This window comes from Corynebacterium sp. UMB10321 (assembly GCF_030228725.1).
In the GTDB taxonomy this organism is placed as follows: domain Bacteria; phylum Actinomycetota; class Actinomycetes; order Mycobacteriales; family Mycobacteriaceae; genus Corynebacterium; species Corynebacterium pseudogenitalium.
On sequence record NZ_JASOZC010000008.1, the window covers coordinates 1 to 57,671 of the forward strand.

Genomic DNA, 57,671 nt, shown 5'->3' on the forward strand with positions numbered 1-57,671 from the left:
GCAGACGTCGTGGCTGACGGTTTCGGCTTCGCGGTTGTCCGCGGCGCGGACGGTTTCGTCGTTGCGGTTGTCCGCGGGGCGGACGGCTTGGTGGTCACTGTTGTCCGCGGGGAGGTCTTCGGAGCCGACGTCGCAGTTGAAGGCTTCGGCTTCGCTGTTGTCCGCGGCGCGGAACTTTCAATGCTCGACGGAACCGGCGTGGTTGTCCGCGGGGCAGACGGCTTCGACTTCGGAGTAGACGTTGAACTAGGTGCCGCACTCGGCACCACACTCGGCGCCGAACTCGACGGCGTGGCCTCAGCCTCAGCCGCGGACACTGTCACAGCGGCAGTAACCGTCTCGGTGGACTGGTCCGGGTAGGTGACCAAAACCGGGACGTCGTGGCGCCCGGCTTTTGTCCCGGCGGGCGGGGTTACGGTGAGGGATCCATCGGCGGACACGGTGACCCAATCTTGTGTGTGGGCGTCGCGGGCGAAGCTGACGTCGTCAGGCGCGGGACGACCTGTGGGCGCGAGTGTGGGTGCCGTCGCCGTGGTGCGCTTCCCTGCTTCGACGGTGATTGGCTGCCATTCCGGCTGGTAGTCCTCGGCGAGTGGTTTGGCGCTGACTGAGAATTGCGCGGAGTCCACGATTTGGGACTCGAGCATCAATCGACCCTGGAAGGTGGCACCGTCGGGGGTGTCGTCGGGGACGGTGAAGGAGCAGCTGTTGAGGTTGTCGTCGTTGCAGGCGCCGACGATTTCGCCTCGCGCGTTGGTCCACTCGATGTCGGCGGACTGGCCAAGTGCGGAAACCATTTCTACGAAGGGGTGCACGTCGGCTCCAGGCGCGGCGCGGTGCAGGCCAGTGGATGCACTGAGGTGGAGGCGGGGGTCGGAGGCGTCGGGGACGAGGGCGAAGTGGACGCCGTCGGCGGCGAAGATGCCTTCCGCGCGATACTGGGCCGCCGGGAGTACGGAGTGTTCGCCAGCGGGGCCAAACATCGGCACGGACCATCCCGAGTATGCCGGGAGCACCTGCTGCGTTGGCCCGGAGTGCTTCGAGCCTGCGACGACGAAGCCGTACAGCGAGTCTTCGGTTACGCGTCCGCTGAATCGCACGGTGTAGTGGCCGTGCTCGACCTTTGCCATCACGGTTTCAGCGATCGCTTCGGGGTATTCGCGCAGGTATGCGGCCTGTGCGCGGGAAAGCTCGGCAGGGTCTGCGACATCGCCGGTGGCCTCGCTGAGCTTTTCGACGCCCTCTTCGCTCAAGCGGCTCATCACCACGTAGTGGCCGTCGCCATCTTGGCCTTCAGTTTTGCGCGGGAATCCGTCTTCCTGGTTGATGCTGGACCAGTACACCACGCCGGAGACTGAGTACTGTGGTCGATCTCCGGCGGGGCCTTGCTCATCGAGTTGCCACTCAGCGCGCGGGCGGGCGAACGCGAAGGGGGCGTCGGCGGTGGCGGGTTGTTCGGCGGCGTAGATATGGGCGTGTGTCAGTGCGGAGCCTTCGATGACTTTGGCGCCGAGTAGCTCGTCGGTGTCGGGGCTCATGAATCCGACACCGGAGCCTGGTCCCTGACGCAGCGTGACTAGGGTGTTGCCGGCGGGCCCTTGTTGGTTGGGGCGCAGCCACAGCTTGTAGCGGGTCCGCTTGCCTCCAGATTCCGGGGCAAAGCGGTGCAGGGTGCCTTCGGAGTCAACCCAGTCGAGGTTGTCGAAGACGAAGTAGCCTTCTCCCGGAGGGGTGCCGTCGGCAAGTGTGTGGGTGCCCGCAGTAAAGACTGGGGACGCCGGGGACGTGTTGTCCATCCACTGCAGGTAGACGGTGTAGCCGTTTCCGAGTCCCTGCTGTTGCGCATTCAGCGAGTAGGCGTCCGTGGCCAGCACTGCGCGGCCCTGCACGACTCCCTGCACCTGCTGCTGCTCGATCTGCTCCAGCGAGGTGACGCGGCCGGCGGCGATGGCGTCATTTTCAGTTTGTGCCTGCTCTACAGCGGGGTGCGGGTCCGCCGCGAGAGCGGGCGCGTCGTTAAGCGCGAGTGAGCAGATGATGGTTCCGGCGATCAGCGCACGTCGGCGGGCGGCGCGGGACGCTCCAAAGTTTCGCATGAGGGGTGTCCTTTCGGAGGCAATAAAATCGCCCTGATGCTACTTCAAAGTTTCCCGAAAACACGCATCCTAATTAGCCCGACAAAAACATATGAAACACGGTAGACAATTCTCCCGCCTGCACATTTACGAGCCGTCACGCCGTAGCCCATACAGTACATTTTCGACACCTGGCCACAAACAGGCGTCGCACACTAATGAAACTTCAAGGTCACAAAAACATCCACCGCACACTCGCGCGGTGGATGCATCACAAAGGATATAGACCGTAAAATGTGTGGTGATTTCCACCACACTCGGCGCTGAGGGGCTACGCCTCGTCGGTCGACAGCGCCGCGACGAACGCCTCCTGCGGCACGGTGACCGAGCCAATCGCCTTCATACGCTTCTTGCCGGCCTTCTGCTTCTCCAGCAGCTTGCGCTTACGCGAAATGTCGCCACCGTAGCACTTGGACAACACGTCCTTGCGCAGCGCACGGATGTTTTCACGCGAGATGATCTTCGATCCAATCGCCGCCTGGACAGGGACCTCGAACTGCTGGCGTGGGATGAGTTCCTTGAGCTTCTTGGTCATCTTGTTGCCGTACCACTGCGCGGAGTCCTTGTGCACGATCGCGGAGAACGCGTCCACGGGGTCACCCTGCAGCAGGATGTCCACCTTGACCAGGTCCGCTTCCTGCTCGCCGGCGTCCTCGTAGTTCAGGGAGGCGTAGCCCTTGGTACGAGACTTGAGCATGTCGAAGAAGTCGAAGATGATCTCGCCGAGCGGCATGTAGTAGCGCAGCTCGACGCGGTCCTCCGAGAGGTACTCCATGTTCTTCATGGTGCCGCGCTTCGACTGGCACAGCTCCATCGTGGTGCCGACGAACTCCTGCGGGACGATGATCGTCATGTTGACGATCGGCTCATACACCGCCTGCAGCTTGCCTCCCGGCCAGTCGGATGGGTTGTGCACCATCTGCTCTGAGCCGTCCTCGGCGATCACGCGGTAGGTGACCGACGGCGCGGTGGAAATCAGGTCCAGGTCGAACTCGCGCTCGAGGCGGTCGCGGGTGATCTCCATGTGGAGCAGCCCCAGGAAACCACAGCGGAAACCGAAGCCCAGCGCCACGGAGGTCTCTGGCTCCCAGGTCAGGGAGGCGTCGTTAAGCTGCAGCTTCTCCAGCGACTCGCGCAGCGCCGGGAAGTCCTCCTGCGAGACCGGGAACAGGCCCGAGTACACCATCGGCTTGACCTCTTCGAAGCCGTCGAGTGGCTCCTCTGCGCCCTTGTTAGCCCAGGTCACGGTGTCGCCGACGCGGGTTTCGCGCACATCCTTCACGCCGGTGATCAGGTAGCCGACCTCGCCGGGGCCGAGCCCCTTGGTCTTCTTCATGGTTGGAGAGACCACGCCGATCTCGAGGATCTCGTGACGCACGCCGGTGTTCATCATCTGCACTTGCTGGTTCGGCAGCAGCTTGCCGTCCATCATGCGGATGTAGGTAACGACGCCGCGGTAGGTGTCGTAGACGGAGTCGAAGATCAAGGCGCGGGCCGGCGCGTCGGCGTCAAACTCTGACGATGGTGCCGGGATTAGTTCGACGACCTTATCCAGAAGCTCCGGGACGCCCTCACCTGTCTTGCCGGACACGCGCAGCACGTCTTCCGGCTCGCAGCCGATAATGTTGGCGATTTCCAGTGCGTACTTTTCCGGGTCGGCTGCCGGCAGGTCGATTTTGTTGAGGACCGGGATGATTTCCAGGTCGTTGTCCATGGCCATGTACAGATTCGCCAGGGTCTGGGCTTCGATGCCCTGGGCGGCGTCGACAAGCAAGATTGCGCCCTCACACGCCTCGAGAGCGCGCGAGACCTCGTAGGAGAAGTCGACGTGGCCCGGCGTGTCAATCATCTGCAGGACCATCTCCTGGCCCTCGTACTCGCCGGAGCGGGGCGTCCATGGCAGGCGCACGTTCTGGGCCTTAATAGTAATGCCGCGCTCGCGTTCAATATCCATATTGTCCAGGTACTGATCACGCATCTCACGGGCCTCGACGACATCAGACAGCTGCAAAATGCGGTCCGCGAGCGTGGATTTTCCGTGGTCAATGTGGGCAATAATGCAGAAGTTTCGGATCCGCTCCGGGTCCGTGAACGTGGTTTCCGCGAAATTTCGTTTTTGGGCAGCCATAATTGTGCCACTCTACCTCGCAGTGCCCCATTTCGAAACACAACCTTGCCCAGGCCAGGCAAAACACTTAAAGTTTGCACCATGGTTTTCTGGCGCAAGCTTCAACAGCAACGACGTGCCTCCCTCGAGGAGGGGCTCGCGCTGCTCAACGAGCGCCTCGGGCTCACCCCCGGCACCAAGACCCGCACCACCGCCACGCGTATCGACGTCCAACCTACGGAACAGCACGCCCGGAACCTGTATTACGGTCCGGACATGGACGGCAACGCCGAACCCGGCGAGGTCGTGTGGGCGCTCGTGCCGTCGACTCCCCCGGAGGAACGCGCGATGCTCGTCGTCGGACGCGACCACCACGATGTTCTTGCCCTGCTCATCCACTGCGGCGAGGAGCCGGTGTCGGACCCTGCGTCTGCCACTGAGGAGTGGCTCGGCATCGGCACCGGGGACTGGGACGCCTCCGGCCAACCCGGCTGGCTGCGCCTGGACCTGCTGCTTGTCGTGCCGGAGGCAAGTATCCACCGGCGAGGCGCCACCCTCCCCGCCCGGCGCTTCGATCGCGTGGCGAACCGGCTGCGCGACACGTACCACTGGACCTAGTAAGCCTGCCACTTGCCCCGTTTCTCGTGGTGGGGTATCTTAGTCGAGTTGTTTGTATCCGGTTTCGGGTGCGTGATCTACGCGGGCAGGACCTTGGGTTCGCGTCAAGTTCAAAGCATTACGCAGCAACAGCCCGTTGCCGAATCTTCGACATTGCAATCGATACCAACTTATTTAAGAGGTGCACATTATGGCTAACATCAAGCAGCAGAAGAAGCGCGTTCTCACCAACGAGAAGCGTCGCGTTCGCAACAAGTCCGTCCGTTCCGCTGTCCGCACGGAGATCCGTAAGTTCCGTGAGGCTGTTGAGTCCGGCGACAAGGCTGCCGCTGAGAAGCAGCTGCGTTTCGCTTCCCGCAAGCTGGACAAGGCTGTGTCCAAGGGCGTGTTCCACCGCAACAACGCGGCGAACAAGAAGTCGAACATGGCTCGCGCTCTGAACAAGATGGCTTAAGTTTTTCGCGCAGAGCAATCCTGTGCCCCGGCTCCGTCCGGTGCGCAGGATTTTTTGCATTCGTAACATTGCTGGATCTGCTCTACGATACTGAATTTGTGAAGAACTATCGTCGTGCGCTTTGCGCAGCAGTAACAGCTACAACTCTGACGTTGGGCGCCGTAGCGGTGGCCCCTGAGCAGTCCGCCGTCACCCCTACAGCGCAGGCACAGCAGATGCCTGACCTACGTCAGCTCCAGAAGATGTTGAACCCGCAAAACATTCGGTTGGACCGGCTGGCGCTGCTCGTCGGCCTTGTCGCGGCCATTGTGATTTTGGGCCCGGTCACCGGCACGATCGGCTCCTCGCACGAGCCGGGCCGCCGCGGTTCCCAGGAGCGCCGCACCGTCAACGCTGATGGCCTGTCGCGCTCCTACAATGTGGTGTTGCCCTCGGGCTATGAGGAAGGAAAGTCCTACCCCGTCATCATTGGCTACGGCGGGTGGCAGCACACCGCCGACCAGATGCAGGGCTACGCACACCTCGAGTCCGCTGCTGCGGGCCGCGCCATCGTCGTCTACGCCGAGGGCGAGTCCCAGGCCTGGGCGGGTGCGCCGTACGCCCGCACGTCGACGCGCGAGGACATTGCATACACCCGCGCGATTATCGACGACCTCGTCGAGAACTTCGGCGCCGACCGCAACCGCGTGAGCGCCGTCGGACTTTCCAACGGTGGCGGCATGGTGGCCTCGCTTGCCTGCCACGCCCCTGAGCTTGTCAACGGTATCGCCTCTGTGGCGGGCGCCTATTACAACCCGACCGTCGAGGGCTGCAAGAGCGGTTCCGTGCCGACGCTCATCATGCACGGCACCAACGACAACGTCGTCGGCTACGACGGCGGCACCCGCCACGGAGCCACGTTCCGCTCGGTCAACGACGTGTTCAACCTGTTCATGGACAAGAACGGCTGCATCGCGGGCTCCGCCACCGAGACCCGCCTGGGCAACGTCACCACGTTGAGCCCTGCCTGTGGCGCCCGAACTGAGCTGCAGCGCGTCGAAGGTGGCGGCCACACGTGGTTCACGGATCCATCTGCAAGCTCCGCCACCGTGGACTTCCTGCTCAGCCTGCGCTAAGCAGACCACGCACCACGAGGAGCGCGCCAACAACGCAGAAGAAGCCGCCGGAGCCCATATCGATTGCGGGCCCGGCGGCTAGTAATTTGCGCCGCACCCGGTTCGTAGACACCACCTGCGTGAGCACGCCGAACAGGATGAACGAGCTGGCCCACAGCGACAAGATCACCACAATCTGCGTTGCCCACGACGGACTAGCTGGCAGCAGTGGCGCAATCATGGCGGACAACGCCAGCACGATTTTCGGGTTCGCCAGGTTGGTAGACAGCCCCCGAACAAAGCTGGCTCGCAGGCTACCGAGCCTCTGCTCTGCTTCCTCGAGGGAAAGGGGTGGGTTGTGCCGGTCGCGCCAACCCTGGCGCACCGCGTTGATACCCATCCATACCAGATACGCTCCGCCGATCACCTGCACTACCTGCAGCGCGCGCGGCACGGCGGTCAGCAGCGCCGCCGCACCGAACACGGTCAGCGAGCACCACCACAGCACACCGAGCTGGATTCCGCACGTCGTTGCCCACGCGTGCGGCCGCGAGCGCGTCGCGGTACGCGTCACCAGGATGACGTCGGGCCCAGGCGCGGCCGCACCGACCAAGTTCAGACCGACAATGACCGCGAGATCTGCCGGCGCGATCACCGCTGCGTGCCCTGAAGCAGGTCGATGAGGTCCTCGCGACCGAACATGCTCGCTGTGTCGATGGCGTTTGGGGTGCCGATGGTGGCGTCGGCACCCGCGTTGATAAGTGCACGGGCGATATCGTCTTCCTTCTTGAAGATCGTCCCTGCCAACGGGCTTTGCCCGCGAGTGTTCAGGGCGTTGACATCCGCGCCGCGCGCGATGAGCCCTTCAGTCAGGGCGAGGTGCCCGGAGTAGCTGGCGAGCATCAACAACGAGTTTCCGTCCTGGTTCGCCAGATTGACGTCGACGCCCTGGTCAACGTAATCGAGCAGGGTTGCCTCGCCGCCACGCGCCATCTGAAAGAGGCGGGTGGCGAAGGCTTGAACGTCTTCGGGGATCTCGTTTGGTTGCTGCGTCATAGTTTTCCTACGCTATCACGCGAGTTGGGCAATCCTGCGGACTGCTTCTTCCACCGCGTACTCCGGCTCCCCGCCATTGCCCTTCACCGTAGACTCCAGCTCAGCGACGATGATGACGGCTTGCGACACCGCATCACCCGACCACTGGCGCGCAACGTTCATGGTCTTCTTCACCACAAAGGGGTGCATCCCGACCGTTCGCGCGAGCTGGTCCGGGTTACCCCGCACCCCGTACAGCTTGGCGATGTCCCCGACCTTGTGCGCGAGCGCCGCCGCGATCGCCACTGGACTCGTGCCCAGCTGCAGTGCCCGGCGCGTGGAGGCGAGCGCGCGGTCGGCGCGCCCGGCGATGGCCTGCTCTGCGATGTCGAAGCCCGCGACTTCCGCCACGCCCGTGTAGTAGTTGCGCACAGCGTTTACGTCGACTTCCCCGTCGGTGTCCGCCACGAGCTGGCTCACCGCACTGGCGAGTTCCCGCAGGTCAGAGCCGACGGATTCGAGCAGCGCAGCGACAGTGTCCGGGGTTGGGCGCTGCCCGTAGCGCCTAAACTCCTGGGTGAGCCACGAGTGCCGGTCGCGGTCGCGCAGCGGGTTCGCTCGGTGGACCTCGGCGATCTTCTCGAACTTCTTCACATAGGCTTTTTGACGCCCACCTCCGGAGTGCTCGATGATCAGCGTCATACCTGGCGCCGGGTCCACGCAGGCGCGCAGCAGGATCTCGAGCGGTTCCTTGCCTGCCAGCTCGGTGTTCTTGATCAGCACGATGCGTTCCTCGGCGAACAGTGACGGGCTGGTCGCCATGGCCAGTTCGCCTTCGGTGACGTCGCCTGCGCGCAGGGTGGTGCGCTCCGCAGCTGGGCTGAGCTGGGCGATGATGGCTTTGGTGGCGCGTTCGGCGAGGAACTCGTCTTCCCCGAGGACCAGGTGCACTGGGTTGAGCATGCTTCTTAGCGTAGCTGTTGCCTCCCATCTGCGTAGAGGACGGGCACTGCTCCCCGGTTGGGGAAGATGACGGGGATGCCGTCCGGGGTTGCTGCCGGGCGCTTGGGTGCGCTGCCTTCCTCGAGTACCACGACGAGCTCGGTGCCTGACGGGATGGGAAGGATGTCGTCTTTGGTGGCCACGACGTGGCTGCGGAGCGTCGCGGGATCCACAACGGTGCCTCGTGGCCACGCGAAACAAACGCTTGCTACCACCGCGCAGGTCAGGCACAGCGCCAATGTCCGGCGGCGCCACGGCACAAGCAACAACACGGCGACCACCCACCCATAGCCGATAAGCACCGTCACCGGGTTCGCAGCAACTGTGGCGGCGGGCAGCGCCGCTCCATGTTCAGCCACAGCGTGGACCCACCAGGTCAGCGGGGAGATCACCCACAGCACGATCGACTCAAGACCTCCCGGTAGCACCGCCAGCACCACCGCGCACAGCCCAAGCACCGTCACCAGGGGCGTGACGGGGGCCACCAGCACGTTCGCGCCAACAGAGACCAGCGAGACCTGGCCCGCCATCGCGGCCACGAGCGGCATCGTCGCAACGTCGGCGGCGATGGCGACCGCGACGGCGCGTACGAGGATGTCCGGCAACGCCGTCGGTGCGAGCGCCCTGTAGAACAGCGGGAAGAGCACCACGATGCCGACGGTCGCAGCCACCGACAGCGCAAACCCGTAGTGCAGCGCCAAGTCGGTATCGAAGAAAATGAGCGCAATCACCGCCAGGCACAACGCGTGAATGACCTCCGTTTGACTCGACGCCACCACCGCAACGAGTCCCACCAGCCCCATCACCGATGCCCGCAGCACGCTCGGCTCCGGCCCAACGAGCAAGGCGAACACCGCCAACGCAGCACCCGCTGCAACGAGCCTGCCGTAGAGTCCGATGCGCAGCGCTGCAGCTACTACCACGGCGAACGTCGTCACGATGGCAACGTTCGAACCCGATACCGCCGAGAGGTGCGACAGCCCGGTAGCGATGTACGCCTGCTGCTCCGACGCCCCCTGCATCGAGGTGTCGCCCAGCACCATGCCCGGGATGAGGCCCTGCGAGTGTTCCCCGACGTGCTCGCGCACCGCATCGGCGAACGTTGCCCGCACGTGCTGCGCCCACCCGGATGCACCCGTCGGCCCGTTCAACGGCTCGACCGTGCCATTGACCGCCCACGGGTTGACGCCCACCTGCGACGACTCCGACACCGTGCCATCCACCCGCACCGTCGCACCGCTGACCACGCCATCGGGGACGCCGCCGCGGACAAACACCGGCAGCTCGGCGCCACCGCTCCCGGCGCGCACGCGTACCAGCATCCCGCCAGAGGCAAGCTCCTTTGGGGCAGCCGTCACGGTGGCCTCCACCGGCAGGCGCAACGTCCCCGCCCGCGCCACCGCGATGCGGACCCAGGCCACCACGACGGCCGCCACGCCACCGGAACCGGCCAGCACCGCCTGGCCCACCGCACGCGCACACCCGCACAGCACCACCGCCGCGACAATCACCGCGAACCCCGCCCACGGCGCGAGCGCAACAGCCACGATCGTCGCTATCCAGACACACAGCGCCGTGGGCACCAGCCGAAGCTCCTGCACCGCTTACAGCCCCACCAACGGCGCAATCGCCTCAAACTTCGCAGGGCCAATCCCCTTGACCTGCATCAGATCCTCGACCTTCTGGAACGGGCCGTTCGCCTCCCTGTGCGCGATAATCGCCGCCGCGGTCGCCTCCCCCACCCCGGGCAGCGTGACCAGCTCCGCGGCCGACGCCCCGTTGAGTGAAAGCTGGCCGCTCGCCCCCGCAGGTGCGCCATCCCCAGTCGGTGCGGCAGGGCCTTCACCGATTGCGACGACGTGGAGCTGTTGGCCGTCGACAAGCACTTGAGCGAGGTTCAACTGCAGCAAGTCCGCGTGGTCGAGCGGCTGCGCAATATCCAGCGCATCCGCCACGCGGGAACCCTGGTTCAGCGTCACCAGCCCAGGATTTGCCACCTCCCCCACCACCGCAACCACCACGCGCTCCGGCACATCGGTCGCAGTAGCAACGTTCTCCCAAACAGGCGCATCCTCCTCCGCAACATCCGGGCCGCGGACCTGCACCACCGCCCACAGCACCAGTAGGCTCATCACAACCCCCATCACCGCGGCCGCCGGCTTCACCGGAACGTGCACGCGAGGAGTCGGGTACTTCACCTGCAGCAGCGCCTCCTCACCAGTCGGGCGCGTAAGCTCTTGAATCCGTTCAATGACCTGCATAACCACAGGCTAAAACCGGCGTTCTCGCCCCAACAGACCAAGCAAACCCGCTGTGGACAACCCCCAAACCGCACACCCCGTGCAGGCTACTTCTCCACAGCCGCAGCCAACCCCCTTGACAGCGCCGCTACGTGCGCGAACCAAACACGACCGACAGCCCGATCGCGCCGGGCCCGGTGTGCGCAGCAAGCACATCGACCATTGGCTCCACCAGCACCCGCGAGTGCCGCGGCAGCACCTCATCAAGCATGCCCGCCAGCTGCTGCGCGGACTCTTCCGCGTCCGCATGCTGCACCGCAGCAAACACCGGCTGGGAATCCGCACGCTCCAAAACAAGCTCCGTGAGCTTGGAAAACGCCTTCGTCTGGGTGCGAGTCTTGCCTGCTAACTCGAGCTTGCCGTTGTGCATCCGCAGAATCGGCTTCGTTGCCAGCAACGCCGCCGACAACACCGCAGTCCCCGTGGAAATCCTGCCAGACTTGCGCAACCAGTCCAGCTGGTGCAGGTAGCACCACGTCTCCGAGCGCTTCAGCGTGGACGAGGCCATCGCTTCTACCTCGTCGAGGCTCGCCCCCTCGCGCGCGACGGTCGCCGCCGCCATCGCTGCCGCCCCGACCGCCATACCAACGGTACTGGTGTCGAGCACCCGCACGTTCCCCGGAAACACCCCCGAAGCAGAAACCGCCGCGGACCAGGTGGAAGAAAAGTGCTTCGACAGGTGTAGGGCTACCACGCCATCGTCCCCAGAGCGCTCGATCTGGCGCCCGTACGCGGCGGCGAGCTCGACTGCGGACAGCCCGCTCGTCGACACCTCGTCGTCCTCAGACTGTTCCATGACGTGCAGCGGGAGCACCGTAATGTCGAGCTCACTGGCAATATCAGCTGGCAAACCCGCCGAGGAATCAACAACAACCCGTACCGCCATCTAGACCGTCAACCCCTGGTTCCACGCCTCGAGGTACCACTGCACGCCAGTGTCCGGCTCGCCGTAGCGCGGCAACGCCTGCAGCTGCGCAAAGTTCGCGTTACGCAGGCTCTTCATCATCGGGTACTGCGAGATCTCCAGGTCTAGCAGGCTCGACGTCAGCGCCGCGATCGTACCTCCGTGGGCGACAAGCAGCACCGCCGCGTCATCCCACTCGTCGAAGTGCTCCATCAACTCGTCAACAACCGGGCGTGCCCGTTGCGCGACGTCAATCCGGCTCTCGCCTTCCGGCGGCGCCCACGTTGGGGTATTGCGCCAGTGGGCGCGAACGCTGCCGTCGGCACCATCGACCTCGGCGTGTGTCTTGCCCTGCCACTGCCCGAGGTGCGTCTCGCGCAGGCGCGCATCATACGTCACCGGCAGCTCGAGGTGCTCCGCGACGATCTGCGCCGTGACTGCAGCCCTGCTCAGGTCCGAAGCCACAATCTTGGCGACGCCCATTTCTGTCAACACCGGCGCAATGTTTCGCGCCTGCTGCCTCCCCTCTTCCGACAACTCCGTGTCGAGTTGCCCCTGCATCCTCGACGTGGCGTTATACGTGGTTTGGCCGTGTCGCAGCAAGATGAGTCGTCGCGCCATGGTGTTAGAACTCGTCCTCGTCCTCAGGGGCATCGCCCGCCAACGGAAGGTCTTCAATCTGCTGCGCCGAACGCACACTCTCGCCGTCCGCGAACGCACCAGGGCGTTCGTAGGCTGGTAGGCCCTCCACGCTCATTGCCGGGCAGTCTGCGTACAGGCGGTCCAGGCCGTAGAAGTCGCGCTCCGGGCTGCGCTGCACGTGCACCACGATGTTGCCGTAGTCCAGCAGCACCCAGCGGTTTTCGCGAACGCCCTCGCGGCGCTTCGGCTCGAAGCCGGCGTCGGTCATGTCGTCCTCAATCTCCTGGACGATCGCGTTTACCTTGCGTTCGTTGTCCGCGGAGACAATCACAAAAATATCGGTAATGCCGATCACGTTCGACACATCGATGACGCCGATGTTCTCGCCGAGCTTTTCGTCGGCGGCCTTCGCGGCGATCGCGGCCTGATCAAGAGAGATCTGCAGAGCAGTCAAGTACTCAGTCCTTCGTCAGTAATGAAAAATAGCAGTAACGCGCCTATTGTCCCACGCTAAGGGCGCTGTTCGCCACTTGAACGATATAGGTCGTTTTTCGCAATGTACTGCACCACGCCATCTGGCACCAGGTACCACACCGGGCGGCCTTCTTTGGCGCGCTCGCGGCACCCCGTGGACGAGATCGCCATCGCAGGAATCTCAATCAAATGCACCTGCTCCTGCACGTCTTCGGGCAAGAAGGCCTCGCTCAGCTCGTAGCCGGGGCGCGTCACGCCGACAAACTGTGCCAGGTCAAACATCAGGTCCCAATCGCGCCACGACATTATCGACGCCAAAGCATCCGCACCCGTGATAAAGAACAGTTCCGCCTGCGGCAACAGGGCGCGCAAATCCCGCAGCGTGTCCAGGGTGTAGGTCGGCCCCTCCCTGTCAATGTCTACCCGAGAGACCGAGAACCTCGGATTCGAGGCAGTCGCGATGACCGTCATGAGGTAGCGATCTTCAGAGTCGGTGATCTGCCGATCCGCTTTCTGCCAGGGCTGACCCGTCGGCACAAACACGACCTCGTCGAGGTCAAAACGGTCGGCGACCTCGCTCGCGGCCACGAGGTGGCCGTTGTGAATCGGGTCGAAAGTACCGCCCATGACGCCCACGCGTCGAGCGTCGCGCAATGATGCTGCTACGGCCTCTGCCACGTGCTTACCCGATCCAGACGTTCGCCTGCTCGAAAGCGAGCCAGAACGCTGTAAGCACCACGCCAACAATTGAGCCAAGCACAATGAGCAGAATGCCCCACCACGGCAACTTCTCCTTGCCTTCTGCGGATGAATCTGGTCGCTGCTTCATCGATGACATCGAGCTGGCGTTGAGGTCTTCACACACCGGCTTGCCATGCTCGTCAAGCACTGGGATGCGCTGCCCGTTGGCGTCGACAAGTACGTTGCCCTTGCCATCCGTCCGGAACTGGCACTTCTGCGACTGGATGTATACCCCGCGTGAGGGCGTCGGCACCGCCACGCCTGCTTCAGTCTCCTGAGCCTGCGCAACCGACACCCCACTGGTCAACAGCGTCGCTGTTACAAGAGCGCTACACGCTGCCCGCTTCCACGAAACCATGACTGTGTCCTTGTCCTTCCTTCAACTCTTAGCGGTACCGAACCTGATCAACAAAGCGGCCAAAAGAGTCTGCCACCTGGTCATCCCAACGGTTCCACCGCAGGAAGTACTGGCCGTGGGTACCGCCCGTCGGGGCAGCGGCCCGCAGGACCTGGACGGAAAGATCGCACACTGCGTCCAGCGGCAAGCAGTAGTTGACCTTGTTGCGGGTCGCACCCGCGGTGCGGGTGTTAAACGGCAGGAAGCCAAGCATGCCGCCTGCACCGCCGTTTGCCACGCCCACCGTGCCAGCATCACGCGCGGCAGTCATCGGGTTGCCAAAGTAGACAACGCCCGCTAGCTTGCCGCGGCGTGCCAGCTCACGCTCGTGCTCCAGCAGGATCATCGCGCCCTGTGAGTAGCCGGACAGCACGTACTTCGGATGGCACCCGCTCGCGCGTTCGTAGTCGTTCACCAGCGCCATCACGCCAGTGCGCCCAATGTTGACGGAGTCCATAAAGTCCGTGCCAGCCTGTCGCGCCATCGTAAACAACGGCACCGCGTACTGGATAGCCAAACCCAGCGCCTGCAGCAGCGTCGCGGGTGCTGCAACGGAAGGGATATCATAATCCGGGTAAATCGCTGGGTAGTAGCGCGGCTCCATACCGAGGACTTCCACGTCCTTCATCAGGGAGTTCCCGCCGTGAGTGGCACGGTAGCGCGACTCCGAATAGCGAAGGAAAGCGCGAATGGTCTCCCCCTCCCAACCATTCGAGGTCCACGGGGCTTCCCCGGCATAGCGTGTTCGGTAAATCTGGTTATTCTGACCGGAGCCGCGTGCAGCGATTACCGCGACCGAAGGGCACCGCTGCTGGGCGGTCGCTTCCTCCGTCGGCAGCACGGGGGTAACCACCGCAGCTGCTGCTGCGACGAACGCAACTGCAGTCACGGGTAGCCGACGACGGAAAAACGTACGCATTTTGCGGAACACTATGCACCTTCTCTATGGATGAGTCACACCTTGGACTCCGGGTGTGAAGAAACTGCGCATTAGTGTAGCCCGCCCACACCATTTTCCTAACTTCGAGTCTGCCCGCTGCCCTCCAGGATCCACTTCGTGCTTGTCAGTTCAGGCAGCGCCATTGGTCCACGTGCGTGCAGTTTCTGGGTAGAGATCCCGATCTCTGCACCCATGCCGTATTGCTCGCCATCCGTAAACGCGGTCGAGGCATTGAGCATGATGGCTGCCGAATCCACGTGGTCCGCGAAGTACTGCAGCACGCGTGCATCAGTGGCGACCACGGCTTCCGTGTGCCCCGAGGAGTAGCGTGCAATGTGCTTCGCGGCCCCCTCAACGCCGTCGACGACACCGACGGCAACGTCCATCGAAAGGTACTCCTCCGCCCAGTCGTGCTCGTCGGCCTCGACTACGTCGCAAGCCCCAAACGCACCAAGTGCTGCCGGGTCCCCGTGGACGGTCACGTCGGCGTCCTGCAGTGCCTTTACGACGGCCAGCTTGTCCGCATCCGGCAACGCCGCGTCAAGCAGCACCGTTTCAGTCGCGTTGCACACCGACACCCGGCGCGTCTTGCCATTGACGACAATGTCGATCGCCTGCTGAATGTCCGCTGAAGCATCCACGTATACGTGGCAGTTGCCGGTGCCGGTCTCGATGGTGGGCACGGTTGCTTGGGTAACGACGGCGTCAATAAGCCGGGCGCTGCCGCGCGGAATGACAACATCGACGAGGCCGCGTGCCGTGATGAGCGCGGTCACGGAGTCGTGCGAGTCGCTCGGCAGCAGCTGGACCGCCTCGGTTGGCAGCCCCTCCTTCGCCAGCACGCCCTGCAGCACCGCGACCAGCGCCGCGTTCGAATGCGCCGCCGACTTCGAACCACGCAGCAGTGCCACGTTGCCTGACTTCAGCGCCAGGCCAAACGCATCGACCGTGACGTTCGGGCGGGCCTCGTAGACCATGCCCATCACGCCGAGCGGCACGCGAACCTGGCGCATCCGGATCCCGTTGTACATCGTGCCGCCGCGCACCACATCCCCAACTGGGTCGTGGAGGCTCGCGACCTGACGCAGTCCGTCCGCGATGCCCGCGATGCGTTGCTCATCCAGCGCGAGCCTGTCTACCAACGCTTCGTCCATGCCAGCCGCGCGGCCTTCCTCGATGTCGCGGGCGTTGGCCTGCAGAATCTCCGCAGTACGTGCTTCCAGCGCCTGCGCCGCGTGCTGCAGCACAGCGTTTTTGCGGACGGTCGGTAGCGTCGCGATCACCGGCGCCACCTGCTTCGCAGCCTTCGCCAACTGCAGTACCTGAGCTTCGATAGTCGTCATTAGTATCCTTCCTCCACATCAATCTGCGTCGGCAACGGGCGGCCCTCTTGCAGTGCCTCCCAGTTTCGGCGTGTCAGTTCACCCACGCGCGCTTGCATGTAGCGCGGGATGTTCGCGGTGTGCGGGGTAATCAGGCAGCGGTCCATCTGCCACAGCGGGTGATCCTCCGGCAGCGGCTCAGGGTCCGTCACGTCCAGGCCAGCGCCAGCAATCGTGCCATCCTGCAGGGCCTTGGTCAGCGCCTCCGTATCAATCAGTGGGCCACGGCCAACGTTGACCACCACCGCGTTCGGCTTCATCGCGCGCAGCACCTCCGCGTTGACGAGGTGGTGCGTCTGCTTCGTCAGTGGCGCGATGAGCACGAAGTAGTCCGCCTCCGACCACACATCCTGCGCCTCGGACATCGCCACGGTGCGTTTGGCCCCCGGCACCGGGTTGCCGGAGCGGTTCACCGCAATAATCTCCGGCCCGAACGGCTCGAGGAAGCGGATCAGCATCTTACCGATGCCACCCGCCCCAATCACCGCGACCTTCTTGTTGTCGAACAGGTAGTCCGTCTCCTCGTTGAGCTGCCTGTCGTTCCACTGCGGCGTCACCGCCTTGTGCCGGTGCAGCACCCCCAACAGCAGCGCCAGTGCCGCCTCGGCCACAGTGTCGTCGTATATCCCGGCGGCATTAGCCACCGGCACATCGACATCGAGCACCCCTGCCTCTACCAGCTTTTCGACGCCCGCATACGCCACCTGCACAAGCTTCACGCTCGGCGGTAATTCCTCTGGGAAATCTTCCGGATTCCCGCGAAACACCAACACGTCTGGAGACTCGTCGAGGTCCACAAACGTGTGGCCGTGATCTGTCAGGTCATCGACGACTGCGTCCCAAGGTTTCGGTAAGAATGCAAATTTCATGCACCCCAACCTAGCGTGTATTTACAGACGGGTGGCGAAATTTGATAAATAGTCGGCGTGCACGACGGGTTTGCGCTGCCCTTCCGGCAGCTCATCCGTGTGCTTGCCCAGCATGCCGGCAAGCTCCGCGGCATCATACGCAACCTCGCCGCGCCCGACGGCTTCCGAATCGGGCCCCAGGATCTCCACGATGTCACCGGCGTGGAAGTCCCCCTCGATGTCGGTGATACCCACCGCGAGTAAGCTCGTGCCCCCACTGGTGACGGCCTGCACGGCGCCTTTATCCAGGCGCAGCACGCCTTCAGCGTCCGCGGCGTAGAGCGCCCAGAATTTCCATGCCCTAAGCGTTGACTGCTCACGGGTGTGGAATACGGTTCCGCAGCTTGCGTCCTGCAGCGCCTGCGAGATTTTGGTCGCGCTGGTCAGCAGCACTGGCACTCCGCCGCGGGCTGCGAGCCGCGCCGCCGACACCTTCGCCGCCATCCCCCCGGTCCCGAGCGCACCACCGTCACCGGCCACGACGCCCTCGAGGTCAGCGCCGGTGCGGACCTCAGAGACAAAGCGCGCGCTCGGGTCGGCCGGGTTGCGGTCGTAGAGGCCGTCGACGTCTGAAAGCAACACGAGCGCATCGGCTCCGATGAGCGTCGCCACAATCGCCGAGAGCCTGTCGTTATCGCCGAAGCGCATCTCGGAGGTCGCCACCGTGTCGTTCTCGTTCACGATCGGCACAGTGCCCAGCTGCCGCAGCCTGTCGATCGTGCGCTGGGCGTTCCGCGCGCGCTCCCGCACGCCGGCATCGGCCTGCGTCAGCAGCACCTGGCCCACCGTGCGGCCATGCCGAGCAAAGGAAGCACCCCACTCCTGCGCGAGGTGCACCTGCCCCACGGCCGCGGCGGCCTGCTTCGTCGCAAGGTCGCGCGGGCGCGTTCGCAGCCCCAGAGGGCTCATGCCCGCCGCGATCGCGCCGGAGGACACCACCACGACGTCGGTGCCCGCATCCATGCGGTCCACCAGCGCATCAACGAGGCGGTCAATCTTGACCCTGCTCACCGAGGAATCCTCATTGACCAGTGAGGAGGTACCAAGCTTGACGACGACCCGCTTCGCACCAGCAATGTGCTCGCGAAGCTGCGCCTCCGTAGTTGTTGCTGCGTTCATAGCAGCTCAGTGTAGCGCTAACCCTGCCAACGTTCCCGGTCGGCTGTCTCCCCGTCGCCGAAATCGAACTCGTCGATAAGGCCGCGGCGCGCCTGGGACGCGCGCTTGCGCTCCGATGCGGACGCGCGCGTGGTGTCGTAGAGTCGGGCGTCCTGGCCACGTCCCGCCATGGTTGGGTCACCCGCTCGCGATGGCTCCCAATCAAACGAGATCTCGCCGATGGTGACGGTGTCACCCTCCTTCGCGCCGATCTTGCGCAACTGGTCCTCCACGCCGGCCTTGTTCAGGCGGTCCGAGAGGTAGCCGACCGCCTCGTCGTTTTCGAAGTCGGTCTGGCGAATCCAGCGCTCCGCCTTCTCGCCAGTGACCAGCCAGCCGCCCGGCCACATCGGGTCAGGAACAACTTCGATGCCGCCCTCCTGCGCGTGCCCACGGCGCCTTGGCGCAACCGCCTTCGGTCGCAGCACCTCCGTAGGAGTTGCCTTCTCGGCTTTCACGCGACGCTTCCTGGCACGCTCCACGATGTTCCACAGCGCCCACTTCAGCGGGTCAAGGCCCTCGCGGGTCGCGGTGGAGATCATGTATACATCCCAGCCGAACTTTTCCTTGATGTCGTCCTCCAAGAACTCCGCGAGCTCCCGGGCCTCCGGCACGTCCATCTTGTTCAGCACAACGATGCGAGGGCGCTCACGCAGGTCACCGAGACCAGAGTCCAGGTCAAGCTGGTCGGCGTAGGAGTCAAGCTCGTGCTCGAGCGCCTCAATGTCAGAGATCGGATCGCGCCCCGGCTCCATCGTGGCCACGTCCACGATGTGCGCGAGCACCGCGGTGCGCTCGATGTGGCGCAGGAAGTCCAGACCCAGGCCCTTGCCCTGGCTCGCGCCAGGGATCAGGCCGGGCACGTCCGCGATAGTGTACGTATCGTCGCCGACGTTGACCACGCCAAGGTTCGGAGCGAGCGTCGTAAAAGGGTAATCCGCGATCTTCGGCTTCGCGGCCGAAAGCACCGAAATCAGCGAGGACTTCCCCGCCGACGGGAACCCCACTAGCCCCACATCCGCCATGGACTTCAGCTCGAGGATCAAGTCGTGTGCTTCGCCAGGCTCACCCTTGAGCGCGAAGCCCGGGGCCTTCCGCTTCGCGGTGGCAAGAGCCGCGTTGCCCAACCCACCGAAGCCGCCTTCAGCCGCAAGGAAACGAGTACCCGGCACCGTCAGGTCGGCGAGGATTTCCCCGTCCTCACTACGCACAACGGTTCCAACTGGGACCTCCAAGATAAGGTCCTCTCCGCGGGCGCCGTTTCGGTGATCACCCTCGCCATTGCCGCCGCGCTTCGCCTTAACGTGCGGGCGGTACTGGAAGTCCAACAGCGTGTGCACCTGGTTGGATACCTCCAGCACGATATCGCCGCCGTGGCCGCCGTTGCCACCATCCGGCCCGCCGAGGGGTTTGAATTTTTCGCGGTGGACAGAGACACAGCCATGTCCGCCGTCACCGGCCTGGAGGTGCAGCACCGCGCGGTCAACAAATTGGGCCATTAGTTCCGCCTTCCTTGCAAAAGAGTTCTAGTAGTGGAGGGTACCGGGTTGTGGGAAAGAAAAACACCGCGCACCCGGTCGGGGTGTGCGGTGTTTCAAGTATTGCTACGGGTTACGCAGTTTCCTGTGCGACGCCAGCTGCCTCTGCAGCCTCGAGCACCTCTGCCGAAACGCCTTCGCCGTCCGCTGGGACGATGTTGACGATGCGACGGTTGCGCTTAATGCCGAACTGGACTGCGCCAGCTGCCAGTGCGAACAGCGTGTCGTCGCCACCGCGGCCGACGTTGTCGCCTGGGTGGAACTTGGTGCCGCGCTGACGAACGAGGATCTCGCCCGCCTTTACCTGCTGACCACCGAAACGCTTCACACCGAGGCGCTTCGACTCTGAGTCACGACCGTTCGTGGAGCTGGATGCACCCTTCTTGTGTGCCATGTCTGAATCTCCTTAGATGGAAGTCTTACTTGATACCAGTGATCTTGATGGTTGTCTGTGGCTGACGGTGGCCCTGGCGGACCTTGTAGCCGGTCTTGTTCTTGTACTTCAGAATGTCGACCTTCTTGCCTTTGCCGTGCTCGACAATCTCAGCCTCAACAGAAACCTTGGACAAAGCATCAGGGCCTGCGGTGACATCCGCGCCATCGACGAGCAGAACCGGGGTGAGGGCAACCTTGTCGCCCGCTTCACCCTCGATCTTCTCGACCTTGACTAGGTCGCCTTCGGCAACCTTGTACTGCTTGCCGCCAGTCTTGACGATCGCGTACATAGAGGGTTACCCCTTATCTAAACTCGTTGTGTCTCCCCGCATGCACAGAAGACAGTTGGTACAGTTCTCTAGCGCTTTGTGGCCTTTCGCGTTCCACCGTGCCTGCATGCGTAAACGGCGCGGCTTCACAGCCCAAAACAGCGACTGTCAAATACTACACAGAAGCGGGTGCGATTATCAAACCGCACCCCACTGCTCCTCTATTTGGAAGAGGTTCGGCGTGTCGCGCGTCGCCGCCTGCGCCGCGCACTCGCCTTCGACTCCTGTTTCTTCGTCGCAGGCTTGGTTGCCTTCTGCTTCGTTTCCTTCGCCTTCGGCTGCTCCTGCTGCTGCGGCTGGGACGTCTTGCGCACTGCGCGCCGACGCCCGCGCCGGCGAGGAGACTCCGTCACCTTCGCCTTCGGCTGCTCTTGCGCTTCCTCGCGTGGAGCTTCCTTCACAGGTTCCTTAACGTGCTCCTGGCGTTCGAAATCTTCGCGCTTTGGCTTGTGGTCCGAACGGGAGTTACCGCGGGTCGCTCGCTTCCGGCGCGGGGAGCGCTCGAAGGCGTCGACGGCCTCCTCGTACGTCTGCTCGGACTTGCCTTTCTCCTGAGCCTGCTCCTGCGGTTTGTCCTGTGGCTTGTCCTGTTCCTGCGCGCGCCCACGCCCGCGGCTCGTGCCTCGACGTCCACGGCGGCGCGAACCGGACTCGCGCTTGGAGGATTCACCTACTACAGGCGGCTTCGGCTCGTCGTTGTCCTCGTGTGCTTCATTGTCTTCGGACACAACCGAGCCGACCAGCTCGTCGATCGCCTTTTCGTCCAGCTTGCTGCGGCGCTTCTCCTCCGCCTTCTTGTTGGAACGCTCGCCGTTCGACTTCCCGCGACGCTTGCCGCGGCCACCGCGGTGCTGCAGGTCGTCTTCCTCCGGGTTGTACGTCGCGTGCTCTACAGGCTCCTCGGTGATGATCACACCGCGGCCACCACAGCACTCGCACGGCTTGGAGTAGGTCTCAAGCAGACCATCGCCGAGCTTCTTGCGGGTCAGCTGCACCAGGCCGAGCGAGGTGACCTCGGAGACCTGGTGGCGGGAGCGGTCGCGGCCCAGCGTTTCCTTCAGGCGACGCAGCACCAGCTCCTTGTTTTCATCCAGGATCATGTCAATGAAGTCGATGACCACCATGCCGCCGATGTCGCGCAGGCGCAGCTGGCGGACGACTTCCTCCGCGGCCTCCAAATTGTTCGCGGTGACCGTCTCCTCGAGGTTGCCGCCGGAGCCAGTGAATTTGCCGGTGTTGACGTCAATCACCGTCATGGCCTCGGTGCGCTCAATAACGAGCGTGCCGCCCGACGGCAGCCACACCACGCGGGCAAGCGCCTTCTGGACCTGCTCGTCGATGCGATGCTCCGCAAAGGCGTCGGCACCGTCGTGTTCGGAGCGGTCAAACTTGGTCACGCGGTCCAACAGGTCAGGCGCGACGGACTGCAGGTAAGCGTGCGCAATGTTGTAGGACTTCTTGCCGTCGATGATCAACTCAGAGAAGTCCTCGTTGAAGACGTCGCGGACGACGCGGACGATCAGGCGCGGCTCTTCGTAGAGCAGCACCGGGCGCGAGCCCTTCCCGTTCTTCGCGGCTTCTGCCTTTTCCTGCACCATTTCCCACTGTTTGTGCAGGCGCTGGACGTCCTCAGCAATCGCTTCCTTCGACATGCCCTCGGCAGCCGTACGAATAATCGCCCCACCCTTGCCAGGCACAACCTCGTTGAGGATGCCCTTGAGGCGCTTGCGTTCGGTGACGGGCAGCTTGCGGGAGATCCCAGCGTTACGGCCACCCGGCACGTACACGAGGAAACGTCCGGCCAGCGAAATGTGCGTTGTCAGGCGAGCACCCTTGTGCCCGTTAATATCCTTCGAGACCTGCACCATCACCTGGTCGCCGGACTTCAGTGCGTGCTCAATCCTGCGCTTCTTTCCGCCAAGCTTCGCAGCCTTCCAGTCAACCTCGCTGGCGTAGAGCACCGCGTTGCGCCCGGTTCCGATGTCGATGAACGCCGCTTCCATGCCCGGCAGCACGTTCTGGACACGGCCCATGTAAATATTGCCGATGATCGACGCGTTATCGTCCGTGGACACAAAGTGCTCCGCAAGCAGCCCGTCTTCCAGGACCGCTACCTGCGTGATGCGGCCTGGGCCGTCGTTGCGGTCGCGCTCGCGCACCACCATCGTGCGGTGCACCGACTCGCGCCGCGCAAGGAATTCCGCCTCAGAAACAATACGGGAGCGCTGGCGCTCCGCTTCTCGACGCTCACTCCGCCGACGACGCTGCGCCTCCAGACGGGCGGAACCGCTGATCCCCTTCGGCTCGTCAATAACCTCGACCTTAGGTTCTTCCTCCTTGGGCTCCTCAACTTCACCCTTCGGTGCGGCATCCTCATCCGCTTCCTTCGGTTCGGAGGTGCGCACTGCTCGGCGGCGCTTTGGACGCGTCGGCGCCTTGAAGATCGGCGCGTATTCGACCGTTGCTTCCTCTTCAGGATCGGGCTCCGGCTCTTGTTCGGGCTCCGGTTCTGGTTCCGGCTCTGGTTCCGGCTCCGGCTCGTCGGCGACCTCGAAGGTGGCGTCGACTTTCTCCTCGATCTGGTGGATTTCGTTTTCTACGTCCTTGCGCACCCGCTCGCGGATCTTTTCGTCGCTGCTATCCTTCGACTTCTTCGCCTCAGCCTTATCCGCGGGCTGCTGCAGCGCATCGATGACCTTCTCGGCTTCCTCCCGAGTAACCGAGGACTGCGCAACCTTTGTAATTCCCAACTCAGTCAGCGCGACGACAACGTCCTTCGACGCCACCCCCAACGCCTTCGCGAGCTGGAACACCCGCATTTTGTCTTTCAGGGTTGATCGATCAAAGTCCTGAATTTCGGTATGAGATTTTTTCGCCACGTACGTGCTCCTATATTTTTGCATCTGCAAGCTGCGTCAACCGGGCGCGAAGCCGTTGCCGCTGCCACACGGCTGACACACGTTCCTACAGAAAGTTGTAAAAAGCTTGCCTCCATTGTGACACACGACGCCGACTGCGCCTATTTCAGCATCGCTGCCAACACAACAAAACCGCCCACCCTGCCATGTACAGCAGGATGGGCGATTGAAGCGTGGTTCTTACTTGTTCGGGAACCAGATTGCGATCTCGCGCTCGGCGGACTCTGGGGAGTCGGAACCGTGGACGACGTTCTCGCCGACAGTGAGGGCGAAGTCGCCGCGGATAGTACCAGGGGTTGCCTTGGCAACCGGGTCGGTGCCGCCGGCGAGCTGGCGCCAAGCCTCGATAGCGCGCTCGCCCTCGACGATGCCTGCTACCAGCGGAGCAGAGGTGATGAAGTCAACGAGTTCACCGAAGAACGGCTTGTCCTTGTGCTCTGCGTAGTGCTTCTCTGCGGTCTCGCGGTCTGCGGTGCGCAGGTCCATCTCGACCAGCTTGAGGCCCTTACGCTCAATGCGGGAGATGATCTCTCCGACGTGGCCGTTTGCAACGCCGTCTGGCTTAATCAAAATCAGTGTACGTTCAGTCATGTCTCCATACCCTACTAAACAACAACCACCGGGTGCGAACATCTTGATGTGGGGGTGATTAAAGTTTGCTCCATGACATATGAGAGTCCCCTGCCGCCAATTCCGGACGTCGGCACGCGAGCGCGCTCCATCACCGATCTGCTCTTCGGCAACCTCGGCGAGCATGCGTCGGCGCCGGCGCTCACGGAGGTCGAGACGGGGCGCAGCGTGACCTATGCGCAGCTTCACCAGGAGGTGCTGGCGCTCGCCGCCACGTTGCGCAGCCGCGGCATCGGTCCCGGGGATTGCGTCGCAGTGCAGCTGCCCAACGGCATCGACTTCGCCGTCACTTTCCTCGCGTTGGTGCAGGTGGGGGCGTCGGCAAGCTTGTTGGGGACGAGTCTCACCGCGACCGAACGTGACCACCTCTGCGCGCTCGCCGAGGCCAAAGTTCTTCTCGACGCCCCCATCGCCCCCACCGAACCACCCGAGCGCAGCGCCTCCCCAGCCGGGCCGGAAGATATCGCCGCGGTTGCCTTTTCCTCCGGTACCACCGGTTTGCCGAAGGCCGTCGAGCTCACTCACCGCAACCTGTGCGCGAACATGCTGCAGTTTTCGGCCGCGCTGCGCGCAAGCGGCATCGGCGCGGGCACCTCGACACTGGCGCCGCTGCCGTTCGCCCACATCTACGGGCTGAACACGCTGCTGCTGTCGTCGCTCTACGCGCGCCACCATATTCACACGATGGCAGGCTTCGACCTGGGAGCGTTTATTGAGGCGCAGCGAAGCCACCATATTGAGCTGGGCTTTATTGCCCCGCCGATCGCGCTCGCACTCTCACGACACCCTGAGGCGACCGCGGAGGCGTTCGCGGACTCCCGGTTCATGGTGTGCGGCGCCGCCCCGCTGGACGATGCGTTGGCGGACAGCGTTGAGCAGCGGCTCGGCACGGTGATCCTGCAGGGCTACGGCACCACGGAGACGTCGCCGGTGACCCACGTGGGCATTGCCGGGAGGTCGAAGCCGGGCTCGATTGGGTTCGCGGTGCCGAATACGCAGTTCCGCATCGTCGACCTTCGCGACGGCCACGACGTCGCCCCCGGCGAGCCCGGTGAGATGCTCATCCGGGGCCCGCAAGTGATGCGGGGCTACCGCAACGACCCAGAGGCAACTCGGGCGACGATCAGTGGTGGGTGGCTGCACACGGGGGATATCGTCACGCTGGCTGAGGACGGCACCGTCTACATCGTCGACCGGGCGAAAGAAGTGATTAAGTACAAGGGCTTCCACGTCGCCCCCGCCGAGCTTGAGGCGCTGCTACGCACCCACCCCGCGGTTGCCGACGCCGCCGTCGTCCGCCATATCGTGCGCACCCACGGTGTCGATTGCGAGGTCCCGCGCGCCTGCATCGTCGTCGCCGACGGCGCTACGTTGAGCCGCGAGGAAATCATGGAGTGGGTTGCCGAGCGCGTGGCCGGATACAAAAAGATCCGTGAAGTCACCTTCACGGATCACATCCCCCGCAACGCGGCGGGGAAAATTCTGCGGCGCGAACTCTAGTCGGCGTCCAGGTGCTGCGTGGTCAGGTAGCCGCCACGCATGCGCTGCACAATGTCGGAGCGCAGCTTCACGATGAAGAACCACACCAGGCCGAACATCAGGCCAACCACCGTGACCGACCAGTGCACGAAGAACCCAAAGATGAGCGGCACCTGCAGGGCCAAGTTAATCCACATCGCGCCCGGAATCTTCTGCGCGAACGCCATCACCGCGTGGGCGACGCCGATGACCACGATGTACACCCAGTTGAACGTGGTCCAGTAGGCGCCACCGTCGACTTTAAGAATCACGAGCAGGATGAGCAGCACGGTGATCGATTCCATGATCAGCGTGCCGGAGAGCACTCCGCGCAGTCCTGCGATTGGGTCCTTGACCGGCTCGTGCCCGAGCCCGAGCGGGCTGATCGGCGGTTGGCGTTTTTCTCTGCTCACTCTGGGTCCTTTCCAAACATGGTGCGGGCCTCCCCCGCGGTCACGACAGAGCCGGTGATGATCACACCGGAGCCGGACTGCACGCCGACTTCCGCAAGGGCGTCCTCGGCAAGCTCAACGGCCAGCTCGTAGGCGGACGGCAGGTGCGGCTGCACGTGCACGCGCTCATCGCCGAAGATGGAGCGGGCGATCTCGGCAAGGTCTTCGGCCTCCATCGCGCGTGGCGAGGAGTTCTGCGTAATCACGACTTCCGTGAGCGCCGGCTCTAGCGCCTGGAAAATGCCAGCGGCGTCCTTGTCACCGAGGATGCCCAGCACGCCAATGAGTCGGGTGAAGTCGAAGTCGTGCTGCAGCGCCTCCGCGAGGGCGGTTGCGCCGTGTGGGTTGTGGGTGGCGTCGATAAACGTGGTGGGTGTGGCGCGCACTCGCTCGAGCCTGCCCGGAGAGCGGACCGCCGCAAAGCCTTCCCGCACCGCCTCGATGTTGAGCGGGTGCTCGGCGTGTGCACCGTGGAATGCCTCGACCGCCGCGAGCGCGACGGCCGCGTTGCGGGCCTGGTGTGGGCCGGACAGCGGCAGGAAGATGTCGTCGTAGCTGCCGGCGAGCCCGCGCAGCCGTAGCTGCTGGCCTCCGACGGCCACCCCGGCTTCCTCAACGCCGAACTCGGAGCCGAGGCGCGCGACGGCGCTACCGACCTGGACGGTCTGCTCCAGCACTACGCGCATGGCCTCCGGCTGCTGGTCGGCGATGACCGTGACGGAGTCCGGATTTGTGATGATGCCGGCCTTCTCGCCCGCGATCTGCTCGATGGTGTCGCCGAGGTACTGCGTGTGGTCGATGCCGATCGGCATGATCACGTTGACGTCCGCATCGATCACGTTGGTTGCGTCCCAGCGGCCACCCATGCCGACTTCCACCACGGCGATGTCCACCGGGGCGTCGGCAAACGCGGCGTAGGCGATGCACACCATGGCTTCGAAGAAGCTCAGCGGCTGGCCGAAGTGGTCGTCAGCCATCGCGAGGTACGGCTGAATCTCATCGTAAATGCGCACAAAGTCCGCGGGGTGGATTGGTTGGCCGTCGATCCCGATGCGCTCGGTGATCAACTGCAGATGCGGGCTCGTCGTGCGCCCCACCCGGTGCCCGAGGCTGCGCAGCAGCGACTCGATCATTCGGGTTGTCGACGTCTTCCCGTTCGTCCCCGCGACGTGAATCGCTTTGAACGAACGCTGCGGGGAACCCAGCAGGTCCATGACGTACTCGACGCGCTCGAGCGTCGGGTCGATCTGCGTCTCACCCCAGCGCTCCTCGAGCTCCTGCTGGACCTCACGCAATGCCGCGAGGTCCTCAGGCGTGACCTCGCGCGCGACGACGTCTTCCGTCTCCTCCGCCTGCGGCGCGCCCAGGTTCAGGCGTAGCCCAGACTCCTCGACGGAGATATCGAACTGCTCGGGTAGCTCCGGAAGCTCCGGCAGGTCAGCATTGTCGGCCATCTACGCCTCCGGCAGCTGCGCCAGGCGCGCCGTCACACGTGCGAACTCTTCCTTCGCAACCTGCTGGCGCACCTTGATCTTCTCAACGACCTGCTCCGGCGCGTTCGCCAGGAACTGCTCGTTGCCAAGCTGACGGCCAGTGGTATCGAGCTCCTTCTCCGCCGCCGCGAGTTCCTTCTCCAGGCGCTTGCGCTCGGCCGCAACGTCGACGGTGCCGGAGGTGTCCAGCGCCACGTCGAGCGTCGCCTGGCTCAGGCGCATCTCAATGCTTGCCGACGCCGCAAAGCCCTCAGCAGGCGCCTCCACCCGCGCGATATCGCGGATAACGTTTTCCAGCCCAGCCAGGTCCGCCTTGGCAAAGTCAAGCTTCGCCGGCACCTTCTGGTTCGGCTTCACACCCTGGTCTGCACGGAAACGACGCAGCTCGGTAATCAGCTTGATCGCATCCTGGATCCTGCGGCGCGCCACATCATCCGTTTCGACGCCACCATTGGTGTCCTCCGCAGTCGGCCACGGCGCCTGCGTCACCGAAGGCTGCTGCGTCAACGCGGTCCACAGGACCTCGGTGATGAACGGCATCGTCGGGTGCAGCAGGCGCAGCACCACGTCGAGCACGCGGCCGAGCACGATCTGCGTGTTGCGCCCCTGCGCGGTCTCGCCCTCACGCGGGATCTGGGTCTTTGCGATCTCCAGGTACCAGTCGCACAGCTCATCCCACGCGAAGTGGTAGAGATCCTCGTTCGCCTTCGCGAACTGGTAGTCGTCCAAGTAGGCGTCGACCTTCGCGCGGACTTCCTCCGCGCGGTCCAGGATCCAGCGGTCGGCGTCCGTCAGCTCCTCGCGGGCCGGCAGCGGACCAACCGCTGCGCCGTTCATCAGAGCGAAGCGGGTCGCGTTGTACAGCTTGGTGGCAAAGTTACGCGCGGACGTGGCGTTGTCCTCACCGATCGGCAAGTCCACGCCCGGGTTCGCGCCGCGCGCAAGGGCGAAGCGCAGCGCGTCAGCGCCGTAGCGCTCGACCCAATCCATCGGGTCGATGCCGTTGCCCAGGGACTTCGACATCTTGCGGCCCTTCTCGTCGCGCACCAGGCCGTGCAGGTACAGGTCCGTGAACGGGATGATCGGACGGCCGTCAACCCCCTCGCCGAGGATCTCCGGGGTGTTCTTTCCAGCAAAGGTGCCGAACATCATCATGCGGGCAACCCAGAAGAACAAAATGTCATACGCGGTAACCAGCACGGACGTCGGGTAGAACTTCTCCAGATCCGGCGTCTTTTCAGGCCAGCCGAGCGTCGAGAACGGCCACAGCGCAGAGGAGAACCAGGTATCCAACACGTCCGGGTCCTGGGTGTAGCCAGCCGGCGGCTCCTCGTCAGGGCCGACGCAGACCACTTCGTCATTCGGGCCGTACCAGATCGGGATGCGGTGGCCCCACCACAGCTGGCGCGAAATCGTCCAGTCGTGCATGTTGTCCACCCAGTCGAAGTAGCGCTTCTCCATCGACGCCGGGTGAATCTTCGTATCGCCATTACGGATCGCGTCGCCGGACATCTTGGCCAGTTCTTCAACCTTGACGAACCACTGCAGGCTCAGACGCGGCTCAATTGGCTCGCCGGAGCGCTCCGAGTGGCCCACCGAGTGCACGTACGGGCGCACTTCCTTGACGATGCGGCCCTGCTCCGCCAGCGCCTCGCGCACCGCCACGCGCGCCTCTTCGCGGCTCATACCGTCGAACTTGGTGCCGGTATCGGCGATGTGGCCGGTCTCGTCCATGATGATCGGCATGTCCAGGTTGTGGCGCAGGCCCATCTCGTAGTCGTTCGGGTCGTGTGCAGGCGTGATCTTCACCGCGCCGGTGCCCAGTTCCATATCGACGTAATCGTCGGCAATCACCTGAATCTTCAAGTCATCGCGGAACGGGTGGTCAAACTCCTGGCCAACCAGGTCCGTGTAGCGCTCGTCGTCCGGGTGGACGGCAATGGCGACGTCGCCAAGCATGGTCTCAACACGGGTCGTGGCAACGACCAGGTGCGGCTCGTCGTCGTTGAGCGAGCCGTAACGGATGGAGACGAACTCGCCCTCAACGTCCTTATAAACGACCTCAATGTCGGACACCGCGGTCTCCAGCACCGGCGACCAGTTCACCAGGCGGTAGTCGCGGTAGATCATTCCGGCGTCATACAGCTGCTTAAAGATGGTCTGCACTGCGCGCGAGAGGCCGTCGTCAAGGGTGAAGCGCTCACGCGACCAGTCGACGGAGTCACCGATAGCCCGCATCTGCGTGGTGATGGTGCCGCCGTACTGGTGCTTCCACTCCCACACCTTGTCCACGAACTCTTCGCGGCCATAGTCGTAGCGGTCCTTGCCTTCCTCGGCCTTCAGCTTCGCCTCGACCTTCGTCTGCGTAGCGATGCCCGCGTGGTCCATACCCGGCAACCACAACACCTCGTAGCCCTGCATGCGCTTGCGGCGCACCATAACATCAATGAGCGTGTGGTCCAGGGCGTGGCCCATGTGCAGCTGCCCCGTCACATTCGGCGGGGGCAGCACCACAGAATAAGCAGGCTTGTCCGAGGAAGCGTCGGCGGTGAAGTATCCCTTCTCCACCCAGCCCTCGTACAAAGCCTGCTCGTGTTCGCCGGGCTCCCAAGACTTCGGGAGCGCATCGGCTCGGTTCTTGCCTACCAAATGTTCAGTCGCGTCAGTCACGGTTGACTATCTTAGCCATCAACCTCCGGTAGGCGCGACCGGTTAGAAAAGCTTGGAGGCAATCTCCCACTCGCCGCGCATCGCTTCGACGTTCTTGTCGATGCGCTCGCGCTGGAAGTCGCTGATCTCCAGCCCCTCGACGACCTCCCACTTGCCATCACGGCCGATGACTGGGAAACCGAAGAGCAGCCCCTCCTCGACACCGTACTGGCCGGTGGAAGGCAGCGCTGCCGTCGTCCACTTGCCGTCGGTGCCATTGACCCAGTCACGCATGTGATCAACCGCCGCGGAAGCAGCGGACGCCGCCGAGGACTTACCGCGGACCTCAATGATCTCGCCGCCGCGCTTGGCAACGCGCGGGATGAACTCGTCGACGTACCAGTCGCGGTCCAGCTTGTCGGCGATCTTCTCGCCGCCGACCTCAGCGAAGGTCACATCCGGGAACTGAGTATCCGAGTGGTTGCCCCACACCACCATCTTTTCAATTGTCGACGACGGCACCTCCAGCTTCTGGCCCAGCATGGACAGTGCGCGATTCTGGTCCAGTCGCATCAAGGCATTGAAGCGCTCGGCAGGGACATCCGCCGCGGCCTTCGCAGCGATGCGCGCGTTGGTGTTCGCCGGGTTGCCCACGACAAGCACCCGGATATCGTCCGCAGCGCCAGCGTTGATGGCCTTACCCTGCTCGACGAAGATCTTGCCGTTCGCGGTAAGCATGTCCGCGCGGGACTCGCCCTTACCGCGTGGCTTCGCGCCAACCAGGAACGCGGCGTTTGCGCCCTCGAATGCCTTGAACTGGTCATCGGAAACGTTGATACCAGTCACCAGTGGGAAGGCAGAGTCGTGCAGCTCCATCGCGGTACCCTCCGCCGCGCGGACAGCTGCCGGGATCTCGAGCAGCGTCAGCTCGACCGGCTGATCCGCACCGAAGACGTCGCCGGAGGCAATACGCCACAGCAGGGAGTACGCGATGTTGCCTGCTGCGCCGGTGACAACGACTTTAACGGGAGTGGAAGAATGGTGTGTCATAGAAAAACCTCGGGTCAATAGTGTGCGGTATCTGACATTCAAAGTATAGGTAGCTCAACCGACACACTACCCCCGAAATCGTGCATACCCTCCCCCCTTTAGGCCTAAAAGGCATAGTAAGGCAGACAAATTCCCGTTTTGCACGGTGCAAATTCTCAAATGGGGGCATCATAGAGAAAAGTAGATGTCACCAATGAGCCAACATTCACGCATGCGTAGTAATTCAGGAGCGGATACAACGATGGATTTCCCCACCGACCCCACCTCGGCGAGTATCAAAGCACCTGAACCAGATATCAACGCAGAAATCGACAGTGTTGTTGACATCGCCCTCGACATGTTCGCCCGCGGTGGCTTCTCCCAAACAAAGCTGGGTGCCATCGCGAAGGAAACCGGCATGTCGAAAAGGATGATCCATTACCACTTCAGCGACAAAAAGGGCCTCTACGCAAAAACGATCAGGCGCGCGCTCGACCGCCTGGCTCCACCCGAAGAGATCCTGCAGCGCTCCTACGCAGTCCCAGTTGACGGCATGCGCCGCTTCGTAGACAGCATGTTCCACTCCTTCCAGGACAACCCTGAGGCAGTTCAGCTGCTCATTCGTGAGCGGCTCGAGCCGGTCCTCGAGGACGCCTCAGCGGACATTGTGCACGGCCGCAGCGAGATCACGCTGCACGTCGAGCGCCTCCTGCTCGTGGGCCAGGACGCCGGCGCCTTCCGGCCGGGGATCTCCGCCGATGACGTACTCGCGCTGCTCACGGCGCTGAGCACGCTGCGGGTATCGGGCAACGCGGCGTCAATAATTACGAGCCACCTCGACCTCGACGAGCCGCGAAACGTCGAAGGGATGCGGCGCATGGTTATTGATACCGTGCTGGCGTTTTTGACATCCAACATCGCGCCCTCGGGCTACGAAAGCTACCTCGAGGCCACTCCCCTGCCGGACAGCGAAGGCACCGGCACCAGCGACGACCTCTACGACATCTACTAACTGCGACTCGGCAGCCTTAGGCCGAGCGCTGCCCTTCAGCTTCCACGAACTGCGGCTCTGCAGCGCCCCGCACCACGTCGCCGTTGATAACGACTTCGCTGACGTTCTCGCGGTCGGGCAGGTCGTACATGATGGGCACGAGCACTTCCTCCATGATGGCGCGCAGGCCACGGGCGCCGGTGTTGCGCTCGGCAGCGCGGTCCGCGATCTCCTCGAGGGCGTCCTCGGTGAGCGTGAGCTGGGCGCCGTCCATCGAAAAGAGGCGGCTGTACTGCTTCACCAGTGAGTTCTTCGGCTCGGTGAGTACGCGCACCATGGCGTCGCGGTCGAGGTTCTCCACGTTCGCGATGATCGGCAGGCGCCCAATGAACTCAGGGATGAGGCCGAACTTCACCAGGTCACCCGGCTGCACCTGCGCCAGCATGTTGGCTTCGTCGCGCTCCTGCTTCGAGTCGATCTCCGCCCCGAAGCCGATGCCCTTCTTGCCCACGCGCTCCGCAATCACCTTGTCCAAGCCCGCGAACGCACCGGCGACGATGAACAGGATGTTCGTCGTATCAATCTGGATGAACTCCTGGTTCGGGTGTTTGCGCCCGCCCTGCGGCGGCACGGACGCGACGGTGCCCTCCAGGATTTTCAGCAGTGCCTGCTGCACGCCTTCGCCGGACACGTCGCGGGTAATCGAGGGGTTCTCGGACTTGCGGGAGATCTTGTCTACCTCGTCGACGTAGATGATGCCGTGCTGCGCCCGGTTAACGTCGAAGTCCGCGGCCTGCAGCAACTTCAGCAAGATGTTTTCGACGTCCTCTCCGACGTACCCCGCCTCGGTGAGACTGGTGGCGTCGGCAATTGCGAATGGCACGTTGAGCATCCTGGCAAGCGACTGCGCGAGGTACGTCTTGCCGGAGCCCGTCGGCCCCAGCAGCAAAATATTCGACTTCGCGATTTCCACTTCCTCATCACGCTTGCGGTTCGTTACATTCTCCGACTCCGCTCGGATGCGTTTGTAGTGGTTGTACACCGCCACCGCGAGCGTGCGCTTCGCCGAGTCCTGCCCGATGACGTACTGGTCCAAAAACTTGGTGATCTCACTTGGCTTCGGCAGCCGATCCGCAGCCTCATCCTGCTCAGCCTGCGCCCCGCCGAGTTCTTCCTCGATGATTTCGTTGCATAGCTCGATGCACTCATCACAGATGTAGACTCCGCCACCGGCAATAAGCTTGCGAACCTGCTTCTGCGTCTTGCCGCAAAAGGAGCACTTCAACAGGTTTGAGGTGTTTTGGGATGTTGCCATAGATGCGTTGGACTCCAGCTTCTTCGTCTCGCCTAAGGGTTGACCTTAGAGCTTAGCGGGTACGTCAAACTCACACACTCTCGCACGTTGTCGCGCATCGTGGCGATCAAGGGCACAATGGAGCGCATGACGCATATACATACTGTGGAATACGGCAATAAAGACAACACCAGCACCGTGGTGCTCCTCTCCTCCATCGCGACGACGCACGAATCCTGGTCGAAGCAGATTCCTGAACTGGCGAAGCACCACCGTGTCATCGCGGTCGATCATCGCGGGCACGGCGGCTCCGACGTCGCCCAGGTGGCTCCCGGCTCCGCAACCGTGAAGCTGCTTGCGCAGGATATCTTGAGCGCGCTCAACCGTGAGGGGGTCGACCGCTTCAGCGTTGTCGGCCTCTCCCTCGGCGGCGCCATTGCGCAGTATCTTGCGGCGTACAGCGGGCGCGTGGAGAAGGCTGTCTTCGCTTGCACCGCGACTTACCTCGGTGGCAATGAGCAGTGGGACGAGCGCACGCGCATCGCACGGGAGGAAGGCATGGGCCCCATCGCCGACATGCTCATTCCTAACTGGTTCACCCCAGCATTTATCGACGCCCACCCAGGGGAAGTCGAGCGCATCCACGACATGGTCAGCGCCATCGACCCCGAGGGTTACGCCCAAAACGGCGATGCCTTGGCAAAGTGGGACTTCGCTTCCCACCTGGATCAGATCACCTGCCCAGTGCTGACCATCGCGGCCACCGGCGACGCCGGTACCGGCCCGGACAAACTGGCCGAAATCGCCGACGGCGTCGCAGGCCCCGTGGAGTCTGTGGTCATTGAGCCGGGCTCGCACCAGGTGCCCATCGAGAACCCTGCTCCGTTCAATGAAGCGCTGCTGAAGTTTTTGGGCTAAGATTTGTCGGCTACGCTAGACGCAGAAGTCTGTCAGAAAGGATCCCCTAGTGATGAACACCCGGCCCAAACTTGTGCTTGCCGCACTCTTGACGTGCACGACGCTGTTGGCCGGGTGTAACTCGTCGCCGGAGGATCGTTTGGCGGAGCCTGAGATCTCGTTCCCGGCGAAGGAGACGTCGACAAGCCCGGCGCCCGACGATGATGACGAGGACGCGACCGAGACCGAGACGTCCACCTCGACAAAGACATCCACGAGTACCTCGAAGAAGAGCTCAAGCTCTTCTAGCTCCTCGAGTTCTTCGAAAAAGTCGAGCGCTTCTGCCTCCTCTAGCGATGATGACAGCGACGAGCCCGCGCCGGTACAGCCTGCCGAGCCCGCCCCACAGAACGGCGCGACGTGCGCGTGGCCGAAGCAGGGCCAGCAGTCAGCGAGCGACGAATACAGCACCTTCTGCGACGGCGACTGGGCCCGCACCGTGATGCCGAACGGCCAGGAGTACTTCTGGGCTTCCAACGGCAACTCTTGGGCATCCGTTGACCCCGTCGGCGAGCACGAAGGCAACGCCTGCTGGGACCGTAAGGACTTCACCTCCGCACCGGCCGCGGTGCGCGACGCGGTCCCGTACTGCCCTTAAGCCTGCAGCACCTCCGCTGGCTTCTTGACGACGACCGGCTTCGCGGCCGGCGCTCGCAGCCCTACCAGCGCGACCGCGCTCAGCACGAACACGCCTGCTGCAACGATGTAGAGCCCACGTGGCCCCAGGCCGGCCTCGGCGAGGTAGCCGATGAGCAGTGGTCCGCAGACCGAACCAACTCGCCCCACAGCCAACGCCACTCCAACGCCGGTCGCCCGCAAGTGCGTCGGGTAGGACGCCGGGGTCACGGTGTACATGCCGGTAACGCACGCGTTCAGCAACATACCAACCAGTACGCCCAGCGGGAACGCCACCAACGACGCGCCCGCGGAGAAGATGAAGGCCACCAACGCGCCCGCGCCACCGATGGCGAAGGCGGTGAGCAGCACGCGGGCGTCAACACGCGTGGTAATCACTCCGAAGATCAGCGAGCCGATCGTGCCGCCGAACGCGATCATGATGCCGCCGAAAATACCCTGCTGCGCGGACAGTCCCAGTTCATTGAGCAACTTGGGCGTCCAGGAATTAGCAAAGGCAAAACCAAAGCTGATCAGCGAGAATGCAATCCAGATCCGTACAGTCGTCGACAGCCATACTGGGGAGACGATTGCGCGCAGGGCGCCCGAGGCGGAAGCCGGGGCGCTCGTCTGGGCCGGAACCACTGCTCCCCCGTGCCCAATGCGGCGTGCGATACGCTCAACGCGCGCAGCGTCACCACGGCTTGCGAGCACGTCCACCGACTCCGGCAGCAACGCCGTTGCAAGCACCAGCGCCACGGCAGACAGAGCCGCGCCCACGAAGAAGATCGAGTGCCAGCCGTGGCTCTCCACAACCTTGGACGCCAGCACGCCGCACAGCGTCGCGCCAACGCCGTACCCCGACGCGTAGACCGCCATCGCCAGCCCACGGAACCGGTCGTTAGAATACTCACTGACCAGCACGGTCACGCACGCGAGCACGCCGCCCACGCCCACACCAGTGACGAAGCGCCACGCGATAAACGCCGCGGTACTCCCCGCGAAGCCCGACAGGAGCAGGCCCACGGTATCAATCAGCAGCGCCACAAGAATCACGTTTCGACGCCCCCATCGATCCCCCGCCGGCCCAAAGACCGCCGCGCCGACACCAACGCCGAGCAGCGCTGCCGACAGCACCCAACCCAGCAGGGACGAGCCGATCGCGAACTCCTCCGCCAGGTGCGGCGCCGCAAATGCGGTTGCGACGAGGTCATAGCCGTCAAGGGCGTTCAAATAGGTAATGACGGCAATGATCAGCCACTGGTACGGGCTCATCGGCCGAGTGTTAATGGAAGTTCTGATATCCACCGCGCTCTTTCCTTTATCTTCACGTGTCGTGTTTTCGCAGATGTGTGAAGAATGTACCGCACGGTCTGTCTATTCGCGCCCTTTTATTCACGCTTTGTCAAGCACACAAAAAGACGCCACCCGGTTACCCGTGGTGGCGTCGAAAAGCGATCAGAAGTTAGCCGTTCAGCTTGCGGTAATCAAAGACCTGGTCGATGATGCCGTACTCGACAGCTTCCTGCGCGGTAAGGATCTTGTCGCGATCCGTATCAATACGGACCTGCTCCGCAGTGCGACCGGTGTGGTGCGCGAGTGTGTCCTCCATCAGGCGACGCATGCGCTCGATCTCATTGGCCTGGATCTCGAGGTCAGAAACCTGGCCCTGGGTACCCTGCGTCGCGGGCTGGTGGATCAGCACCCGCGAGTTCGGCAGCGCAGCGCGCTTCCCCGGCGCACCTGCGGCAAGGATGACCGCCGCAGCGGACGCAGCCTGGCCGAGGCACACCGTTTGCACGTCCGGGCGGACGTACTGCATCGTGTCGTAAATCGCCATCAGCGCGGTAAACGAGCCACCCGGCGAGTTAATGTACATCGTGATGTCGCGGTCCGGGTCCTGGGACTCCAGCACCAGCAGCTGCGCCATGATGTCATTCGCGGAAGTGTCATCGACCTGGGTGCCCAGGAAGACGATGCGCTCCTCGAAAAGCTTGCCGTATGGGTCGATCTGCTTCGTGCCGAAGGAAGTCTCCTCCAAGAACTGTGGCAGCACGTAGCGGGAGGAAGGCATTTGGAAAGACATACGTAAATTCTCCTGTCTACTTAGTTGCTGATCGAGCCCTGAGCGCTCTCGATAACGTGGTCCACGATGCCGTACTCCATCGCCTCTTGGGCCGTGAACCAACGGTCACGGTCGGAATCCTTCGTAATCTGCTCGAAAGTCTGGCCGGTATGCTCAGCGATGAGCTGGGCCATCTCGCGCTTCGTCGCAGCGAACTGCTCAGCCTGAATAGCAATGTCGGCAGCAGTACCTCCAACGCCTGCGGACGGCTGGTGCATCATAATCCGAGCGTGCGGAAGCGCGTAACGCTTGCCTTTCGTGCCGCCGGAAAGCAGGAACTGCCCCATCGACGCCGCCAAGCCCATGCCGTACGTAGCAATGTCGCACGGCGAGTACTTCATCGTGTCATAAATCGCCATGCCGGCAGTCACGGAACCACCCGGGGAGTTAATGTACAGCGAGATGTCGCGAGTTGGATCCTCCGCGGACAGCAGCAAGATCTGCGCGCACAGCTTGTTCGCAATTTCGTCGTCAACCTGCTGGCCCAGGAAAATAATGCGCTCGCGCAGCAGGCGCTCATAGACAGAATCACCCAAGTTCATGCCCTGCGATGGGGATGTCATAAAAATGGCTCCTTCGTGGTTCAAACTCTTTTATGTAGCGTCAACAATGCCACCACCCTACTCCGATAGTCCACTTTGCACGGGGTTGTTCGCTGATGGCGTACACGTACGTTGTGAACCCGTAGTGAATGGCGAAACGCCCCGGCGTAGGCGCAACGCGTGCGCATCGCCGGGGCGTTTCAACTCACGATTTAGTCTTCGGAAGCCTCTGCTTCTTCCTCTTCAACCTCACCGAAGTAATCGTTCGGGTCGACGGTCTCGCCCTTGTCGTCCTTCACGGACACGCGGCAGATCGCGGTAGCGAGTGCCTTGCCACGGCGGACGTCTGCGAAGAGGTTACCGATCTGGCCTGCCTGCTGCAGCTGCGCCACGAACTGGTTCGGGTCCATGCCGTAGGACTGCGCGGTGAACAGGATGTGGTCGGTCATCTCCTGCTGGGAAACCTCAGGCTCCTCCTGGTCAGCAACAGCGTCCAGGAACAGCTGGGTACGGACAGCGGACTCAGCCTGCTCGTGGTTCTTCTTGTCGAACTCCTCGCGGGTCATGCCCTGTGCCTCGAGGAACTGTGCGACAGCAGCCTCGTCGTGCGCCAGCTGGCCGAGCATCTGGTGGAGCATGTTGTGCTCCTGCTCCTCGACGATGGACTTCGGAAGCTCGAACTTGGTCTCCTCGAGCGCTGCCTTCAGTACCTCGTCGCGGATGTCAGCTGCCTGCTGGGTCTTCTTGTCCTCAGCGAGCTGCTCCTTGGTGGATTCACGCAGCTCCTCAGCGGTGTCGAACTCGGAGGCCATCTGAGCGAACTCGTCGTCAAAGTCAGGAAGCTTGCGCTCCTTCGACTGCTGGACGTGTACCTTGATGGTGGCTTCCTTGCCCTTGTGCTCGCCGAACTCGATCGTCGCTGTGAACTCGTTGTCCTCGCCGGTCTTCATGCCGCGCAGCGCGGTGTCGAGACCCTTGATCAGGTCGTCCGAGCCGATCTGGTAGGTCAGGCCCTCGGTGGAAGCCTCCTCGACCTTCTCGCCGTCAACCTCAGCGTGCAGGTCGATGACTGCGAAGTCGTCGGTCTTCATCTTGCGCTTGGTGTCCTTGAGCTCGCCGAAGCGCTCGCGGAGCTGGTCGATCTCCTTGTCGACGTCCTCGTCGCTGACCTCGAGGGCCGGAACAGTGACGTCAATCTTGGAGAAGTCAGGGACAGTAATCTCTGGGCGAACGTCGACCTCAGCGGTGAACTCGACGACGTCGTTGTCCTCGATCTTGGTGATGTTGATCTCTGGCTGACCGATCGGGTTCAGGCCATTTTCCAGGACAGCCTTCTCGTAGCGGGTTGGCAGCATGTCGTTGACAACCTGCTCCAGGATCGGGCCACGGCCGAAGCGGGCGTCGATCAGCTGGCGAGGAGCCTTACCGCGACGGAAGCCAGGAATGCTGACCTGCTGCGCAATTGACTTGTACGCCTGGTCGATTTCCTTGCCGAGCTCATCGAAAGGAACGCTGACGTCCAACTTGACACGAGTCTCACTGAGCTTGTCGACGGAAGTCTTCACGGATTACTCCTGTAATTAATCGGGTAAATTGTACGGATATGTAAACAAGCCCGCTATTTCTAGCGGGCTTGTTAATGTCGGGGCGACAGGATTTGAACCTGCGACCCCCTGCTCCCAAAGCAGGTGCGCTACCAAACTGCGCCACGCCCCGCGAATGATTGCTCATTGCGACGTTGGCAACTATAACCATGCCCACGAGCAATACGCAAATCCACAGGACAGCACGTCTTTTGAAGCTGAACGCGCACGCAAACAAAAACGCGGCTACACATCCTGTGTAACCGCGTCCTTTTACTACTTGGAGGGAATGACGGGAATCGAACCCGCGTCTTCAGCTTGGAAGGCTGAGGTATTAGCCACTATACGACATTCCCACTTCACCAAAAGGTGATGGGCGCAAGTGTAACCTACCGCCCACTTTGAGACAAAACCACCCGCTTAGCGTGGAACTTTCTCCCGACCACGTGCGTTGCACGTTGTAAGTACTGATAATTTGTGGCCGATCCCGAAGGAGCTTTCCCTCACTATGAACCTCATTTTGATCCTCGCTATCGTTGGCGCCGCGGTGTACCTGATAAAGAGTCGCCAGAATGGCTCGACCAACCAGCGCGAACAGCTCCAGCTCGAGGATGCGATTGCGGACGCACGCCGCTGGACAGAGCGACTTGGCTCGCAAGTCCTTACTATCTCCGGTACCGACGCCGCTTCGACCCAGGCGATGGCCGACGCCTCTGAACGCTACAACGCAGCAAGTGGCGCGCTGGGCCAGGCGACCACACCGAAGCAGGCCATGCTCGCTCGCGAATCTGCGCTGGAGGGGCTGCACTATGTCAACGCAGCACGCGAAATCATGGGCATGCCCGCTGGCCCAGAGCTTCCAGAACTGGAAGGCCAGCGTCGCGCGGGCCGGGTGACCGAGGAGCGAACGATCCGCCAGGAAGACGGCACCACCGTCACCGCATCCCCGTACGCTTCTGAACGCACCCCGAACTACTACCCTGGCGGCGTTGTCGCCGGCCGCCCAGTACCGGCTGGCTGGTACTCCACCGCCTGGTGGGCTCCAGCGATGATGACCGGCATGTGGGCTGCAAGTTCGATGATGTTCTACTCCGCGATGTTCGCAGGTATGGCCGGCACGCCATCGCCTGAGGCCTTCGCAGCGGGTGACTTCGGGGACGCCGGCGCAGGCGACTTCGGCGATATGGGAGATGCTGGAGACATCGGCGATGCCGGGGAGATGGGCGATATGGGCGACGTCGGCGGCGAGGGCCTGTTCGGTGACGGCGGCCTCTTTGGGGATGGCGGTGGCTTCGACTTCGGGGGATTTGACTTTTAGTCCAGGCCAGTGCGCTAGAATGCCTACCGTTTAGCACCCCACCGTATAAGGAGCGTTTCGTGAATATTGCAGTGTTGCTCAAGGAAGTCCCGGATACGTACGGCGACCGCGACCTGAATCTGGAAACCGGCCTGACCGATCGCTCCGGTGATGTCGTCGCTGACGAGGTCTGCGAACGCGCCGTCGAAGCCGCGATGCGACTCAAGGAGGCCCGCGGCGACGAGGAAACCATCGTCGACCTCATTACGGTAGGGCCAGAAACAGCGCATGCCAGCGTGCGCAAGGGCATTGCGATGGGCGCGGATGATGCCTACATCATTGCCGACGACGCGCTCCTCGGCGCGGACGTGACGCTGACGGCAGAAGTGCTCGCGGCGGCACTACGCAACAAGGACTACGACCTGGTTGTGCTCGGTACCGCGTCCTCTGACGGCGGTGGCGGCGTCATGGCTGGGCTGCTCGCAGAGATGCTCGGCTGGCCCGCCATCGCCAACGCGACCGAGGTCACGCTCAACAACGACACGGTGACCGCGACGCAGGTCAGCGATCACGCCACGCTCACCCTCGAGGCGCAACTCCCGGCGCTGGTCGCGGTCTCGGACGAGTACCCTGATGCCCGCTTCCCAAACTTCAAGGGTCTGATGGCGGCAAAGAAGAAGGAACTGCACACGCTGACGCTGGCGGAGCTCGGTGTCGACGCGGAGGATTTCGCACGGCCGCGGGCGATCATGGTGGACGTCGAAAAGCGTCCTGCGCGTGAGCGTGGCGAGATCATTGACTACGGCCCGAACGCTGTGGGCCAGCTGGTCGACTTCCTTGCAGAGAAGCACTACATCTAACCCGCCGAACGAAGGATACTGACATGGCAACCTCTCCCCGCACAGTTTTGGTCGTGCTCGATGCGACGCACGACGACCAGCTCGACTCCACCGCCGCCGAACTCATCGGCGCAGCCGCGCCTCTGGGTACCCCGGTGGTGCTGACCACCAACCCTGCACACACCGAAGCGCTCGGCGAGCTCGGCGCAGCCGTGGTGCTGACCACTAACGTTGACGCGCAGCAGCAGGCAGTCCCTCTTGTCGACGCCGCCGAGGCCGCGTTCAACGCCACCGACCCGGCAGCTGTGATCCTCGCCCACTCCGTCCGTGGCCGCGACGTCGCGTCGCGCCTGGCCGTGCGCAAGGGCAAGGCCCTGCTCACCGACGCGATTGATGTCCGCCGCGACGACCAGGGCATTGTGACGGACCACGAGAACTACGGCGGCGCCTACACCGCAACCGCTGCAGCGACCCACTCGGCGCCAATTATTACGGTGCGCATCGGCGCGATCGATCGCCGTGCGGACGCCACCGCGCCCGAGGTTCACGAGTTGGACGTCACTGCCTCCGGGACACGCGCCGCGACGGTGACTTCGGTGACCCCGGTGGTGCGCACCTCGACGCGCCCGGAGCTGCTCACCGCAGATCGCGTGGTTGCAGGAGGCGTTGCTTTGGGTGACGCGGACATGTTCGAGCAGCTCGTGGGCGGGCTTGCCGACGAGCTCGGCGCCGCAGTCGGCGCGACCCGCTCCGCTGCGGACGAGGACCAAATCAGCCACGACGCCCAGATTGGGCAGACCGGCATCGTGGTCAGCCCAAAGCTCTACATCGGCATTGGCATTTCGGGCGCTGTGCAGCACCTCGTGGGCATGCAGACAGCCGACACCATCATCGCGATCAACAACGATGAGGACGCTCCGCTGTTCGATATCGCGGACTTTGGCATCATTGGCGATCTCTTCGACGTGGTGCCGGAACTCATCGAGCAGATCGCAGCTCGCCGCGGCACGGAGGCGTCCAAGTAATGCGCGTGCACCTTCGTCGTGGCCTGCCCCGCGTAGCGAGCGGCCAGCCGTGGCCACCAGTTGATGAGGTCGCGCTCGAACCCGACCCGGCCGTGAGCGGCGATCTGGTCGGAGCTCAAGCGGCTCCGACCCCAGCGCAACCCGAAGGCGTATCGACGCCCCTCCGTCGCGGTCTGCCTCGTACCCCGAGCGGCCAGCCATGGCCTCCTACCGACTCGGTCGCAGTCGCTGCGGACCCTGCCGTGCAGCAGGTGTTCCCAGCGGCTGCAGAACGCGCTGCCGCCGAACAGCCCGCGGAAGAGCAACCAGCTGGCCCGCTCACCACGGTCGCCGTGCGCCAGGGCCTTCCACGTACTGCCGGGGCTGGCCCGTTCCCGCCTGTCGCCAATGTCGACGTCCCAGAGGACCCCGCTGTGGCGGTTCCTCCGCTCTACGGCGCAGCGGCGCAGACTGCAGAACAGGCACCGGAACTGGTACCGGTACCAGCAGTCGAGTCCACGCCGCAGCTAGCACAGCCCGAGCGGCCGAAGTTGGCGGCACAGCCCGTGCCTGCGCCGACTCAAACTCCATCGCGTCGCTGGTGGGCGTACGGTGGCGTCGCGCTGCTCGCTGCGTTCGTAGTCGCGGTCCTGGTGGCGCGCTGGTTCGTCAGCACCCCGACGGGCAGCAGCTTCATCGAGCGCTACACCGGCCAGCAGCCCCTGCCGGAAGGCGCACCTGTTGGGCTGCCCGCATGGTTGGGGTGGTCGCACTTCTTCAACATGCTGTTCATGGCGCTCATCATCAAGACTGGTATGACCGTGCGCCACGAGCGCAAACCCGAAGCGTATTGGGCGCCGCGCAAGAACCCCAAGAAGAAGATTTCTCTTACCCTGTGGCTGCACCTCACCATTGACGTGCTGTGGGTGGCGCTCGGCGTGGTGTTCTACATCGTGCTGTTCGCCACTGGCCAGTGGATGCGCATTGTGCCCACGAGCTGGGAGGTCATCCCGCAAGCGGTCTCCGCGGGGATCCAGTACCTCAGTCTGGACTGGCCGACGGAAAACCCGTGGGTGCACTACAACGCGCTGCAGGAGCTGTCGTACTTCGCGGTGGTGTTCCTTGCCGCGCCGCTGGCGATCCTCTCCGGCGCTCGCATGAGCGAGTGGTGGCCGAAGTCCTGGTCCTTCTTCTCGCTGAAGGCTGCACGCGCCATTCACTTCCCCACCATGCTGTTCTTCGTCCTGTTCACCGTGGTGCACGTCTTCCTGGTGTTCACCACGGGTCTGCGCAGAAACATGAACGCGATGTTCGCTGCCTCCGGCGACGTCGACCCAGACGTGTACGGCACGAGCTGGACTGGCGTCATCCTGTTCCTCGTTGCGGCAGCCGTGATCGCGGTGGTGTGCAGGCTGGCTCGCCCCGCACTGGTAGCCCCGGTGGCGCAAGCGACTGGCAAGGTGACAAGCCGCTAAAGTAAAGCGCATGGTACCCATGTTTGCGCTTCACGACGGCACATCAATCCCCCAGCTCGGCTACGGCCTCCACCGCGTAGACCCGCAGGAGGCCGAGCGGTTGGTCAGCGAAGCGCTGGAGGCAGGTTACAGGCACTTCGACACCGCCCACATTTATGGGAACGAAGAGGGCGTCGGCAAGGCAATCGCGAAGTCGGGGATCCCGCGCGAGGAGCTGTACATCACCACGAAGCTGTGGAACAACCGCCACCACGATGCCCCGGCTGCGCTCGAGGAGTCGCTAGAGAAACTCGGTCTTGACCACGTCGACCTCTACCTCATTCACTGGCCTCTGCCCGGACAGGGCGCATACGTGGATGCGTGGAAATCCCTCATTGGACTCCGCGAGGCTAAACTCACGACCTCCATCGGCGTCTCAAACTTCCTGCCAGAGCACATTGAGCAGATTGAGATGCACACCGACGTCACCCCCGTGGTCAACCAGGTTGAGCTGCACCCGCTGTTCCAAAACTGGAAAGAGCTCGACGCGATGCGTGTGCACAATATCGCCATCGAGGGCTGGGCTCCGCTCGGCGGCGGCGCCTACGACCTGACGGACTTCCCGGAAATTACCGACGCCGCCGAGGCACACGGCAAAACGCCAGCGCAGGTGGTGCTGCGCTGGCATCTACAAAACGACGTGATCGTGTTCCCCAAGACCACGTCCGCGGAGCGGATGCGTGAAAACATGGACATTTTCGACTTCACGCTCAGCCCCGAAGAAATGTCCGCCATCGTCGCGCTCGACGAGGAGGAGTTTGGGCGCCACGGCCCGCACCCCGCGGACTACGAAGAACTGGGCTAGATAGCCGGGGCTTCGCCCGTCTCCTCGTACTTGGACAGGATGTCGATGCGGCGCTGGTGGCGCTCCTCGTTGCTCCACTCCTGGCCGATGAACGCGTCGACGATCTTCAGTGCTTCTTCCTCGGTGTGCATGCGCCCACCGATACCGATGAGCTGCGCGTTGTTGTGCTCGCGCGCCAGGCGCGCGGTCTCCTCAGACCACGCCAAGGCGCAGCGAGCGCCCTTCACCTTGTTCGCGGCGATCTGCTCACCATTGCCAGAGCCGCCCAGCACGATGCCGAGGGAGCCTTCGTCCGCTACCGTCCGCTCAGCTGCGGCGATGCAGAACGCTGGGTAGTCGTCGAGGGCGTCATACTCGTGCGCACCACAGTCGATGACTTCGTGGCCCTGCTTTTCCAGGTGGGCCTTAATCTGATTCTTTCGTTCGAAACCGGCATGATCTGCCCCAAGGTAAATTCGCATGCGCTCTACCCTACCTTCCTGCTAGCTCACCTGCGGCGGTTCCGTGCGGGAACGCTTCAGTTCGAAGAAGTAGGGGTATTCGCTCAGTGCCAGGGAGGCGTCGAAAAGCTTGCCTGCCTCCTCACCCGTTGGGACGCGGGTGATGACCGGCCCAAAGAATGCGGTGTCTCCGAGCTTGACCACCGGGGTGCCCACCTCGTCACCGACGGCGTCCATCGCACCCTGGTGGTAGGTGCCGAGCAGCTCGTCCATCTCGTTGGTGTTGGCAAGGTCGGTGTAGCTGGCGTCGAGACCTACCTCTTCGAGCGCTGCCGCGATGATCTCGTCGTAGGCGCCGTAGCCCTTCTTGCCGCCCTGCTCCCCGGCGTGAATGGCGGTGCCCATCGCGGTGTAGAGCGCGTCGATCTTCTCTGGGTGGTCGCGCTTCACCGCTGCGAACACGCGCGCTGGACCCCAGTTGGCCTCCATCATCTTGGCGTAGTCGGCTGGGATGTCGCGGCCGTCGTTAAGAATGGACAGTGACATCGGCACCCACTCGACCGTGATGTCGCGGACCTTTTCTACTTCCTTCATCCAGCGCGAAGTGAGCCAGCAAAATGGGCAGCTTACGTCGAACCAAAAGGTAACTGGTGCAGTCACAGAATCATTCCTCCATTCGTTCCGGAAATTATGCAGCCACCATAGCGAAAAACACACAGGTACGGCGAGTATGTTGGAGGACATGAAGACAAACCTCAAGCGCAGCGACGCACAACTTCGCGCACAACTTATCTCAGATGTCCATTACGATATTGCGCTCGATGTCAACGGAGCAGAGCAGTTCACGTCGACCACCACGGTCACGTTCCGCTCGGGCGCAGGCGAGACCTTCTTCGACCTGGTCGCCGACGAGTTCTCCGCAACGCTTGACGGCCGCCCCGTCGACGGCCGCACCCTCACTCTCACCGAGGGCGAGCACACGTTAGTTGTCGACGCCACCATTACCTACAACCACACCGGAGAAGGCCTGCACAAGTTCGTCGACCCGGTGGACAACAAGGATTACCTCTACACCCAGTTCGAACCCGCGATGGCGATGAAGGCGTTTGCCTGCTTCGACCAGCCAGATATCAAGGCCACGTATAAGATTGCCGTCGACGCGCCAGAGGCCTACACGGTCGTACTCAACGAGGAGGCGACCCATGAGGGCAACGTGTGGTCCTGCACCATTGATTACCCACTGTCGACGTACCTGGTGGCAATCTGCGCCGGCGAGTACGAGTTCGTCGAAGACGAGTACGTCGACGATCTGAAGCGTATCCCGCTTCGCATCTTTGCCCGCGCCTCACTCATGGAGCACCTCGACGCGGAACGCTTGTTCCGCCAGACGAAAGACGGCTTCGCGTACTACCACAAGAATTTTGCGATTGCGTACCCGTTCGGCAAGTACGACCAGATTTTCTGCCCCGAGTACAACATGGGCGCAATGGAGAACGCCGGCGCGGTGACGTTCCGCGATGAGTACGTCTTTACTTCCGAGCCAACCCCGTATCGCCTCGAGCGCCGCAACGACACGATCCTGCACGAGATGGCGCACATGTGGTTCGGCGACCTCGTCACGATGCAGTGGTGGGACGACTTGTGGCTCAACGAGTCCTTCGCGACCTGGTCCGCAGCCATTGCCCAGACCGAGATCGGCGAGTACCCGAATGCGTGGACGACGTTCGCGGCCGTCGAGAAGGCATGGGCCTACCAGCAAGATCAGCTGCCGACGACCCACCCAATCGCCGCTGACGCCCCGGACATCGAGACTGCTGAGCAGAACTTCGACGGGATCACCTACGCCAAGGGCGCATCCGTGCTGAAGCAGCTGCAGGCATACGTTGGCCGCGACGAGTTCTTCGCGGGCGTGCGCGATCACTTCAACAACCACAAGTTCAGCAACGCTACCTTCGACGATCTTCTGGGCGCGTTGGAGAAGTCGTCGGGCCGCGATTTGAGCGAGTGGTCCCAGCAGTGGCTGCGCACCACCGGTGTGTCCACCCTTCGCCCTGAAATCACCGAGGATTCCTTCGCAGTCGTGCAAGAGTCCGACGTACTGCGCACCCACCGGGTCGGCATCGGGCTGTACAAGCTTGACGGCGACAAGGTCGTGCGCACCCACCACGTGAACGTCGATATCGAGGGGGCGCGCACCGAGGTACCCGAACTCGCCGGCATCGACCACGACCTCGCGTTGGTCAACGACGAGGACCTCACCTACTGCAAGATGCGCCTCACGCCGGAACACACTGGGTTCGTTCTGGAGCACATCGGGCAGATCGAGGACCCGCTTGCACGCACCCTGTGCTGGTCATCCCTGTGGGAGGCCGTCCGCGACACGCTGCTTCCGGCGCGCAAGTTCGTGATGGCCGTGGCAAACTTCAGCCGCCTCGAAGACCAACCGAGTGTGCAGGAGCGTCTCCTCGCACAGGCTACGCTGGCGGTCAAGCAGTACGTGGCGTGGTCCTGGCAGCGCACCGGCTTCTACATGCTCAGCGAGGCATTCCGCGGCCAGGAGCCTGCAGGTATCTACCAGCGCGCGCTCGCCCGCCTGCAGCCTTCGAAGCAGAACACGACGTACTTCCACGAACTCCTACAGTCGCTGGATAACCAGGAGATTCGCTGGCTCGTGCTCACGAACCTTGTCGCAGGCGGCGCCATGCTGGCCAAGACCGCCAAGAACGAGGAGGATCCGTCCTCCGAGGGTGCGCTGTCGCGCCTGCGTATCGACGCCGTCACGAACAAGCAGTGGGCGTGGGATGAGATCGTCAGCGGCACACGCACAAACCTCGAGGTGCGCTTCCTTATCGACGGCCTCACCTTCACCTCCGAAGGCATGGACGGCTTGGCCGAGCGCTACTTCGAGATCGCGCCAGAGCTGTGGGACAAACTGACCAACGAGATGGCTCAGAACACGCTCGAGGGCCTGTTCCCGCTGTGGGATATTTCGATTGCTACAGTCGAGCGCGCCGAGGCGCTCCTTGCGCGGGAGGACATTCCGGCGGGCCTGCGCCGCATCGTTTCGGAGGGTAAGGCCCGCGTGGAGCGCGCGCTGCGCAACCGTGTTGGTGACGCAGGCGCGGAAGGCGCAGCGAAAACGCTGCGCTAGAGGCTAGAGCTCCTCGACGATGCGGATCTGCGCCGCATCCGTGCGAGCCACGATAGAGGCGAACATGACCAGCGTGTCACCCTCAAAGAGCTTGCGCGTGATGCGGTGCACCGGGGTGTTCGCCGCCAAGGAGAGGCTCTCGCGCTCCTTATCGGTCGGGTTGGCCGGGAACAGGATGTCCTCGCGGCGCAGGTGAGGAGTCACGCCACCCAGGTCGGTACGCTGGCCACATGCGTAGTCGTCGGAGCTACGGCTGTACTTGGACTCATAACCGGGGCGAACGTACGTGGTTTCAGCGAACACCGGGTTACCGTTGGCAAAGTGAACGAGCTCGCTGGTGAGCAACTTATCGCGGGAGTCTACGCCGAATGCAGAGACGACGATCTGCGGTGCGGGCGCAGCGGTCTCCGAAATCAGTTCGGAAGAGACGTCCAGACCATGCGCGATAAGCTGCTCCGTCAGCGATACCTTGCCCGTCAAGTCGATGATCGGAGGCAGCGCGCGAACGAATGTGCCACCGGTGCGGCCACGCTTACGCTCAATAATTCCTTCGAGCTGCAATAGGTCCAGTGCATGGCGCACGGTCATGCGTGCCACCCCGTACATGTCTACAAGTTCGCGTTCTGGCGGTAGCTTGTCGCCGGGTTCGAGCTCGCGCGATTCGATCTGGCTCCGCAGAGCATCAGCAATCGCTACATACGCTGGCTTTTTCGCCATAAATTCCTCCTATTTTTGCGGCTGCGTTTAGGTTCACTGCCGCCCGCCCATAACTCCAGGTGTGACGCCAAAAGGTACAACACCAAAATCTCAGTTGTTTCTAATATAGTTCATTGGACCATAAAAGTACCTAACAATAAATTTGAACAAAGTGCGCGACACTTGACACGTCCATAAATTGCAAAGTCATACTTTCAGTTGAACCCTATCGACGTGCCAAATTCAGGAATCTCCAACGCCAATTACAACATCGCCCAAGCCACGGCCAATACCCCCATTTGCGGTAACCCGGGTGCTCGACGGCTGCTCGAGACGTAGCGCGTAAACTAGAGCACAATGTTTTCTCTTACGCAGTTTTCTCCATCAGTCTTAGCCAAATCCGTGAGCGTTCCAGATGTCGACGAAGCCGTCGACTCCGTCACCTCGTGGTGGAATGACCCCGCCACGCGAGACATCTTTGTGACCCGCCCCCTGTGGATCCTGGTCATCCTGGCCATTGCCCTTGTGTTGCACATCGTGGTGCGCAGAATCATTACGAAGGCCGCGAACAACGCCATCAACTCCTCCAGCGCGGCTCTCCCCTTCCGCCGCCGCGCTGGCGCCGTGAAACCCGACACTGCGCATTCGCGCTCGCGGGAGCAGCGCCGCCAGCAGCGCATCCTCACGCTGGCGAACGTAGGACGCTCCGCGGCAGCAATTGTGATTTGGGTGTGGGCGGTCCTCGCGGTGCTCGACCAACTCGGGGTCAACGTCGCCCCGCTCGTGGCCTCTGCGGGCGTCGTCGGCGTCGCCCTCGGCTTCGGCGCGCAGTCCCTTGTGAAAGACTTCCTCAGCGGCATCTTCATGTTGCTGGAAAACCAGTACGGTGTCGGTGACGTCATCGCGGTCAACGACATTGAGGGCACTGTAGAGCACGTCACGATGCGCATCACCACCGTCCGCGATATTGACGGCACCCTCTGGTACGTCCGAAACGGTAACATCGATCTGCTTGGCAACCAGAGCGACGTCTTCTCCGTTGCCCGCCTCGAGATCCCTGTTTCCATCCAGGCTGATCCGGAGCAGGCAGCCAGCGTCGTCGAGGCCGCAATGCAGGACGCAGTGACGCGCCCCGAGATCAAGGACAAACTCGTCGGTGAGGCCACCATGCTGGGCATTTCCAAGTTCGACCCGGAGTGCGCAACCCTGCGCGTGATGGTCAATACGCTGCCTGGCGAGCAGTGGGGCGTCTCCCGTTTCATGACCGCGGTCATCCTCGAGGCGCTTCACACGCACGGCGTGCCGCTGCCTGGCACGGAGCCGACCTACATCCGACACCTGGACCGCACCCCTGGAGGCGAGAACAACGATGCAGATCAGCAATAGCAACGAGGCACAGCAAACGCTCTACGAAGCCGTCGGCGGCGAGGAGTTCTTCCACACGCTCGTGCACCGCTTCTACGCCCAGGTCAAGGAAGACGACCTCATCGGCCCCATGTACCCCGACGAGGACTGGGAAGGCGCCGAATCCCGCTTGCGTTGGTTCCTCACCCAATACTGGGGCGGGCCACGCACCTACCAGGAGCGCCGCGGCAACCCGATGCTGCGCCGCCGCCACTTCCCGTTTGCAATCGGGGAGGCTGAGGCGGACCGCTGGCTCGAGCTGATGGGCAAGGCAATGGCCGAGTTTGACGACGCCACCCTGCCCCAGCCCTACCGCGCCGCCATGTGGAATCACATGCAGCGAGTCGCGTACATGATGATCAACCAGGGCCCACGGTCATACGAATAGGCTCAGCGACTTGCTGTGGTAAACGGTGCCGAAGGGGGCGTCGATACGCACCCACCTGCCTGCGCTCGAAACCCGCAGGTAGCGAGGCACTTCGACCGGGGCTTCGAACCCCGGAATGAGCCCAAGCGAGGTGCAGGTAAACACCGCGCGCATGGGTATTTCAAGTTTCGGGCCGCGGTCGTCCGCGTCGACGGTGATGACCACGGCGTCGAGAAGTGAAACCGGCGGGCCGAGCGGGCCCGCGAACTGACGCGTGAGGTTGCGGCCTTCGTCGGCAAGCTGGCGCGCTGTAGAAATCGGCACCTCTTCGCGCAGCACGAACCCTTGCGCCGGTGGCAGTGCCCCGGGCCAGTTCTGGTCCTGCGCCGCGCCAAGCGCTCCCGTCGAAGTTTCGAGTGCCTCGAGGACCCGGCGCGCAGGCACCACCGCGCCGTCGCGGGAGACGGTACCCCGGACCCGGCGCGAGGCGACGCAGTCGAACGGGGTGGTGACGAAGACGTCGACGTCGTGTTCCCCGACTCGTTGGAACCGCGCGTAGGCGTCATCCTGGAGTGCGAGGGCGCGCTGCAGCAGGGCGCGCAGTCCGCGCTCCCCCTGCTCAACAGTCAGCGTTTCGGTGGTAGCCACCTATGCCTGCCCCAGTTCGTCGTCTCCGTCGAGCGTTGTGTAGGCGCGGGCAAGGATGCCGAGCTCCTGCGAGGTGATTGCTCGCGGGCTCGCCGTCCGTTTATCCACGGTGACCTGTACGCAATCAATCACGCAACAGACGCTGCCTTGTGCGTCCTTGATCTCCTGACGCGTCGTAAACGACGTGTTGCCGAGGTGGATCACCTGCGTATCAACGGTCACTGCCTGCGTGTTCGGCAGCACTGGGCGAACGTAGTCCGCTTCGATGCGCCGAACGAACACCACAAACTCGTACCCCTGAGACTCGAAGAACTCCTGGGCAAACGCGAGTCGCGCCTGCTGCGCGATCTCGATGTAAGCCGAGTTTGTCACATGGCCGTACCGGTCAAAATCGTTCCACCTCAGCGAGATGGAGTGCGTGTGAATCCTGCCGCGCATATTCTGTTCCGACATAGCCAATTCCTACCTTTTCCGCTGTTAGCGGCTGAGCTTGCGGTGGGTGACGCGCGACGGCTTCGCCGCTTCCTCACCGAGGCGCTCAACCTTGTTCTTCTCGTAGTCGCCGAAGTTGCCCTCGAACCAGTACCACTTGCCTTCCTCAACGTTGCCTTCCCAGGCGAGGATGTGGGTACAGGTGCGGTCCAGGAACCAGCGGTCGTGCGAAATCACGACAGCGCAACCTGGGAACTTCTGCAGCGCATTCTCAAGCGATCCGAGGGTTTCGACGTCCAAGTCGTTGGTCGGCTCGTCGAGCAGAATCAGGTTGCCGCCCTGCTTCAGCGTCAGCGCCAGGTTCAGGCGGTTGCGCTCACCACCGGAGAGCACCTTGGATGGCTTCTGCTGGTCCGCGCCCTTGAAACCGAACGCCGAGAGGTAGGCGCGCGACGGCATTTCGTTCTGGCCGACCACGATGTAGTCGAGGCCGTCCGAGACTACTTCCCACACCGTCTTTTCCGGGTCAATGTTTTCGCGGTTCTGGTCAACGTAGGACAGCTTCACGGTCTCACCGACCACGACGGTGCCTGCGTCTGGCTCTTCCAGCCCAACGATGGTCTTGAACAGGGTGGACTTACCCACACCGTTCGGGCCGATCACGCCCACGATGCCGTTGCGCGGCAGCGTGAAGGACAGGTCCTTGATCAGGACGCGGCCGTCGAAGCCCTTGTCCAAGTGCTCGACCTCGACGACCTTGTTGCCCAGGCGTGGAGGCGTCGGGATCTGGATTTCTTCGAAGTCCAGCTTCTTGTACTGCTCTGCCTCGGCAGCCATTTCCTCGTAGCGTTCCAGACGCGCTTTGTTCTTCGCCTGGCGCGCCTTCGGCGAGGATCGTACCCACTCGAGCTCGTTCTTCAGGCGCTTCTGCAGCTTCTGATCCTTCTTGCCAGCAACCTCGAGGCGCTCGGCCTTCTTCTCCAGGTAGGTGGAGTAGTTGCCCTCGTATGGGTAGAGCTTGCCGCGGTCGACCTCACAGATCCACTCGGCAACGTTGTCCAGGAAGTAGCGGTCGTGGGTAATTGCCAGGACGGCACCCGGGTAGGACTGCAGGTGCTTCTCCAGCCACAGGACGGACTCGGCGTCCAGGTGGTTCGTTGGCTCGTCGAGCAGTAGCAGGTCCGGTTCGGACAGTAGCAGCTTCGCCAGCGCGACGCGGCGGCGCTCACCACCGGAAAGCTTGGTCACCGGGCTATCGGATGGCGGGCAGCGCAGCGCCTCCATCGCCTGCTCAATCTTGGAATCGACCTCCCAGGCGTCAGCGGCGTCGAGCTCCTCCTGGAGCTTGCCCATTTCTTCCATGAGCTCGTCGGTGTAGTTCGTCGCCATCTCTTCAGCGATTTCTTCGAAGCGCTGCTTCTTCTCGAAGATGTCGCCGAGGCCCTCTTCGACGTTCTCGCGAACGGTCTTTTCCTCGTTCAGCGGTGGCTCCTGCAGGAGGATGCCGACCGTTGCGCCGGGATCCAGGAATGCTTCGCCGTTGTTTGGCTGGTCAATCCCCGCCATGATCTTGAGCAGCGAGGACTTACCTGCGCCGTTTGGCCCAACGACACCAATCTTGGCGCCGGGATAAAAGGCCATGGTGACATTGTCCAAAATGACCTTGTCACCGATGGCCCTGCGAACGTTTTTCATCGTGTAGATGAACTCAGCCACGTAAAAACCCCTTTAACTGAAGCGGACATACATCGTTTCACAGGGTACATCAGCGAAAGGTGAACGTGCGCTTCCCCAGCGCCGAGCGAGAGCGCAACCGCGGGCGTCAGAACGGCGCGGGGCCGTCGTCACTTTCGCCGCTGCCAGCACCCACAGCTACCGGCTCGAGTTCAGGCGACTGCGATTGCGGTTCGGTACCAGACGCCGAGTCCACCGACGATGCCGACGCCTGCATCTTCTGTTGCTCGAAGTAGAACTCGCGCTCCTCCTCCGTCATGAAGTCGACCGCCGTCTTGATCTTCACCGCAGGCTGGCCCTCGAGTGTGTGGCCGTTCTCGGTGATCTTCCAGGAGGAGATCTGGTGCATGCCGAGCTCGAACGCGACCTTGTCGGCTTTCAGCACGGTGCGATAACGGTTGAGCTTCTCGCCCGCGTCGTTAGTTTCCACCCAGGTCTCCGTAACCAACCGGCCGGAGACCATCACCGGCGCACCGCGAAACAGTGAGGTGCGCGCGTTGATGGCGAGCTGGTTCCAACACTCGACGTCGATGTAGAGCTGGTCCGTGTCCTCCCAAATGTCGCGGCCCTGGTTGTCCTGCTCGCCCGTGCGTCGCCTGCGGGAGGACGCGATGCGCATCTTGCACACCGAGTTTCCCGACGCCGGGAACCACTTAAAGTACGGTGCTGCCGTCAAGTTTCCGCATACGGTGACGTTCATCTGGCTCATTGTTGTGTCCTTTCAATTGTTTGCTGAACTGGTACAACTCGGAGCTTTCCAGTGCAGAAACAGAAAAGAAAGGATGCGGCCTTGCAGCCTGTGGATTGATTTTTGGAATTCCACAGATCCCAGGGAATCGTCGATTAGCCCTTGTGCTGCGGGGTATCCGACGTGTACTGTGCGAGCATTTCGTTGTAGGCGCGCCACTCGGCGTCGTCAGTCTCGTCCGCGATGCGGTCGACCTCTGCGGTTTCTGCGCGGTCCTCACGCCACCACAGGATGAACAGCACACCGAACACGATAACAAGCGGGAACGAGCCCGACGCCCAGGCGATACCGCCGCCCACCTTCTGGTCCGCCAGCAAATCCGGGTCCCACGGCAGCAGCAGCGAGCGGTAGAACTCCTCGCCCATCACGGTGTTGAGCTGCATGAGGTACACGCCCATAAAGAGGTGCACCGGCATGGAGATCCACAGCCACAGTAGACGCGTCTTCGCCGTCACGCGCCCCTCGATGTAATCCGGGCCGATGAGCTCCCAGAAGTAAAAGTAGCCCGACACCAGGAACACCGCATTCATGATGACGTGGCCGGCGTGCTCCGAAATCATCAGTTCGTACAGGTCAGTGAACACGTACATGACGTAGAAGAACACCAGGAACTGCACCGCGGACACCGGCGGGTACGTCACGATGCGCAGGAACTTACTGCGCTGGAAGGACTGCGCCCACAGCCGGGGGTTGAACTCCCCGGACGGGTAGGCGTCGATAATGAGCGTCAGCGGCGCGCCCAGCACGAGGAACACCGGCACCCCCATCGACAGGATCATGTGGACGGTCATGTGCGCCGAGTAAGAGGCCGGCATGTGCAGCCCGATGCCGGAGCACATCGTGACTACGACGGTCGCGCAGCCCAGCAGCCACCACGCCGTGCGCCCCTTCGACCACCCGCTCACCCGGCGCGTCAGGTGCAGGTAGTAGACGGCCAGCAGGATCGCGATCACGCTGTAGAGCAGCTCGAATCGCCACAGCCCGACCCAGTTCGCCCAGGTCAGTGGGTCCTCGAGGTTGTAGCCCATCTGGATCTGCATCGGGGTGAGGTTCGGGTCTCGTGGCGGTGGCGGCGGAGTGCGTCCGAGCGTGACAGCGAGGCCAGTCACGGCGGCCATCACCAGCACTTCCACCGCGCCGAGCCGTACGAACGCTCTGCGTTGCGACGGCCCCTCCGCCTCAAGCGCCGGAATCGTGCGCTCGCGGTGCGCATACCCCATCAAACCAAGCAGCAGTATGCCAACCAGCTTGCCCACCAGCACCCAGCCGTAGGCGTAGCGGGTGATGTCGTCCAGGTGCACGCGGATCGCGCCGTTAATCACGCCCGACACCGCCATCGCTACGAACGCGAACAGCGCGATGCGCGAATATCTGCGCACCGCCGGTGCCAAGTCCGGCCCCAACCTGAAACCGTGCGCCACCAGCGCCATCAGGGCACCAACCCACACCAGCAGGAACACCAGGTGCCAGATGAAGGAGTTCGTGCCGAAGTCGTGATCGCCACCGGTCGCGGAGTGACCAGTCAGCGCCAGCGGCATAATCGCCAACAACGAGCCGATGAACAAAGCCACTTGCGACCACCAGCACGACACCCGGTACCCCGCCACGGCCACACACGCCGCGATTGCCGCGACAATCAGCCAGACGCGGGCGTCAGCAACCTTGTCCAGCGCCAAGGTCCAGGCGTCGACCTCAAACATCACGGTGCTCAGCGGCTGGCCTGAGACGTCGGAAAGCACCAGCGGCACCATCACCACTCCGATCAGCGCCAACCCCGCGGATGATGCCGCCCCCGTCCGGGAAGCAATCACCCCGTCGACGGTCAAGTGCGCGCCGTTGAGGTCAGCGCCCGTCTGCTTCGGCGGCAACAACCACGCCGAGAAGAGAAAGGACCCAGCTGCCAGCGCGGCCAGTACCCACGCTGCGCCCCGCAGCGCCGGCAGTCCGAACGTCGTCAACGCCCCCGGATCCGGGATGCCCAACGCCGCGAGCGAGGCGCCCGCGAGCATCTCCGAAATCACCCCGGCGATGAGCGCCGCGACGAGCCCCGCCGCAAGATACAACGGAAACGCCGCTTTCACCGCCGACTTTGAGGCAACCTGCGCATTTGACATGCTCACTACCCTACGTTCGAAATCTGCCTGTTCCCAAGTTTTTCGACGCCCACTTCTCCGCCTCCACGTCACAAGTGTGAGCAATAGCTTCTTGCTCTGCCCCACCAGGACTCGGACCTGTCGAGGACAGTTCACTTAAAAGAACGCTGCTTTCCCCCGCGCGGACACTCGGGCTGCGTTCTGCTGTCCGCCTCGCGGACACTCACCCGATGATGTCCCAACCCTGAAAACTGTCCGCCGCGCGGACACTCAACCGGTGAGATCGGATCGCCAAAGAACTGTCCGCCCCGCGGACACCCTGACCGCACTCTGTCCGCGGCAGCCCTCTCACCAGCAGCTCCAGAAAACCCACCACCAAAAAGTGTCCGCCGCGCGGACACTCGGGCTGCGTTCTGCTGTCCGCCCCGCGGACATTCACCCGATGATGCCCCAACCCTGAAAACTGTCCGCCGCGCGGACACCCAACACAGAGGTTCCGTCACGAAAAACGCCACTGCGGATTTACGAGTCCGATTCAGCAGCGCGGCGCTGACGCTGTAGCTTCCCGTGTGCACGGGCGATGCGGTAGAAAGTCCGCAAGCTCGCGAGCTGCAACCCGCTGTCTTGCGCCTTCTGATAAATGGCGTCCGCGCTCAGGTCGGGGTGGGCGTCGAAAAGATCGAGAATCTGTTGTACGTCTGAGTCTGGAATACGTTTGATATTTCGCTCGCGGTGCGGGATCGGGTTTTCCTTTTTGGGCCTCGGGTTGGTCTGGTAATAGCGCCTCGAGCGTGAGATCCTCAAAATTTTGCAGGCGCGACTCATAGAATGGCCGACGCCCATGAGCAGATCCAGGAACTCGTTTTCTTGACGTACTCCTTCCTCGTACCGCTTCGTTTCCTCGGGGCTTAGGATTTTTCCGCCGCGTCGGAGGTCCCGCCATGTTGCTTTGGCAGAGACCCCATAGCTTTTCCCAGGACATCACTGGTGTCCTTCCACAGCTTGACTTCTTTGCGCAGTCGAGCATTTTCTCGTTTCAGCGCCTCGTATTCTTTGCGTGGCATCGTTACTTCGTCGTTGCTCATGGTTTTCCTTTCGCTTGGGGTCTAG

At 62.9% G+C, this 57,671-nt stretch carries 55 protein-coding genes and 2 tRNA genes; 15 read left to right on the forward strand and 42 right to left on the reverse strand.

Going from position 1 to position 57,671, the window contains the following annotated elements; all coding sequences use genetic code 11:
• On the reverse strand, positions 1-2,096 hold a 2,096-nt coding region (locus tag QP752_RS08210), incomplete at its 3' end, for a Rib/alpha-like domain-containing protein (protein WP_284805243.1).
• 310 nt (positions 2,097-2,406) lie between these two features.
• A complete protein-coding gene (gene lepA, locus QP752_RS08215) occupies positions 2,407-4,263 on the reverse strand; it encodes a translation elongation factor 4 (RefSeq protein WP_070362058.1) in 1,857 nt (618 codons plus the stop codon).
• An 81-nt stretch (positions 4,264-4,344) separates the two neighbouring features.
• On the opposite strand from lepA, the gene QP752_RS08220 reads away from it, so the two are divergent.
• The 3 genes from QP752_RS08220 to QP752_RS08230 all read left to right on the forward strand — a co-directional run bounded on the left by QP752_RS08220 (position 4,345) and on the right by QP752_RS08230 (position 6,429).
• Positions 4,345-4,860: a type II toxin-antitoxin system PemK/MazF family toxin gene (locus QP752_RS08220; RefSeq protein ID WP_070362057.1), complete on the forward strand. Its 516-nt coding sequence runs from the start codon at positions 4,345-4,347 to the stop codon at positions 4,858-4,860.
• Positions 4,861-5,050: 190 nt separating this feature from the next.
• Positions 5,051-5,314, forward strand: coding sequence for a 30S ribosomal protein S20 (rpsT, locus tag QP752_RS08225; protein WP_070362056.1), 264 nt, complete (start codon positions 5,051-5,053; stop codon positions 5,312-5,314).
• Between the two features lie 98 nt (positions 5,315-5,412).
• The gene (locus tag QP752_RS08230) at positions 5,413-6,429 is read left to right on the forward strand and encodes a PHB depolymerase family esterase (RefSeq protein ID WP_284805244.1); all 1,017 of its coding nucleotides are present in this window, start codon (positions 5,413-5,415) and stop codon (positions 6,427-6,429) included.
• On the opposite strand, the gene QP752_RS08235 is transcribed toward QP752_RS08230, so the two are convergent.
• The 19 genes from QP752_RS08235 to ndk form a co-directional block, all read right to left on the reverse strand.
• Complete coding sequence (locus tag QP752_RS08235; RefSeq protein WP_256006642.1) at positions 6,416-7,060, reverse strand: LysE family translocator; 645 nt, start codon at positions 7,058-7,060, stop codon at positions 6,416-6,418. The two genes, QP752_RS08230 and QP752_RS08235, sit on opposite strands and share 14 nt — an antisense overlap.
• Positions 7,060-7,464 (reverse strand): ankyrin repeat domain-containing protein, encoded by a 405-nt coding sequence (locus QP752_RS08240; protein WP_284805245.1) that lies wholly within the window; start codon positions 7,462-7,464, stop codon positions 7,060-7,062. Before QP752_RS08240 ends, QP752_RS08235 begins: the two co-directional genes overlap by 1 nt.
• A gap of 15 nt (positions 7,465-7,479) precedes the next feature.
• Entirely contained in the window at positions 7,480-8,406 is a 927-nt protein-coding gene (holA, locus tag QP752_RS08245; RefSeq protein ID WP_070362053.1) for a DNA polymerase III subunit delta, read from the reverse strand.
• A 5-nt stretch (positions 8,407-8,411) separates the two neighbouring features.
• Positions 8,412-10,046, reverse strand: coding sequence for a ComEC/Rec2 family competence protein (locus QP752_RS08250; protein ID WP_284805246.1), 1,635 nt, complete (start codon positions 10,044-10,046; stop codon positions 8,412-8,414).
• 3 nt (positions 10,047-10,049) lie between these two features.
• The gene (locus QP752_RS08255; protein ID WP_284805247.1) at positions 10,050-10,706 is read right to left on the reverse strand and encodes a ComEA family DNA-binding protein; all 657 of its coding nucleotides are present in this window, start codon (positions 10,704-10,706) and stop codon (positions 10,050-10,052) included.
• A 127-nt stretch (positions 10,707-10,833) separates the two neighbouring features.
• A complete protein-coding gene (locus QP752_RS08260; RefSeq protein ID WP_256005378.1) occupies positions 10,834-11,631 on the reverse strand; it encodes a DegV family protein in 798 nt (265 codons plus the stop codon).
• A complete protein-coding gene (locus QP752_RS08265) occupies positions 11,632-12,270 on the reverse strand; it encodes a histidine phosphatase family protein (protein WP_070478388.1) in 639 nt (212 codons plus the stop codon).
• Positions 12,271-12,274: 4 nt separating this feature from the next.
• Positions 12,275-12,745, reverse strand: a complete 471-nt coding sequence (gene rsfS / locus QP752_RS08270) for a ribosome silencing factor (protein ID WP_256005380.1) — start codon at positions 12,743-12,745, stop codon at positions 12,275-12,277.
• A 56-nt stretch (positions 12,746-12,801) separates the two neighbouring features.
• On the reverse strand, positions 12,802-13,419 hold the full coding sequence (nadD, locus tag QP752_RS08275; protein WP_256006643.1) for a nicotinate-nucleotide adenylyltransferase: 618 nt from the start codon (positions 13,417-13,419) through the stop codon (positions 12,802-12,804).
• A gap of 28 nt (positions 13,420-13,447) precedes the next feature.
• Complete coding sequence (locus tag QP752_RS08280; protein WP_284805248.1) at positions 13,448-13,864, reverse strand: hypothetical protein; 417 nt, start codon at positions 13,862-13,864, stop codon at positions 13,448-13,450.
• A gap of 28 nt (positions 13,865-13,892) precedes the next feature.
• Positions 13,893-14,822 carry a cutinase family protein gene (locus QP752_RS08285; protein WP_256005382.1) on the reverse strand — a complete coding sequence of 310 codons (930 nt, stop codon included), beginning with the start codon at positions 14,820-14,822 and terminating at the stop codon, positions 13,893-13,895.
• Between the two features lie 98 nt (positions 14,823-14,920).
• Positions 14,921-16,186, reverse strand: a complete 1,266-nt coding sequence (locus tag QP752_RS08290; protein ID WP_070975219.1) for a glutamate-5-semialdehyde dehydrogenase — start codon at positions 16,184-16,186, stop codon at positions 14,921-14,923.
• Positions 16,186-17,094 carry a D-isomer specific 2-hydroxyacid dehydrogenase family protein gene (locus QP752_RS08295; protein WP_070478395.1) on the reverse strand — a complete coding sequence of 303 codons (909 nt, stop codon included), beginning with the start codon at positions 17,092-17,094 and terminating at the stop codon, positions 16,186-16,188. The genes QP752_RS08290 and QP752_RS08295 overlap by 1 nt, the downstream gene beginning before the upstream one ends.
• Before the next feature lie 21 nt (positions 17,095-17,115).
• Positions 17,116-18,252, reverse strand: coding sequence for a glutamate 5-kinase (proB, locus tag QP752_RS08300; protein ID WP_071573551.1), 1,137 nt, complete (start codon positions 18,250-18,252; stop codon positions 17,116-17,118).
• 17 nt (positions 18,253-18,269) lie between these two features.
• Positions 18,270-19,790, reverse strand: a complete 1,521-nt coding sequence (gene obgE, locus QP752_RS08305) for a GTPase ObgE (protein ID WP_070362042.1) — start codon at positions 19,788-19,790, stop codon at positions 18,270-18,272.
• A 112-nt stretch (positions 19,791-19,902) separates the two neighbouring features.
• Positions 19,903-20,223 carry a 50S ribosomal protein L27 gene (rpmA, locus tag QP752_RS08310; RefSeq protein WP_070362041.1) on the reverse strand — a complete coding sequence of 107 codons (321 nt, stop codon included), beginning with the start codon at positions 20,221-20,223 and terminating at the stop codon, positions 19,903-19,905.
• Between the two features lie 25 nt (positions 20,224-20,248).
• Positions 20,249-20,554 carry a 50S ribosomal protein L21 gene (gene rplU, locus QP752_RS08315; RefSeq protein WP_070362040.1) on the reverse strand — a complete coding sequence of 102 codons (306 nt, stop codon included), beginning with the start codon at positions 20,552-20,554 and terminating at the stop codon, positions 20,249-20,251.
• Positions 20,555-20,754: 200 nt separating this feature from the next.
• The gene (locus QP752_RS08320; RefSeq protein ID WP_284805249.1) at positions 20,755-23,472 is read right to left on the reverse strand and encodes a translation initiation factor IF-2 N-terminal domain-containing protein; all 2,718 of its coding nucleotides are present in this window, start codon (positions 23,470-23,472) and stop codon (positions 20,755-20,757) included.
• A 219-nt stretch (positions 23,473-23,691) separates the two neighbouring features.
• On the reverse strand, positions 23,692-24,102 hold the full coding sequence (gene ndk / locus QP752_RS08325) for a nucleoside-diphosphate kinase (protein ID WP_070478404.1): 411 nt from the start codon (positions 24,100-24,102) through the stop codon (positions 23,692-23,694).
• 72 nt (positions 24,103-24,174) lie between these two features.
• Between ndk and QP752_RS08330 the strand changes: the two genes are divergently transcribed.
• On the forward strand, positions 24,175-25,641 hold the full coding sequence (locus QP752_RS08330) for an AMP-binding protein (protein WP_284805250.1): 1,467 nt from the start codon (positions 24,175-24,177) through the stop codon (positions 25,639-25,641).
• Here QP752_RS08330 and QP752_RS08335 read toward each other — a convergent pair.
• Genes QP752_RS08335 through QP752_RS08350 form a run of 4 tightly spaced genes read right to left on the reverse strand, consistent with a single transcriptional unit; the run spans position 25,638 to position 31,303 of the window.
• Positions 25,638-26,072, reverse strand: coding sequence for a DUF4233 domain-containing protein (locus QP752_RS08335; RefSeq protein ID WP_070362036.1), 435 nt, complete (start codon positions 26,070-26,072; stop codon positions 25,638-25,640). The two genes, QP752_RS08330 and QP752_RS08335, sit on opposite strands and share 4 nt — an antisense overlap.
• On the reverse strand, positions 26,069-27,565 hold the full coding sequence (locus tag QP752_RS08340) for a folylpolyglutamate synthase/dihydrofolate synthase family protein (protein WP_284805251.1): 1,497 nt from the start codon (positions 27,563-27,565) through the stop codon (positions 26,069-26,071). The genes QP752_RS08335 and QP752_RS08340 overlap by 4 nt, the downstream gene beginning before the upstream one ends.
• On the reverse strand, positions 27,566-30,274 hold the full coding sequence (locus QP752_RS08345; RefSeq protein WP_284805252.1) for a valine--tRNA ligase: 2,709 nt from the start codon (positions 30,272-30,274) through the stop codon (positions 27,566-27,568).
• A 42-nt stretch (positions 30,275-30,316) separates the two neighbouring features.
• On the reverse strand, positions 30,317-31,303 hold the full coding sequence (locus tag QP752_RS08350; RefSeq protein ID WP_256000909.1) for a malate dehydrogenase: 987 nt from the start codon (positions 31,301-31,303) through the stop codon (positions 30,317-30,319).
• A gap of 211 nt (positions 31,304-31,514) precedes the next feature.
• Between QP752_RS08350 and QP752_RS08355 the strand changes: the two genes are divergently transcribed.
• Positions 31,515-32,294, forward strand: coding sequence for a TetR family transcriptional regulator (locus tag QP752_RS08355; protein WP_284805253.1), 780 nt, complete (start codon positions 31,515-31,517; stop codon positions 32,292-32,294).
• 16 nt (positions 32,295-32,310) lie between these two features.
• Here the strand turns inward: QP752_RS08355 and clpX are convergent, their stop codons facing one another.
• A complete protein-coding gene (gene clpX / locus QP752_RS08360; RefSeq protein ID WP_070362031.1) occupies positions 32,311-33,588 on the reverse strand; it encodes an ATP-dependent Clp protease ATP-binding subunit ClpX in 1,278 nt (425 codons plus the stop codon).
• Between the two features lie 126 nt (positions 33,589-33,714).
• Here clpX and QP752_RS08365 point away from each other — a divergent pair, with 126 nt between their 5' ends.
• Positions 33,715-34,485 carry an alpha/beta fold hydrolase gene (locus QP752_RS08365; RefSeq protein ID WP_256000907.1) on the forward strand — a complete coding sequence of 257 codons (771 nt, stop codon included), beginning with the start codon at positions 33,715-33,717 and terminating at the stop codon, positions 34,483-34,485.
• 49 nt (positions 34,486-34,534) lie between these two features.
• On the forward strand, positions 34,535-35,122 hold the full coding sequence (locus tag QP752_RS08370; protein WP_284805254.1) for a hypothetical protein: 588 nt from the start codon (positions 34,535-34,537) through the stop codon (positions 35,120-35,122).
• Here QP752_RS08370 and QP752_RS08375 read toward each other — a convergent pair.
• The 6 genes from QP752_RS08375 to QP752_RS08400 all read right to left on the reverse strand — a co-directional run bounded on the left by QP752_RS08375 (position 35,119) and on the right by QP752_RS08400 (position 39,745).
• On the reverse strand, positions 35,119-36,447 hold the full coding sequence (locus tag QP752_RS08375; protein ID WP_284805255.1) for an MFS transporter: 1,329 nt from the start codon (positions 36,445-36,447) through the stop codon (positions 35,119-35,121). The genes QP752_RS08370 and QP752_RS08375 overlap by 4 nt on opposite strands.
• Before the next feature lie 157 nt (positions 36,448-36,604).
• Positions 36,605-37,225 carry an ATP-dependent Clp protease proteolytic subunit gene (locus QP752_RS08380; RefSeq protein ID WP_070362028.1) on the reverse strand — a complete coding sequence of 207 codons (621 nt, stop codon included), beginning with the start codon at positions 37,223-37,225 and terminating at the stop codon, positions 36,605-36,607.
• 20 nt (positions 37,226-37,245) lie between these two features.
• Complete coding sequence (locus QP752_RS08385) at positions 37,246-37,827, reverse strand: ATP-dependent Clp protease proteolytic subunit (protein WP_070362027.1); 582 nt, start codon at positions 37,825-37,827, stop codon at positions 37,246-37,248.
• A 191-nt stretch (positions 37,828-38,018) separates the two neighbouring features.
• Positions 38,019-39,371 carry a trigger factor gene (gene tig, locus QP752_RS08390; RefSeq protein ID WP_284805256.1) on the reverse strand — a complete coding sequence of 451 codons (1,353 nt, stop codon included), beginning with the start codon at positions 39,369-39,371 and terminating at the stop codon, positions 38,019-38,021.
• Positions 39,372-39,448: 77 nt separating this feature from the next.
• Positions 39,449-39,522 (reverse strand) — tRNA-Pro (locus QP752_RS08395).
• Positions 39,523-39,670: 148 nt separating this feature from the next.
• A tRNA-Gly gene (locus QP752_RS08400) sits at positions 39,671-39,745 on the reverse strand.
• 152 nt (positions 39,746-39,897) lie between these two features.
• On the opposite strand from QP752_RS08400, the gene QP752_RS08405 reads away from it, so the two are divergent.
• Genes QP752_RS08405 through QP752_RS08425 form a run of 5 tightly spaced genes read left to right on the forward strand, consistent with a single transcriptional unit; the run spans position 39,898 to position 44,848 of the window.
• Complete coding sequence (locus tag QP752_RS08405; protein ID WP_284805257.1) at positions 39,898-40,707, forward strand: DUF1542 domain-containing protein; 810 nt, start codon at positions 39,898-39,900, stop codon at positions 40,705-40,707.
• A 59-nt stretch (positions 40,708-40,766) separates the two neighbouring features.
• Positions 40,767-41,546 carry an electron transfer flavoprotein subunit beta/FixA family protein gene (locus QP752_RS08410; protein WP_284805258.1) on the forward strand — a complete coding sequence of 260 codons (780 nt, stop codon included), beginning with the start codon at positions 40,767-40,769 and terminating at the stop codon, positions 41,544-41,546.
• A gap of 23 nt (positions 41,547-41,569) precedes the next feature.
• Positions 41,570-42,550, forward strand: a complete 981-nt coding sequence (locus QP752_RS08415; RefSeq protein WP_284805259.1) for an electron transfer flavoprotein subunit alpha/FixB family protein — start codon at positions 41,570-41,572, stop codon at positions 42,548-42,550.
• Positions 42,550-44,004 (forward strand): cytochrome b/b6 domain-containing protein, encoded by a 1,455-nt coding sequence (locus tag QP752_RS08420; RefSeq protein ID WP_284805260.1) that lies wholly within the window; start codon positions 42,550-42,552, stop codon positions 44,002-44,004. Before QP752_RS08415 ends, QP752_RS08420 begins: the two co-directional genes overlap by 1 nt.
• 10 nt (positions 44,005-44,014) lie before the next feature.
• Positions 44,015-44,848, forward strand: a complete 834-nt coding sequence (locus QP752_RS08425) for an aldo/keto reductase (RefSeq protein WP_070362022.1) — start codon at positions 44,015-44,017, stop codon at positions 44,846-44,848.
• Here QP752_RS08425 and QP752_RS08430 read toward each other — a convergent pair.
• A complete protein-coding gene (locus QP752_RS08430) occupies positions 44,845-45,309 on the reverse strand; it encodes a ribose-5-phosphate isomerase (protein ID WP_070362021.1) in 465 nt (154 codons plus the stop codon). The genes QP752_RS08425 and QP752_RS08430 overlap by 4 nt on opposite strands.
• A gap of 21 nt (positions 45,310-45,330) precedes the next feature.
• Complete coding sequence (locus QP752_RS08435) at positions 45,331-45,948, reverse strand: DsbA family protein (protein WP_284805261.1); 618 nt, start codon at positions 45,946-45,948, stop codon at positions 45,331-45,333.
• 82 nt (positions 45,949-46,030) lie between these two features.
• On the opposite strand from QP752_RS08435, the gene pepN reads away from it, so the two are divergent.
• Positions 46,031-48,439: an aminopeptidase N gene (gene pepN / locus QP752_RS08440; protein ID WP_256042402.1), complete on the forward strand. Its 2,409-nt coding sequence runs from the start codon at positions 46,031-46,033 to the stop codon at positions 48,437-48,439.
• Positions 48,440-48,442: 3 nt separating this feature from the next.
• Here pepN and QP752_RS08445 read toward each other — a convergent pair whose 3' ends face one another.
• Complete coding sequence (locus QP752_RS08445; protein WP_070478422.1) at positions 48,443-49,156, reverse strand: GntR family transcriptional regulator; 714 nt, start codon at positions 49,154-49,156, stop codon at positions 48,443-48,445.
• 336 nt (positions 49,157-49,492) lie between these two features.
• Here QP752_RS08445 and QP752_RS08450 point away from each other — a divergent pair, with 336 nt between their 5' ends.
• Both QP752_RS08450 and QP752_RS08455 read left to right on the forward strand, forming a co-directional pair.
• Positions 49,493-50,521 (forward strand): mechanosensitive ion channel family protein, encoded by a 1,029-nt coding sequence (locus QP752_RS08450; RefSeq protein WP_070478424.1) that lies wholly within the window; start codon positions 49,493-49,495, stop codon positions 50,519-50,521.
• A complete protein-coding gene (locus QP752_RS08455) occupies positions 50,505-50,927 on the forward strand; it encodes a globin (RefSeq protein ID WP_070478425.1) in 423 nt (140 codons plus the stop codon). Before QP752_RS08450 ends, QP752_RS08455 begins: the two co-directional genes overlap by 17 nt.
• On the opposite strand, the gene QP752_RS08460 is transcribed toward QP752_RS08455, so the two are convergent.
• The 7 genes from QP752_RS08460 to QP752_RS08490 form a co-directional block, all read right to left on the reverse strand.
• On the reverse strand, positions 50,916-51,554 hold the full coding sequence (locus QP752_RS08460; protein WP_284805262.1) for a hypothetical protein: 639 nt from the start codon (positions 51,552-51,554) through the stop codon (positions 50,916-50,918). The two genes, QP752_RS08455 and QP752_RS08460, sit on opposite strands and share 12 nt — an antisense overlap.
• Positions 51,555-52,007: a thioesterase family protein gene (locus QP752_RS08465; protein WP_071573570.1), complete on the reverse strand. Its 453-nt coding sequence runs from the start codon at positions 52,005-52,007 to the stop codon at positions 51,555-51,557.
• A gap of 24 nt (positions 52,008-52,031) precedes the next feature.
• Positions 52,032-53,702 carry an energy-dependent translational throttle protein EttA gene (ettA, locus tag QP752_RS08470; protein ID WP_071573571.1) on the reverse strand — a complete coding sequence of 557 codons (1,671 nt, stop codon included), beginning with the start codon at positions 53,700-53,702 and terminating at the stop codon, positions 52,032-52,034.
• A 106-nt stretch (positions 53,703-53,808) separates the two neighbouring features.
• Positions 53,809-54,429 (reverse strand): single-stranded DNA-binding protein, encoded by a 621-nt coding sequence (locus QP752_RS08475; protein ID WP_284805263.1) that lies wholly within the window; start codon positions 54,427-54,429, stop codon positions 53,809-53,811.
• A 134-nt stretch (positions 54,430-54,563) separates the two neighbouring features.
• Positions 54,564-56,582: a bifunctional copper resistance protein CopD/cytochrome c oxidase assembly protein gene (locus tag QP752_RS08480; RefSeq protein ID WP_284805264.1), complete on the reverse strand. Its 2,019-nt coding sequence runs from the start codon at positions 56,580-56,582 to the stop codon at positions 54,564-54,566.
• Between the two features lie 501 nt (positions 56,583-57,083).
• The gene (locus QP752_RS08485) at positions 57,084-57,404 is read right to left on the reverse strand and encodes a helix-turn-helix domain-containing protein (protein ID WP_070362011.1); all 321 of its coding nucleotides are present in this window, start codon (positions 57,402-57,404) and stop codon (positions 57,084-57,086) included.
• Between the two features lie 65 nt (positions 57,405-57,469).
• Positions 57,470-57,646 (reverse strand): hypothetical protein, encoded by a 177-nt coding sequence (locus QP752_RS08490; protein WP_168156165.1) that lies wholly within the window; start codon positions 57,644-57,646, stop codon positions 57,470-57,472.
• Positions 57,647-57,671: the final 25 nt, after the last annotated feature.

Coding starts and splice junctions, on each gene's coding strand:
- rplU (WP_070362040.1), bottom strand. CDS start 20,554: ATGTACGCGATCGTCAAGACTGGCGGCAAGCAGTACAAGGTTGCCGAA.
- QP752_RS08290 (WP_070975219.1), bottom strand. CDS start 16,186: ATGACGACTATCGAAGCTCAGGTACTGCAGTTGGCGAAGGCTGCGAAG.
- QP752_RS08280 (WP_284805248.1), bottom strand. CDS start 13,864: ATGGTTTCGTGGAAGCGGGCAGCGTGTAGCGCTCTTGTAACAGCGACG.
- QP752_RS08330 (WP_284805250.1), top strand. CDS start 24,175: ATGACATATGAGAGTCCCCTGCCGCCAATTCCGGACGTCGGCACGCGA.
- ndk (WP_070478404.1), bottom strand. CDS start 24,102: ATGACTGAACGTACACTGATTTTGATTAAGCCAGACGGCGTTGCAAAC.
- QP752_RS08485 (WP_070362011.1), bottom strand. CDS start 57,404: ATGGGCGTCGGCCATTCTATGAGTCGCGCCTGCAAAATTTTGAGGATC.
- rpmA (WP_070362041.1), bottom strand. CDS start 20,223: ATGGCACACAAGAAGGGTGCATCCAGCTCCACGAACGGTCGTGACTCA.
- proB (WP_071573551.1), bottom strand. CDS start 18,252: ATGAACGCAGCAACAACTACGGAGGCGCAGCTTCGCGAGCACATTGCT.
- QP752_RS08385 (WP_070362027.1), bottom strand. CDS start 37,827: ATGACATCCCCATCGCAGGGCATGAACTTGGGTGATTCTGTCTATGAG.
- QP752_RS08220 (WP_070362057.1), top strand. CDS start 4,345: ATGGTTTTCTGGCGCAAGCTTCAACAGCAACGACGTGCCTCCCTCGAG.
- QP752_RS08285 (WP_256005382.1), bottom strand. CDS start 14,822: ATGCGTACGTTTTTCCGTCGTCGGCTACCCGTGACTGCAGTTGCGTTC.
- QP752_RS08260 (WP_256005378.1), bottom strand. CDS start 11,631: ATGGCGGTACGGGTTGTTGTTGATTCCTCGGCGGGTTTGCCAGCTGAT.
- QP752_RS08445 (WP_070478422.1), bottom strand. CDS start 49,156: ATGGCGAAAAAGCCAGCGTATGTAGCGATTGCTGATGCTCTGCGGAGC.
- rpsT (WP_070362056.1), top strand. CDS start 5,051: ATGGCTAACATCAAGCAGCAGAAGAAGCGCGTTCTCACCAACGAGAAG.
- lepA (WP_070362058.1), bottom strand. CDS start 4,263: ATGGCTGCCCAAAAACGAAATTTCGCGGAAACCACGTTCACGGACCCG.
- QP752_RS08455 (WP_070478425.1), top strand. CDS start 50,505: ATGCAGATCAGCAATAGCAACGAGGCACAGCAAACGCTCTACGAAGCC.
- QP752_RS08355 (WP_284805253.1), top strand. CDS start 31,515: ATGCGTAGTAATTCAGGAGCGGATACAACGATGGATTTCCCCACCGAC.
- QP752_RS08475 (WP_284805263.1), bottom strand. CDS start 54,429: ATGAGCCAGATGAACGTCACCGTATGCGGAAACTTGACGGCAGCACCG.
- QP752_RS08255 (WP_284805247.1), bottom strand. CDS start 10,706: ATGCAGGTCATTGAACGGATTCAAGAGCTTACGCGCCCGACTGGTGAG.
- QP752_RS08405 (WP_284805257.1), top strand. CDS start 39,898: ATGAACCTCATTTTGATCCTCGCTATCGTTGGCGCCGCGGTGTACCTG.
- obgE (WP_070362042.1), bottom strand. CDS start 19,790: ATGGCCCAATTTGTTGACCGCGCGGTGCTGCACCTCCAGGCCGGTGAC.
- QP752_RS08425 (WP_070362022.1), top strand. CDS start 44,015: ATGGTACCCATGTTTGCGCTTCACGACGGCACATCAATCCCCCAGCTC.
- QP752_RS08380 (WP_070362028.1), bottom strand. CDS start 37,225: ATGTCTTTCCAAATGCCTTCCTCCCGCTACGTGCTGCCACAGTTCTTG.
- QP752_RS08480 (WP_284805264.1), bottom strand. CDS start 56,582: ATGTCAAATGCGCAGGTTGCCTCAAAGTCGGCGGTGAAAGCGGCGTTT.
- pepN (WP_256042402.1), top strand. CDS start 46,031: ATGAAGACAAACCTCAAGCGCAGCGACGCACAACTTCGCGCACAACTT.
- QP752_RS08420 (WP_284805260.1), top strand. CDS start 42,550: ATGCGCGTGCACCTTCGTCGTGGCCTGCCCCGCGTAGCGAGCGGCCAG.
- QP752_RS08450 (WP_070478424.1), top strand. CDS start 49,493: ATGTTTTCTCTTACGCAGTTTTCTCCATCAGTCTTAGCCAAATCCGTG.
- QP752_RS08265 (WP_070478388.1), bottom strand. CDS start 12,270: ATGGCGCGACGACTCATCTTGCTGCGACACGGCCAAACCACGTATAAC.
- QP752_RS08295 (WP_070478395.1), bottom strand. CDS start 17,094: ATGAAATTTGCATTCTTACCGAAACCTTGGGACGCAGTCGTCGATGAC.
- QP752_RS08465 (WP_071573570.1), bottom strand. CDS start 52,007: ATGTCGGAACAGAATATGCGCGGCAGGATTCACACGCACTCCATCTCG.
- QP752_RS08240 (WP_284805245.1), bottom strand. CDS start 7,464: ATGACGCAGCAACCAAACGAGATCCCCGAAGACGTTCAAGCCTTCGCC.
- clpX (WP_070362031.1), bottom strand. CDS start 33,588: ATGGCAACATCCCAAAACACCTCAAACCTGTTGAAGTGCTCCTTTTGC.
- holA (WP_070362053.1), bottom strand. CDS start 8,406: ATGCTCAACCCAGTGCACCTGGTCCTCGGGGAAGACGAGTTCCTCGCC.
- QP752_RS08490 (WP_168156165.1), bottom strand. CDS start 57,646: ATGAGCAACGACGAAGTAACGATGCCACGCAAAGAATACGAGGCGCTG.
- QP752_RS08415 (WP_284805259.1), top strand. CDS start 41,570: ATGGCAACCTCTCCCCGCACAGTTTTGGTCGTGCTCGATGCGACGCAC.
- QP752_RS08340 (WP_284805251.1), bottom strand. CDS start 27,565: ATGGCCGACAATGCTGACCTGCCGGAGCTTCCGGAGCTACCCGAGCAG.
- QP752_RS08430 (WP_070362021.1), bottom strand. CDS start 45,309: ATGCGAATTTACCTTGGGGCAGATCATGCCGGTTTCGAACGAAAGAAT.
- QP752_RS08365 (WP_256000907.1), top strand. CDS start 33,715: ATGACGCATATACATACTGTGGAATACGGCAATAAAGACAACACCAGC.
- QP752_RS08350 (WP_256000909.1), bottom strand. CDS start 31,303: ATGACACACCATTCTTCCACTCCCGTTAAAGTCGTTGTCACCGGCGCA.